The organism is Streptomyces sp. L500 (assembly GCF_054551825.1).
In genome coordinates this window covers 1-47,382 of record NZ_JBTOLC010000044.1, presented here as the reverse complement: position 1 = coordinate 47,382, position 47,382 = coordinate 1, and the positions used below count along the sequence as shown (strand labels likewise).

General features: G+C 73.2%; 39 protein-coding genes. 14 read left to right on the top strand and 25 right to left on the bottom strand.

The window, feature by feature from the left end; translation table 11 throughout:
- Positions 1-17: 17 nt before the first annotated feature.
- The gene (locus ACX9I7_RS27540) at positions 18-839 is read right to left on the bottom strand and encodes a class I SAM-dependent methyltransferase (RefSeq protein WP_459388856.1); all 822 of its coding nucleotides are present in this window, start codon (positions 837-839) and stop codon (positions 18-20) included.
- Positions 840-1,080: 241 nt separating this feature from the next.
- Here ACX9I7_RS27540 and ACX9I7_RS27535 point away from each other — a divergent pair, with 241 nt between their 5' ends.
- Entirely contained in the window at positions 1,081-2,244 is a 1,164-nt protein-coding gene (locus ACX9I7_RS27535; RefSeq protein ID WP_459388855.1) for a PP2C family protein-serine/threonine phosphatase, read from the top strand.
- A 16-nt stretch (positions 2,245-2,260) separates the two neighbouring features.
- On the opposite strand, the gene ACX9I7_RS27530 is transcribed toward ACX9I7_RS27535, so the two are convergent.
- Complete coding sequence (locus ACX9I7_RS27530) at positions 2,261-2,845, bottom strand: dihydrofolate reductase family protein (protein WP_459388854.1); 585 nt, start codon at positions 2,843-2,845, stop codon at positions 2,261-2,263.
- Positions 2,846-2,919: 74 nt separating this feature from the next.
- Positions 2,920-4,149, bottom strand: coding sequence for a cytochrome P450 (locus ACX9I7_RS27525; protein ID WP_387570888.1), 1,230 nt, complete (start codon positions 4,147-4,149; stop codon positions 2,920-2,922).
- A gap of 173 nt (positions 4,150-4,322) precedes the next feature.
- On the opposite strand from ACX9I7_RS27525, the gene ACX9I7_RS27520 reads away from it, so the two are divergent.
- A complete protein-coding gene (locus ACX9I7_RS27520) occupies positions 4,323-5,897 on the top strand; it encodes an APC family permease (protein WP_387571217.1) in 1,575 nt (524 codons plus the stop codon).
- A 25-nt stretch (positions 5,898-5,922) separates the two neighbouring features.
- Here ACX9I7_RS27520 and otr(A) read toward each other — a convergent pair whose 3' ends face one another.
- Both otr(A) and ACX9I7_RS27510 read right to left on the bottom strand, forming a co-directional pair.
- Positions 5,923-7,908, bottom strand: a complete 1,986-nt coding sequence (otr(A), locus tag ACX9I7_RS27515; RefSeq protein ID WP_459388853.1) for a tetracycline resistance ribosomal protection protein Otr(A) — start codon at positions 7,906-7,908, stop codon at positions 5,923-5,925.
- A 198-nt stretch (positions 7,909-8,106) separates the two neighbouring features.
- The gene (locus tag ACX9I7_RS27510) at positions 8,107-9,045 is read right to left on the bottom strand and encodes an SGNH/GDSL hydrolase family protein (protein WP_459388852.1); all 939 of its coding nucleotides are present in this window, start codon (positions 9,043-9,045) and stop codon (positions 8,107-8,109) included.
- Positions 9,046-9,222: 177 nt separating this feature from the next.
- Between ACX9I7_RS27510 and ACX9I7_RS27505 the strand changes: the two genes are divergently transcribed.
- Entirely contained in the window at positions 9,223-10,422 is a 1,200-nt protein-coding gene (locus tag ACX9I7_RS27505) for a PucR family transcriptional regulator (RefSeq protein ID WP_358626756.1), read from the top strand.
- Between the two features lie 88 nt (positions 10,423-10,510).
- Positions 10,511-11,617, top strand: coding sequence for a PP2C family protein-serine/threonine phosphatase (locus ACX9I7_RS27500; protein ID WP_387570876.1), 1,107 nt, complete (start codon positions 10,511-10,513; stop codon positions 11,615-11,617).
- Between the two features lie 16 nt (positions 11,618-11,633).
- On the opposite strand, the gene ACX9I7_RS27495 is transcribed toward ACX9I7_RS27500, so the two are convergent.
- On the bottom strand, positions 11,634-11,864 hold the full coding sequence (locus ACX9I7_RS27495) for a hypothetical protein (protein WP_387570873.1): 231 nt from the start codon (positions 11,862-11,864) through the stop codon (positions 11,634-11,636).
- Between the two features lie 134 nt (positions 11,865-11,998).
- Here ACX9I7_RS27495 and ACX9I7_RS27490 point away from each other — a divergent pair, with 134 nt between their 5' ends.
- A complete protein-coding gene (locus ACX9I7_RS27490; RefSeq protein WP_358626762.1) occupies positions 11,999-12,745 on the top strand; it encodes a TetR/AcrR family transcriptional regulator in 747 nt (248 codons plus the stop codon).
- A 70-nt stretch (positions 12,746-12,815) separates the two neighbouring features.
- Here the strand turns inward: ACX9I7_RS27490 and ACX9I7_RS27485 are convergent, their stop codons facing one another.
- From ACX9I7_RS27485 to ACX9I7_RS27475, 3 genes are all read right to left on the bottom strand, one after another.
- On the bottom strand, positions 12,816-13,943 hold the full coding sequence (locus ACX9I7_RS27485; protein WP_459388851.1) for an amidase domain-containing protein: 1,128 nt from the start codon (positions 13,941-13,943) through the stop codon (positions 12,816-12,818).
- Between the two features lie 191 nt (positions 13,944-14,134).
- A complete protein-coding gene (locus tag ACX9I7_RS27480; RefSeq protein ID WP_459388850.1) occupies positions 14,135-15,346 on the bottom strand; it encodes a cytochrome P450 in 1,212 nt (403 codons plus the stop codon).
- Positions 15,347-15,557: 211 nt separating this feature from the next.
- Positions 15,558-16,484, bottom strand: a complete 927-nt coding sequence (locus tag ACX9I7_RS27475; protein WP_459388849.1) for a DMT family transporter — start codon at positions 16,482-16,484, stop codon at positions 15,558-15,560.
- A 298-nt stretch (positions 16,485-16,782) separates the two neighbouring features.
- On the opposite strand from ACX9I7_RS27475, the gene ACX9I7_RS27470 reads away from it, so the two are divergent.
- Entirely contained in the window at positions 16,783-18,216 is a 1,434-nt protein-coding gene (locus ACX9I7_RS27470) for an alkaline phosphatase family protein (protein WP_459388848.1), read from the top strand.
- A gap of 76 nt (positions 18,217-18,292) precedes the next feature.
- Here ACX9I7_RS27470 and ACX9I7_RS27465 read toward each other — a convergent pair whose 3' ends face one another.
- The 3 genes from ACX9I7_RS27465 to ACX9I7_RS27455 all read right to left on the bottom strand — a co-directional run bounded on the left by ACX9I7_RS27465 (position 18,293) and on the right by ACX9I7_RS27455 (position 21,029).
- On the bottom strand, positions 18,293-19,057 hold the full coding sequence (locus ACX9I7_RS27465) for an IclR family transcriptional regulator (protein WP_387570858.1): 765 nt from the start codon (positions 19,055-19,057) through the stop codon (positions 18,293-18,295).
- A 75-nt stretch (positions 19,058-19,132) separates the two neighbouring features.
- Positions 19,133-19,966: an SDR family NAD(P)-dependent oxidoreductase gene (locus ACX9I7_RS27460; protein ID WP_459388857.1), complete on the bottom strand. Its 834-nt coding sequence runs from the start codon at positions 19,964-19,966 to the stop codon at positions 19,133-19,135.
- Positions 19,967-20,009: 43 nt separating this feature from the next.
- Positions 20,010-21,029 (bottom strand): helix-turn-helix transcriptional regulator, encoded by a 1,020-nt coding sequence (locus ACX9I7_RS27455; protein WP_387570855.1) that lies wholly within the window; start codon positions 21,027-21,029, stop codon positions 20,010-20,012.
- Between the two features lie 225 nt (positions 21,030-21,254).
- Here ACX9I7_RS27455 and ACX9I7_RS27450 point away from each other — a divergent pair, with 225 nt between their 5' ends.
- The 7 genes from ACX9I7_RS27450 (at position 21,255) to ACX9I7_RS27420 (ending at position 29,577) form a co-directional block, all read left to right on the top strand.
- Positions 21,255-22,271, top strand: coding sequence for a 3-oxoacyl-ACP synthase III family protein (locus ACX9I7_RS27450; protein ID WP_387570852.1), 1,017 nt, complete (start codon positions 21,255-21,257; stop codon positions 22,269-22,271).
- Positions 22,272-22,391: 120 nt separating this feature from the next.
- Positions 22,392-23,102: an SRPBCC family protein gene (locus tag ACX9I7_RS27445; protein WP_358626778.1), complete on the top strand. Its 711-nt coding sequence runs from the start codon at positions 22,392-22,394 to the stop codon at positions 23,100-23,102.
- Positions 23,089-24,855: a thiamine pyrophosphate-binding protein gene (locus ACX9I7_RS27440; RefSeq protein WP_387570848.1), complete on the top strand. Its 1,767-nt coding sequence runs from the start codon at positions 23,089-23,091 to the stop codon at positions 24,853-24,855. The genes ACX9I7_RS27445 and ACX9I7_RS27440 overlap by 14 nt, the downstream gene beginning before the upstream one ends.
- A gap of 34 nt (positions 24,856-24,889) precedes the next feature.
- Positions 24,890-26,491, top strand: coding sequence for an FAD-binding oxidoreductase (locus tag ACX9I7_RS27435; protein ID WP_459388847.1), 1,602 nt, complete (start codon positions 24,890-24,892; stop codon positions 26,489-26,491).
- Between the two features lie 12 nt (positions 26,492-26,503).
- Positions 26,504-27,502 carry a histidinol-phosphate transaminase gene (locus tag ACX9I7_RS27430; RefSeq protein ID WP_358626784.1) on the top strand — a complete coding sequence of 333 codons (999 nt, stop codon included), beginning with the start codon at positions 26,504-26,506 and terminating at the stop codon, positions 27,500-27,502.
- 124 nt (positions 27,503-27,626) lie between these two features.
- Positions 27,627-28,466 carry an NAD(P)H-binding protein gene (locus ACX9I7_RS27425; RefSeq protein WP_459388846.1) on the top strand — a complete coding sequence of 280 codons (840 nt, stop codon included), beginning with the start codon at positions 27,627-27,629 and terminating at the stop codon, positions 28,464-28,466.
- Between the two features lie 61 nt (positions 28,467-28,527).
- A complete protein-coding gene (locus tag ACX9I7_RS27420) occupies positions 28,528-29,577 on the top strand; it encodes a methyltransferase (RefSeq protein ID WP_387570836.1) in 1,050 nt (349 codons plus the stop codon).
- Between the two features lie 252 nt (positions 29,578-29,829).
- On the opposite strand, the gene ACX9I7_RS27415 is transcribed toward ACX9I7_RS27420, so the two are convergent.
- The 3 genes from ACX9I7_RS27415 to ACX9I7_RS27405 form a co-directional block, all read right to left on the bottom strand.
- A complete protein-coding gene (locus ACX9I7_RS27415) occupies positions 29,830-30,753 on the bottom strand; it encodes a MurR/RpiR family transcriptional regulator (protein ID WP_386729670.1) in 924 nt (307 codons plus the stop codon).
- Positions 30,754-30,850: 97 nt separating this feature from the next.
- A complete protein-coding gene (locus ACX9I7_RS27410; RefSeq protein ID WP_459388845.1) occupies positions 30,851-32,038 on the bottom strand; it encodes an acyltransferase family protein in 1,188 nt (395 codons plus the stop codon).
- Positions 32,035-32,997: an alpha/beta hydrolase gene (locus ACX9I7_RS27405; protein WP_387570830.1), complete on the bottom strand. Its 963-nt coding sequence runs from the start codon at positions 32,995-32,997 to the stop codon at positions 32,035-32,037. Before ACX9I7_RS27405 ends, ACX9I7_RS27410 begins: the two co-directional genes overlap by 4 nt.
- A 233-nt stretch (positions 32,998-33,230) precedes the next feature.
- Between ACX9I7_RS27405 and ACX9I7_RS27400 the strand changes: the two genes are divergently transcribed.
- On the top strand, positions 33,231-34,295 hold the full coding sequence (locus ACX9I7_RS27400; protein ID WP_387570828.1) for a cobalamin-independent methionine synthase II family protein: 1,065 nt from the start codon (positions 33,231-33,233) through the stop codon (positions 34,293-34,295).
- Positions 34,296-34,357: 62 nt separating this feature from the next.
- Here the strand turns inward: ACX9I7_RS27400 and ACX9I7_RS27395 are convergent, their stop codons facing one another.
- The 10 genes from ACX9I7_RS27395 to ACX9I7_RS27350 form a co-directional block, all read right to left on the bottom strand.
- Positions 34,358-35,008 (bottom strand): DUF4360 domain-containing protein, encoded by a 651-nt coding sequence (locus ACX9I7_RS27395; protein ID WP_392751674.1) that lies wholly within the window; start codon positions 35,006-35,008, stop codon positions 34,358-34,360.
- A 52-nt stretch (positions 35,009-35,060) separates the two neighbouring features.
- The gene (locus ACX9I7_RS27390) at positions 35,061-35,705 is read right to left on the bottom strand and encodes a DUF4360 domain-containing protein (protein WP_459388844.1); all 645 of its coding nucleotides are present in this window, start codon (positions 35,703-35,705) and stop codon (positions 35,061-35,063) included.
- A gap of 173 nt (positions 35,706-35,878) precedes the next feature.
- Positions 35,879-36,772 carry a DODA-type extradiol aromatic ring-opening family dioxygenase gene (locus ACX9I7_RS27385; protein ID WP_387570821.1) on the bottom strand — a complete coding sequence of 298 codons (894 nt, stop codon included), beginning with the start codon at positions 36,770-36,772 and terminating at the stop codon, positions 35,879-35,881.
- A 28-nt stretch (positions 36,773-36,800) separates the two neighbouring features.
- Positions 36,801-37,775 (bottom strand): quinone oxidoreductase family protein, encoded by a 975-nt coding sequence (locus ACX9I7_RS27380; protein WP_459388843.1) that lies wholly within the window; start codon positions 37,773-37,775, stop codon positions 36,801-36,803.
- Positions 37,775-39,673 (bottom strand): asparagine synthase (glutamine-hydrolyzing), encoded by a 1,899-nt coding sequence (gene asnB, locus ACX9I7_RS27375; protein WP_459388842.1) that lies wholly within the window; start codon positions 39,671-39,673, stop codon positions 37,775-37,777. Before asnB ends, ACX9I7_RS27380 begins: the two co-directional genes overlap by 1 nt.
- A gap of 49 nt (positions 39,674-39,722) precedes the next feature.
- Positions 39,723-41,237 (bottom strand): 4-hydroxyphenylacetate 3-hydroxylase family protein, encoded by a 1,515-nt coding sequence (locus ACX9I7_RS27370; RefSeq protein ID WP_459388841.1) that lies wholly within the window; start codon positions 41,235-41,237, stop codon positions 39,723-39,725.
- Complete coding sequence (locus tag ACX9I7_RS27365) at positions 41,234-42,118, bottom strand: TauD/TfdA dioxygenase family protein (protein WP_459388840.1); 885 nt, start codon at positions 42,116-42,118, stop codon at positions 41,234-41,236. The genes ACX9I7_RS27370 and ACX9I7_RS27365 overlap by 4 nt, the downstream gene beginning before the upstream one ends.
- A 32-nt stretch (positions 42,119-42,150) precedes the next feature.
- Positions 42,151-43,158 carry an L-tyrosine/L-tryptophan isonitrile synthase family protein gene (locus ACX9I7_RS27360; RefSeq protein WP_459388839.1) on the bottom strand — a complete coding sequence of 336 codons (1,008 nt, stop codon included), beginning with the start codon at positions 43,156-43,158 and terminating at the stop codon, positions 42,151-42,153.
- Positions 43,159-43,287: 129 nt separating this feature from the next.
- The gene (locus tag ACX9I7_RS27355) at positions 43,288-46,401 is read right to left on the bottom strand and encodes an AfsR/SARP family transcriptional regulator (RefSeq protein WP_459388838.1); all 3,114 of its coding nucleotides are present in this window, start codon (positions 46,399-46,401) and stop codon (positions 43,288-43,290) included.
- Positions 46,402-46,545: 144 nt separating this feature from the next.
- The gene (locus tag ACX9I7_RS27350) at positions 46,546-47,253 is read right to left on the bottom strand and encodes an RraA family protein (RefSeq protein ID WP_459388837.1); all 708 of its coding nucleotides are present in this window, start codon (positions 47,251-47,253) and stop codon (positions 46,546-46,548) included.
- Positions 47,254-47,382: the final 129 nt, after the last annotated feature.

The following is a 47,382-nucleotide window of genomic DNA, read 5'->3' as shown; positions in this document are numbered from 1 at the left end:
CGTCTGAGCACGTCCGTTCAAGCACGTCCGGCGATGCCCGGCTTCCTGCCCTGGACCGAGTACATCAGGCAGGAGGCGGCCAGGAAGTCGGGGTGGCTCATGGCCGCCCGCGCCGCCCGCAGCCCCTCGTCGGTCAGGCCGGCCGCCAGGAAGCGGTCGCGCAGGTGCCGGGTGTTGTGGATCTGGAGGGCCGTGCCCGGGGAGTCCGCTCGCCAGCGCTGGACCTCGGGCTCCGCGTCGACGTCGGTCAGCCCCGCCGCGTGGAGGGCGGTGGCCGCGTCCCGGCCCCAGGTCAGCGCCGCCCCCGCGGACTCCAGCAGGGCGGTCTTCGCGTCGAGGTACGCGCCGTAGGCGGCCCGGGCCGCGTCCCCGGACTTCCCCACCGGGATCAGCGGGCCGTAGGTGGTCTCGTCGAACTCGTCGAGCTGGAGCCATCCCCCGGGCCGCAGCGCCGCCACGAGCCGCCGGAGCACATCGAGGCGCCCGGGCAGGTGGAGCAGGACCAGCCGGGCGTGGACGACGTCGAACGCGTTCTCCGGGAGCGGGTCGGCGGTGATGTCGTGCGTGAGCACCCGCAGGCCCGGCGCGGGCGCCAGGTGCCGCGGGGTGACGTCCGTGGCCAGCACCGATCCCGTGGGCGCCACGCGCCCGGCCAGCCACCGGGCCACGCTGCCGCCCCCGGCCCCCACCTCCAGCACCCGGGCGCCGGGGCCCACGCCGAGCCGGGCCAGCCGGCGGGTGGTGAAGGGGTCGTAGGCGGCGGCCAGACAGCGGTGCTGTTCGGCCGCGTGCTCGTTCTCGTTGTCGAAGACATAGCCGTGCGGCGGTGTCGTCGTCACGGGCCCGAGCGTAGGGCTCCGGCGCCCGCGCGTACAGGCCGCCTCCAGGGGCCTCGGCCGATGGAACGGGCTCGTTCGGCCGGACGGGCGAGTGCCGCTGACGGGATCGTCGTCCGCGCGCGCCGCCGTGGCTCAATGGCGGGACGCGCCGCCGCGCGTCGTGCCCGCGGCGGCGCGGTGACCGTGCCCCGGGCCGCGCGTCGGGAGCCTGGAGAGACGGGGGCCTGGAGAGGAGTGGCGGGTGAGGCAGCGGCAGCGCGACGACGCCTGCGGGGCCGAAGCCGCCCGTCCGGCGCGGCTGAGCGACACCGGCCTGCTGGAGGCGCCCGAGCCGCCGGTCTGGATGCGGTGGCTGCCCGCCGCCTTCGTCGCCACCGTGCTGCTGCTCGAACCGCTCACGCCCGTGAAGTGGCCCGTGAGCTTCCTGCTCATCGCCCTTCCCGTGATCGCCGCCTTCGCGCACGGCCCCGTCGGCGTCGCCGCCGTCACGGTCTTCGCCGTGGCGCTGGAGGGCACCCTGGCCGGCAGCGTGTGCTGCGCGGGGCGCCCGTCGCACGATCTGTGGGAGCGTCATTACGTGGGCGCGTACGTCTCCACCGCCGTCGTCGGCGTCCTGGGCACCGTCCTCGCCGCGCACCGGCGGCGGCAGGCGGCCCGGCTGGTGCGGGTCGGCTCGGTCGCCAGGGCGCTGATGCTCACGCTGTTGCGGCCGGTGCCCCGCGAGGTCGGCGAGGTGCTGGCGGCCGGGGTCTACCGGCCCGCCGAATCCCTGGTCGGCGGCGACCTCTTCGAGATCCGGGCGACGGCCGCGGGCGAGCGCGCCGTCGTCGGCGACGTCCGCGGCAAGGGGCTCGCCGCCGTGCGGACCGTCGCCGATCTGCTGGGCTGCTACCGCCAGGCCGTCCACGACGCGGACGGGCTGGCGCAGATCGCCGTCAGCATGGAGCGCTGCGTGGCGCGCGAGGCGGCGGCGGTGCCGGACGACGAGCTGTTCGTCACCGCGGTCCTCGTCGAGCACGACGCGCTCGCCCGCCGGGTGGAGATCGTCAACTGCGGCCATGTCGAGCCCGTCCTGATCTCCGGCGGCGAGGTCCGCGCCCTCGACGGGCCGCCCGCCCTGCCCCTGGGCCTGGCGGCGCTCGGCGTCGAGGGGCCCGTCGCCTACAGCCATCCCTTCGGGCCCGGCGACGTGCTGCTGCTGTGCACCGACGGGCTGGTGGAGGCACGTGACGCGGCCGGGGACTTCTATCCCCTCCTGGACCGGCTGCGCGACCGCTTCGGCGGCCGCCCGGCCCCGGAGCCGGCGGAGGTCATCGACTTCCTCGACGCCGACCTCCCCCGGCACACCCTGGCGCTCCACGACGACGTGGCCGTCCTCGCCATCGCCCCGCGCGCCCGGCCGTAGCCGCGCGCCCGGCGCGTCAGCGCTTGCGGCTGTACGTCCGCACCAGGGCGCCGTTGTCGAACGTGCGGACCGACTCCAGGGTGAAGTCGGTGACCGCGAAGTCCGAGCCGAACATCGGCATGCCCGAGCCGTAGACCTGCGGATAGGTCTTGATCACCAGCTCGTCGATCTCGTCGAGCAGTTCGCCCGCGAGCTGGGAGCCGCCGCAGAGCCAGATGCCGAGCCCGCCGTCCTCCGCCTTGAGCTTCCGGATCGCGCCGGGCACGTCCTCCGTGATGAGGGTGACGTTCGGGTCGGGCGACTCCCCGAGCGTCCGCGTCGCCACGTACTCGCGCAGGTGCGCGTACGGGCTGGTGATGCCGGCGTCGAGCGCGAGCTGGTAGCTGCCCCGGCCCTGGACCACCGTGTCGAACCGCCGGCTCTCCAGGTCCTGGAAGCCGAGGACCGCGCGGCCCTCGGCGGAGACGGTCTCCGGGTATTCCGTCTTCAGGAAGTCCAGGAACTCCTCGGTGACGAACTGGTACATGGACGACGCGTCACCCTTCGGGTCGCCGATGAAACCGTCGATGGTGCAGGCGACGAAGTAGGTGAGCTTGCGCAAGGTGATCCTCGCATTCGTGGGCGTCGACAGGGACACGCCATTATTGACGATGTCTCACCTGCCGTGAGTGGGAGTTATGCCACAACGTCCCAGGTGACGGGCAGTCGGTGGACTCCGTAGAGGCTCATGGGGCCGCGCGTCGGCACCTCCTCGGGCGGGACGGCCAGGCGCAGCGTCGGGAAGCGGGTGAAGAGCGCGGGCAGGGCGACGCGCAGTTCCACGCGGGCCAGTTGCTGGCCCAGGCACTGGTGGATGCCGTGGCCGAAGGCGACGTGGCCGGTGGCGGTGCGGCGCAGGTCGAGCGCGTCGGGCTCGGGGAACCGGTCGGGGTCGCGGTTGGCGGCCTGGAGGGAGAGGGTGACCGTCTCGCCGGCCTTGATGAGGGTGCCGTCCACCTCGACGTCCTCCAGGGCCGCCCGCATCCCGGTGTGGGCGACGGTCAGGTAGCGCAGCAGTTCCTCGACGGCCTGGTCGGCGAGGCCGGGGTCAGAGCGGAGGGCGGCGGCCTGTACGGGGTGGCTGAGCAGGGCGAAGGCGCCGAGCCCGATCATGTTCGCGGTGGTGTCGAGCCCGGCGGAGAGGAGGAAGCTCCCTATGCCGGCGAGCTCCTCGTCGGTGAGCTCGGTGGTGGTCAGGTCGCTGAGCAGGTCGTCGGTGGGGGCGGCGCGCTTGACGGTCACCAGCTCGCGGACGAATGCGGTCAGGGCGGCCAGGGCCGCGTACTGGTCCTCGACGGACGCGCTCCCGTCGCCGACGGTCGCGGCGCGGCGCCGGAACTCCGCGCGCTCGGCCTCGGGCACGCCCAGCAGTTCGCAGATCATCAGGGCCGGTACGGGGTGGGCGTAGGCCGTGACGAGGTCGAGGCCGGGGCCCTCGCGCTCCATGGCGTCGAGGTGGTCGGCGGTGATCTCCTCCACCCGTGCCGTGAGCGCGCGCATCCGGCGGACGGTGAACTTCCCGGCGAGGAGGCGCCGGTAGCGGGTGTGCTCGGGCGGGTCGATGCCGGTCATGTCCCCGAGGGGGGCCGGGGGGAGAGTGGTGAGGCCGGGGAGGGCGACGGGGAAGTGCATGAGTTCGTAGCGGGCGCTGAAGCGGCGGTCGGCCAGGATCGCGCGGACCGCGGAGTGGCCGGTGGCGAGCCAGCCGAGGTGACCGTCGGGGTAGCGCATCCGGCGCAGCGGCCGGGTGTCGCGCAGCCGGGCCAGCTCGGCGGGCGGGTCGAAGGGGCAGCCCTGGGGCCGGTCCAGCGGCGGTCCGTCGAGCGGCGCGGGCTCGGGCAGGGTGATGGACGGTTCGTTGAGCATGGCATCCTCCGCGGGAGTCGATGGCGCCATACTGGCACATCTTTGGCGCCACCAGAAGGGCCGTCATGCGCCACACTGGCTCGATTCACATCGAGGAGGCTGCGGTATGAAGCGATATGACAGCCACTCACTCGTCCCCGGAGGACTCACACGTGTCGGACCGTTCGCTGCCGGTGGAGCCCGGCACGCCCGAAGTGGCCGTCCAGGAGCGGCGGCTCCGCCGCGACCTGGGGTTCTGGGGACTGACCGGAATCGGCTTCTCCAACATCGTCGGCTCCGGCTGGCTGTTCGCCGCGATGTACGCGGCCCAGACGGCGGGGCCCGCGTCGCTGCTCACCTGGGTCGGCGCGGGCGTGCTGTGCGGGCTCGTCGCCCTCGTCATGATCGAGCTCGGCGCGTCACGCCCCGAGGGCGGCGGAACGGTCCGCTGGCCGCTGTACGCCAGCGGCCGTCTGGTCGGCACGCTCGTCGGCTGGTCCGTCCTGCTGTCGGTGGGCGGCACCGCGGCCGAGATCAGCGCGATCATGCAGTACGCCAACCACTACCTCCCCGGCCTCTACACAGGCCACACCCTCAGCGCCTCGGGCCTGGGCGTCGCCGTGGCGCTGAGCACCCTGCTCACGGCGCTGAACTGGTTCGCGGTACGGACGTTCGCCCGGCTCAACAACCTCGTCTCCGTCTTCAAGGTCGTCATGCCCGTCGTCACCGTGCTGGCGCTGCTCGCCTCCGGCTGGCACTCCGGGCGGCTGACCGACCACGGCGGTTTCGCGCCCTACGGCTACGCCGCCTGTCTGTCCGCGCTCGCCGGGGGCGGCGTGGTGTACTCGGTCAACGGCTTCCAGGCCCCGCTGGACTTCTCCGGCGAGGCCCGCGACCCCCGCCGCACCATCCCCGCCTCGGTGCTCACCGGCATCGGGCTGGCGCTGCTGATGTATCTGGGGCTCCAGCTGGCCTTCCTCTTCGCCGTGCCCGAGGACCTCCTCGGCGGCGGCTGGAAGGGCGTGAACTTCGAATCGCCCTTCGGCCAGCTGGCGCTGATCTTCAACCTCCACTGGCTGTCCACGCTCCTCTACGCGGACGCGGTCGTCTCACCGGGCGGTTCGGCGTACGTGGGCGTCGCGATCGACGCCCGTCACACCTACGCCCTCGCCAAGAACGGCACCCTGCCCCGGGCGCTGATGAAGGTCGACGGCCGCTCCGGGATCCCGCACCGGGCGCTGGCGCTGAACCTCGCCGTCATCGTGGTCTTCCTGCTGCCCTTCGGCGGCTGGCAGCGCATCGTCAGCATCATGGGCGACATGTATCTGCTGATCTACGCCGCGTCGGCCGTCGCCGCCGCGGTCTTCCGGCGGCAGCCGGGTGCGGAGATGGCGGGCTGGGTGCCCGGGCTGCGCTGGATCGCGCCCGTCAGCTTCGTGGTGTCGAGCGAGTTCGTGTACTGGTCGGGGTGGCACGACCTGCGGCTGGCGCTGCCGCTCGTCCTGGCCGGGCTGCTGGTCTTCCTGGTGATGCGGCGCGCGGGCCGGCAGGACGGGCCGCTCCTCGCCGAACTGCGCACCGGCGCCTGGCTGGTCGTCTACTTGGCCGTGCTGACGCTGCTGTCCTGGCTCGGCACGTTCAAGGGCTCGGGCCGGCTGCCCGCGCCGTACGACTCGCTGACCGTCGCCCTCTTCGCGCTGGGCGTCTTCTTCTGGGCGGTCCGCTCGGGCGTCCGGCAGCTGCCGCCCCCGCTGGACGCCCACGCGTGACAGACCGGCGGGCCGCCCCCGTCCGCTACAGGCGCCCCCGTACGTGCAGCAGGTACGCGTCCCGGTTCAGCGGGTCCGGGCCCTGCGGGCGTGGGCGCACCGGGTGGCGTCCCCGGACGGGCCGGTAGCCGTGGAAGGCGGACAGGAAGACGCCCTCCCCTTGCGTGAGCCCGGGGACCCGCTGCTCGAAGCCGTGGGTGCGGCCCGCCGCCAGCAGGCCCTCCAGCCGGTAGACGTCGCCGTCGGCGACGGGCGGGAAGGGCGTCGCGCCCAGTTGGGCCAGTGTGGCGAGGACCGGGCTCAGGGCGCCGGCGGGCAGTTCCAGTTCGAAGGCGTCGACCGGTTCGTGGACCTCCGTCCCGGCCCGGCGCAGCGCGTCCATCAGCACCAGCGGGGTGACCTTGCGGAAGTCGTCCGCGGCGCTGACGGGGCTGGCGTAGCCGGTGTGGGTGAGCGTCACCAGGCAGTCGGTGACCTGCCAGCCGTACAGGCCGTGCCGCAGGGTCGCGTGGACGGTCTCCTCGATGGCCTTGTGGAACGCCCGGGGCAGTGAGCCCAGTTCGACGGCGAGGCGGAACACCACGCCCTCGCCCGGCCCGGCGGGCTCCACGCGGAGCCCCACCGTCGCCCAGAAGTGGTTCTCGTAGGTGTGGGTATCGATCTCCTCCAGTGCCGTGCCGACGCCGGTGGGCTTCTCGATGTGGACCGTGCGGGTCTCCTCGAAGCGGACGGCGACGCCGGACTCCTCCGCGAGCGTGGTGTGGATGATGTCCTTCTGCACCTCCCCGTAGAGGCGCAGGACGGCTCCCCCGGTGTCCGCGTCCTGCCGGAGCTCGATGTGCGGGTCCTGTTCGGCGAGGGCCGCCAGGGCCGTGTGGAGCCGGGGGGCGTCCTCGGGCCGCAGGGGGCGGACGACGGTCTCCAGGCTGGGCGGGGCGAAGACGCCGGTGTGCCCGGGGTCGTCCGCCGCGCCCAGCCGGTCGCCGACGCGGAGGTCCTTGAGGCCCCCCAGCTGTGCGATGTCCCCGGCCTCCGCCCGGGCCTCGACGGTGGTGGCGCCCCGTTCGAAGACGCGCAGCGAGGTGATCCTGCCGGGGTGCCGGGTGAGGTGCCCGGAGTGGTCGGTGCGGTGGAGGACGACCTCGTCGCGGGCGGTGAGGCTGCCCGCGGTCAGGTGGAGGTAGCCGATCCGTTCGCCCCGGGAGCCGCGTTCGATCTTGAACACGGTGCCGGCCGGTTCCCCGCCGGGGCGGGCGCCGTCCGGGGCGGGCAGCAGGTCCCTCACTCCGGAGAGGAGTTCCCCGATGCCCTCGCCGGTGACGGCGGAGCCGAAGTACACGGGATGGGTGAGTCCCTTGGCGGTCTGGAGGGCGAGTTCCGCGGTGTGGTCCTCGGGGGTGAGGGTGCGGGTGTCGTCCAGGTAGGAGCCCAGGAAGGCGTCGCTGTGCCCGGCGAGGACCTCCGCGAGTTCGCCGGTGAACGCCGGGTCGTCGAGGGTGCGCGCGCGGACGCGCGCGGCGGGCGTGCCGAGGCCCGTGACGGTGGTCATGGCGACGGCGGAGCCGGTGAGCCGCCCGCGGATCCCGGCGAGGACGGCGTCGGTGTCCGCCCCGGCGCGGTCGGCCTTGTTGACGAAGATCAGGGTGGGGATCGCGAGCCGGCGCAGGGTGCGCATCAGGACGCGCGTCTGCGGCTGTACGCCTTCGACGGCGGAGACGACCAGGACGGCGCCGTCCAGTACGCGCAGGACGCGTTCGACCTCGGCGATGAAGTCGGAGTGCCCCGGGGTGTCGATCAGGTTGACCTTGAGGTCGTCGAGGACGAAGGCGGCGACGGCCGAGCGGATGGTGATGCCCCGGCGGCGTTCCAGTTCCAGGGAGTCGGTCTGGGTGGTGCCGTCGTCGACGCTCCCCACCGTGTCGATGACTCCGGTGCGGTGGAGGAGGCGCTCGGTGAGGCTGGTCTTACCGGCGTCGACGTGGGCGAGGATCCCCAGGTTCAGCTTGTTCATACGGGCTCTTCACAGTGAGGGGTGCGGGCATGCGGTCCTTGGTCGTCGGAGCTCCGGTCGCCTGCCGCATGATGTCCTTCTCTCCGCGTCCGCTGTGAAGTGGCCCGTGAAATGGCCCCGCACGGTCTCGTGCGGGGCCAATCAATCAGTCGCCGTGGGGGTTGTCCAACGGTTTTCCCCGGGGCTCGGTCCGTGTCGTCAGCGGAGGGCGTTGAGGACCGCGTCGGCCCTGACGCGCTCGCCCGTGGCGTTGGGGTGGAGCGGCAGGGTGGGCTTGCCGGGAATGAGCGGCTCGATCCAGGGGTCCGCCGAGCAGGGGTCGTGCCCCGTGGTGGGGGTGAGCGTGTCGACGAAGGTGGCGTCGTTGGCGGCGGCGGTCCTGGCGGCCATCTTGTTGAGGTCGCCGAGGACGGTGCGCAGATAGGCGATGTCGCCGGTGGTGATGGGCATCTTGCCGAGGCAGGTCCGCGGGTCGTCGGGCACCACCGACGGGTAGCCGACGATCACCACCTTGGCCCCGGGGGCCTTGGCGTGGATCCGCTGGAGGCCGTCGGCGAGCTGGGGGGCGACGGCGTCCAGGCGCTTGCCGAGCGTGTCCTTGTAGAAGTCGCGGCAGGGCGCCCCGAAGGGGTTGGTGAGGGCCAGCCCGGAGCACGCCACGACGACGTCGACGAAACCGAGGTCCGACGTGCCGAGGTTGTTGCCGCCGATGGTGAGGGTGACGAGCTTGGTGTCCGGCTTCACCGAGTCGAGCTGCGGGCCGTTGACACGGATCCCGGCGTCGGTCTGCGCCGTGGTGAGGGCACCCACCTTGGCCGCCGCGCAGGTGGCGTCGGTGTACGAGGCCGGTTTGAGGCTCGCGGCGAGGAGACGGCCGTAACTGCGGTCGGAGCGCAGGCACAGTCCGCCGGAGATGTTGGGGATCCCGGCTCCGGCGGCGTAGGAGTCGCCGAGGGCCACGTAGGACGTACCGGAGCCGGTCGGTGTCGCGGCCTGGGCGGGGGTCGCCACGGTGGTGGCCAGGGGGGTGGCGAGGAGGGCGCAGCCCGCCAGCAGGGCGGGCCATTTCCGGCGGGAGGTGACGCCGTGGGCGGCGTCCGTACCGTTGTCCTTGCTGGTGGTCCCTGCTCTGGGCACGGTGCCTCCTGGGGGTGCGGGGAGTCGGGGGGACGACGAAACCGGCCGGTAACCTTGCCGATATCGTCGTGGGCTCCCGCCTCGTGGACCACGTACCGGTGCACAGTGATGACGTCGGCCCGTTGTCCCCGGGCACAACGTCGCCCCGATCCCGCCTCTGTTTGTAACCTGCGGTACATGAACCGCACTTCGCCGCCACCGCCCGCCGAGGTCGCCCCCGCCGCCGCCGTGCTGCTGGGGCGCGCGCGGGACGTGAGCGAGCGCATGGCCCTGCGCATCCGGGCCGAGGTGGCCTACTACGGCAGCGAGGACCGGGTGCCGTTCGTGGAGCTGGGCGCCTCCTGCCGGGACAACACCGAGCTGGTGCTCGGTCAGCTCGTCGACCGCCGGGGGGCCGATCTGGCCCCGGCGCGCAACACGGGCCGCGAGCACGCGCGGCGGGGAGCGCCGCTGGCGGAGTTGCTGCACGCCTATCGGGTGGGGTCCGAGTTCCTGTGGTCCGAGCTGGCCGCCCTGGTCCGGGCCGCCGAGGGCATCACCGTGGACACCGTCGCCTCGCTCGCCGCCTGGTGGGTGAACGAGGGGCTGGCGGCGGCGGCCGGGGACGCCTACCGGGAGGCGGCCTCGGAGCTGGCGCTCCAACGGGAGCGCGAGCGCTCGGCCCTGGTCGAGGCCCTGTTCACGGGGCTGCTCACCGACCGCACCACCGTCTGGGAGGCGGCCCAGGTGCTGGGGCTGCCGACCGAGGGGCCGTTCGTCGTGGTGGCGGCGGACGTGCCCGCGCCGGGCCGGGAGGCGCTGCCGGGGATCGAGTCCCGGCTGCTCGCCGAGGAGGCGCGCTCGGCGTGGCGGCTGCTGCCCGACCTCCAGGTGGGCGTGGTGGCCGTGCGGGGTGCGGGCGGCGAGGAGGCGGCCCTGCGTGTCCTGGGCCGGGCCGGCGGCTCCCCCGTCGGGGTCAGCCCGCCGTACGCGGCGCTCCAGGACACGCCCCGGGCGCTGCGGCTGGCGCGGCTCGCGCTGTCCGGGGCGCGGGGGCGGGCGGCGGGCGTGGCCCGCTTCGACGACAGTCCCGTCTCCCTGCTGGTGGCGGCGTCCCCGGAGGAGGCCGGGCGGATCGCGCGGACGGTCTTCGCCGGCGTCCTGAAGCTGCCGGCCGCCGAGTGCGCCCGGCTGCTGGAGACGCTGGAGCAGTGGTTCGCCGCGGGCGGTTCGGCGGCGGAGGCGGCGAAGCCGCTGTACTGCCACCGCAACACCGTCCGCTACCGGCTGCGCCGGGTGGAGGAGCTGACGGGCCGTTCCCTGCGCGACCCGCGCGCGGTCGCCGACCTGGCCGTGGCACTCGGCGCCCTGCGGCTGCTGCCCGACGGCCCGGCCTGAACGCGCGGGCGGGCGGGACGGAAAAGGGACGCCGGAAAGACACGTGTCGGAGCCGGGTCCCGGTCGGCGGGAAATGTATGCAGGAGGAATGCACCTCCGGCACCGGTCGTGGAGGGCCGAGGGGCCCTGGCACGGCAGTCCCGCGCTGATCGCGGCGCCGCTCGCGCTCATCGCGCTGATCGTGGTGCTCGACCTGTGGACGGGGAAGTCCATCCAGCTGGGCCCGCTCCTGGTGGTGGCGCCGGCGCTCACGGCGACGTTCGGCAGCCCCCGGCTCGTCGCCCTGGTCGCGGCCCTGGCCGTGGGCGCGCAGCTCGTGCTCAGCGCCGTCCTGGGCGGGGTGAGCACCGCGAACCACGAGGCCCAGATCGGCGCCCTGCTGACCATCTCGCTCTTCGTCGTGGGCTTCCGCTACGCGCACGAACGGCACGAGCGGCAGCTCGGCCGGGCGCGGCTGGTGGCGGACGTCATCCAGCGGTACCTGCTGCGCCCCCTCCCCCAGCGCGTCGGCCCGCTGCGGGTGGCGGCGGTGTACGTCGCGGCGGAGGCCGAGGCGCGGATGGGCGGCGACCTCTACGCGACGGCGCGCACCCCGGACGGCAGCCGGTTCCTGATCGGTGACGTGCGGGGCAAGGGCCTGCCCGCCATCGGGTCCACCACCCTGCTGCTCGGCGCCTTCCACGCGGCCGCGCACCGCAACCCGCCGCTGGCCCGGCTCGTCGCCCATCTGCACAACACCGTGTACTGGGACACCGTGGCGCCCTCGGACGACCCGGACAACATGGAGGGGTTCGTCACCGCCGCGGTGCTGGACGTCCCGGACGAGGAGCCCGTGATCCGGCTCGTCAACTGTGGCCATCCGCCACCGCTGCTGATGCACCGGGGGCGGGTCACCCCGCTGACGGTCCGTGACCCGGCCCTGCCGCTGGGCGTGGGCTCGGCTTTGGAGGCGGACGACTACGAAGTCGAGACCTTTCCTTTCGAAGCCGGGGACCTGCTCCTGCTCTACACGGACGGGGTCACCGAGTCCCGTGACGCGCGGGGCGTCTTCTACCCCCTCGCCGAGCGGGTCACCGCCTGGCGGGAACGCGACCCGCAACGGCTGGTCCAGCGCCTCCACGACGACCTGCTCCGCCACGCGGGCGGCACCCTCACCGACGACGCCGCCGTCGTGGCCATCCTGCGCTGCCGCTGACCGGGGGCCGGGGGCGTCAGCGGACCAGGGCGCCGCACGCGCCCTCGATCACCCCGGAGTACTGGCTCACCACCGGCAGGGACTTCGTCTCCCCGTGGCACAGCGTGGCCTCGGCCGGGGCGGCGAGCCGGGCGACGGGACCGGGGCCGGGGCCGGGCCGGGCACCCGGTGCGGCGGCGTAAACGGGGGACGCGGTGGCGCAGAGCACGGCCGTGCCGAGGGCGCCGAGGGCGACGATCCTTCTCATGCCCGGCCCAACGATCCGTCAGGGCCGGTGGATGCGCCCCGGCCGGGAACCACCGCTGGTTTTCGTGTACGGGGTACGGTAATAGCTCATGACGGTATGACCACGGTGTGACCGGAAGAGGAAGGGAGGTCGCCATGGCCCGTACCGGCTCGTCCGGCTCGTCCGGCCGTCCCGCCGGGGTGGATCCGGAACGGCTCTGGTCGCGCACCGGACGCCCGCGCCGGGGCAGGCCGCCGGCGCACAGCCGCGAGGCGATCACGGCGGAGGCCGTCGCCCTCGCCGACGCCGAGGGGCTCGCCGCGGTCACCATGCGCGCGGTCGCGGCCCGCGTCGGGGCCGGGACGATGTCCCTCTACAGCTACGTCCCCAACAAGGAGACGCTGCTGGAGCTCATGATCGACCATGTCGGCGGCGACCATTCCCTGCCTGCCGAGCCCTCCGGGGACTGGCGCGCGGACCTGCGGCGGATCGGCCGGGAACAACGCGCGATCATGCGGCGGCACCCCTGGCTGCCCGCGGCGCTGTCCGCCCGGCAGACGCTCGGCCCCAACACCCTGCGGGTCCTGGAGTACGTCCTCGCCGTGCTCGAGCCCGCCGGCCTGGACGCCCGGGCCCGGCTGGAGACCTTCAGCCTGCTCACCGGCTTCGTGGCCAGCCATGTCTCGTACGAACTGGCCCAGGAGCGGCTGATCGAGGCGACGGGCGGCGCGCCCGGCGCCCTCTTCGAGGCGCAGGCCCGCTATCTGCGGTCCGTCGCGGAGGGCGGCGACTACCCCCGGCTCGCGGCGGCCCTGGCCGCCCCGGTCGACGACTCCTCGCCGCAGGCGGTCTTCGACCGTCTCCTCGACCGCATGATCGACGGACTGACGGCGACGGCGTGACGAACGCGTCGGCCCGCCGGGGACCGTTGCCCGGTGGGCCCCGCAGGAGCGGGACCCACCGGGCGGACCGTCAGGTGCGGTAGGCGTAGTACACCGCGTCCGGGTAGGACGCGATGATGCTCGCCAGCGACTTCCGGAAGGTGTTGGTGGAGTGGTACGTCATGTACGGGATGCCGAGCCGGCTCTTGTACGTGACGATCATGGAGTGGTCCTTCGAGCCGTCACGGTCGAAGTCCATCTGGAGGATGTCGCCGACGTCCATCTGGTAGACGTTCTTCAGGTTGGTGACCCGCTTCGACGACATGGCGTACCAGGACCACTCGTTGGCGCCCACGAAGGACGTCGACTCGGCCTTGCTGTTGTACCACCACTTCTTGTAGTCCGAGTCCGAGCCGGGCTCGTCCTTCCAGCCGCCGGCCCGCAGGGCCTGGCTGATGAAGTTGGTGCAGTCGCCGCCGGCCTCGTTGTACGAGCGGTACTGGGGGTTGTAGTTCCGCCAGTACTTCTCGGCGTAGGCGGCCATGGCCTTGTAGTCGTAGCCGCCCGGCTTCTGGGACTTGGGCACCGGGCGCGCGCCCCAGGATATGGAGGCCGGGGTGGCCTTGGGGAAGCCCCCGGTGTCCTTGGCGGGAGCGGCCGGAGCGGTCTGCGGCTGGTTGATGGCACCCGGGCCGTCTTCCTGGGCCTTGATGTCCGCCAGCTCCCACTTGCCACCCTTACCACGGGTGAAGGTGAGGGTGTGGTGGGCGGTGAAGCCGGTGGTGCCCGGCTCGTCGCCGTGCACCTTCTTGTACGTCAGGACGGTGGTCTCGGTGACCTCGACCGTGGCGCGGTCGCCCTTGACCGTCGTCTTGTCCGTCGTGACCTTGGTGTCGGCGCCGGAGTACGCCTCACCGAGGGAGGCGAGGCGCTTCTTGCGGGTGTACAGCGAGGACACACCACGGCCCTCGGTCCTCTCCATACTGCTGGAGAGGCGCACCTTCTTCTCCTGCGGGGCGTTGTAGCCCCGCTCCTGCTGTCCGTCGACGAGCGCCGCCGTGCGCTGGGTCAGCACGTCGTCGGCGATGCGGCCGAAGGCCGCCGTGGTGGCACCGTCGACCTTGTGGTCTTCGGACGCGTTCGCGCCGGGCAGCAACAGGGCGGAGGCACCCACTGCCAGCGTCGCACCGATGGCGATGCTCAGTGTTCTCTTCTTCACGAAGTTTCCCCTTGTCACCCGGTCCGTTCGGACCGGACGTCGGAATCTTCGCATGAGTTTTCGTACCGTCGGTCACATGGTCGACTCAAGCACCAAAAATCCTGTTCAACGGGGTGTACGGGAGCCCGGAGATCCCGGGGCATACCGTGGGAACCGGTCAACCGGAACGCGCTCGGCGCCGCTTTTGGGGGTCACCACTCCACGGTGAACCGGGCGGGGGCGATGACGTTGATGCCCTGTTCGTACACAGGCGCCCGCTCCGTGACCCGGCGCATCCCCGGGTGGCGCCGCATGAGCGCGGCGATCCCGGCGCGGGTCACCGTCCGGGCGAGGTTCACACCGAGGCAGTAGTGCAGCCCGTGGGAGAAGTGGAGGCTGGTGCCGAGCTGGGGGCGGTGGGGGTCGAAGGAGTCCGGGGCGGCGAAGTGCCGTTCGTCGCGGTTCGCCGAGGCCGTCAGGGCCCAGACGGCCGAGCCCGCCGGGATGCGGACCCCCTCGATCGCCACGTCGGCGGCGGTGGCGCGGAAGACCCCCGTGGCCAGGCCGGAGCGGCGGAGGGTCTCGTCGAACAGGGCGTCGAAGCGGCCGGGTTCCGCCAGCAACCCCTCCCAGCGGCGCCGGTCGCGGAGCAGCTCGTCGCACATATTGATCAGGGCGAAGCTGCTCGGCCGGATGCCGGCGGTGATGATGTCGAAGCTGAAGAGGCTGATGAGCTCCTCGTCGGTGTAGTCCGCCTCCCCCTGGGACACCTTCCGGGTGAGCAGGCTGATCAGATCGTCCCCGGGGCGGCCGCGGCGCCGCTCGTCGATGACTTCGGCCAGGTACTCCTCCCACGCGCGGACGTCCTTGGCGTAGCCGAGCTGGACGTCCGGGGCGGGCCTTCCGAAGAAGAAGTCGTTCAGGGCCCGGTGGCCGCGCAGGACCCGGTCGCGGTCACCGGCCGGGAAGCCGGCCAGCTCGATGATGACGCTGTTCGCCAGGGGGCGGGCGTACGACTCGATCAGATCGGCCGGGGGCCGGTCGGGCATCCCGTCGAGGTGCCGGTCGGCGATCGCGCGGATGCGCTCCTCCAGGCGCGCCACGCCCCGGAACGAGAAGTACTGGGTGAGCGGCCTGCGCAGCCGGTCGTGCACCGGCTGGTCGTCGAACCCCATGTTGGGGGCCGAGAAGGTGCTGGTGGCGGCGAGGATCTCGCGGACCTCGGGCGGGTAGCTCGCCAGGATGAAGGACCGGGTGGCCGCGGGAAAGCGCCGGGGGTCCTTGAGGATCCTCGCGACGTCGTCGTACCGCGACACGATCCACATGTTCAGTTCTTCGCTGAAGAAGACCGGGGCCTCGTCCCGCAGTCGCTTCATCACCGGGTACAGATCCGGCGAACCGGGCGTGAGGAACACCGCCGACACGGCCGCGGAGGTGAGAGGGGAAGGGAGGGGCGGGCACGGCTGCTCCCCGGCTCCCCGCGCGCCGGGGCTTGTCTCGGTCGACTCCGGCACGTTCCAGCCCGCCCTCGTTGGTGCTCGTCGGTCCGCCCGTGCGGATCCCCGCGCTGCCCTGGATCCCCACAACAGCGCATATCAACATATCAACGCTGAATGCTCCCCAGAAGGACGGGATTTACCGGCCCTGCGGTGCGACCCCCGGTCCGTCGTTCGGCCCATCGCCGGCTACGTCCTCGGCGGCCGGTTCCCTCAGGACCTGCGGCTCCACTCCCGGCAGGGCCAGCACCCCGGCCGTCACCAGCAGGGCGCCGACCGCCGCGGGGAGCAGCCACCACCCGGTCCGGATGTGCTCCCCGTACACCAGGAGCCCCAGCGTCAGGCTGACCGAGGCGTCGCCCAGGGTGAGGGCGGGCTGAGAGGCGATCAGCGGGCCGGACTCGACGGCGTTGGACAGCAGGAACAGCGAGCAGGCACCGGAGGCGGCGAAGGCGTACGTCTGCCACGTGGTGAAGAACGCGACGGCGCCGTGCGCGGCGAAGGCGTGGACGGCGGCCTTCATCAGCGCGGCGGTCAGCGCGTAGCCGATGGCCGCGGCGGTGCCGAAGAGCGCGGCCCGGGCCCGGCCCCGGGGGCGCCGCAGGGCCGCGCCGGCGCACAGCGTCATCGCGCCGGCGGCGACGGCCAGGGTCAGCCCCCAGAGCCCGAGGCCGATGTCGGCGCGCCCGCCGGAGGGCGAGGCCGCCGCCAGCGCCATCCCGATCCCGGCGGTGACGGCGATGACGGCGGCCCAGCCCCGGCCCGGCAGCCGGCGCCGGAAGGCCACGCCGGCGATGAGCAGCGCGAAGGGGAGCTCGGTGACGAAGATGGGCTGGACCAGGGCCAGCGAGCCCATCGTCAGGGCCAGTGCCTGACAGACCGCGGCGCAGAGGATGGCCGCGATGCCGCCGAACCACACGGGCTGGTGCAGCAGATGGCGGACCAGCCGGAGGCTGAAGGCGTCGTCCTCGGGCGCGGTCCGCGCCGCCGCACGCTGGAGCACCATGGCGGTGGCGTTGCTCACGGCCGCCAGCACGGCGAAGAGAGCGGCGAACGGCGCTGACACGGGCAGGCTCCTCCGGCGGGGCGGGGCGGCTGTCGCTGACGACACTGGCAGAGCGGTGGGGCGGGCCGGGCCGGCCACGCGCGGGCCGGCCTCGCGATTCCGTCGTCCGGCGGCTGACGCCACGGGTTCCGGGGCGCCCCCGGAGGCCCCCACACCAGCGGGTATATGCGCCATCTCCCGCCCCTTTACAGCCAATTGACACCTTGTTCACTTCCTTCCCCCTGCCCCTGACGTGGGCACGCCGGGAGAGTCGTAGCGGTCATTCGTGTGGCACCGCGCGACTCCAGGAGGGATTCCCATGCCCGACATCACCCGGCGCAGGCTCCTCGGCACGGCGGCCGGTACGGCCGCGAGCGCGGCGGCGCTGTCACTGCTGCCGCCGAGCGTCCAGCAGGCGGTGGCCGCCGGCCCGGCGCGGCGTGGTTCGCTCGCGGACATCCAGCACGTGGTCCTGCTGATGCAGGAGAACAGATCCTTCGACCACTACTACGGCACGCTCAAGGGCGTCCGCGGCTTCGCCGACCCCGACGCCCTGAAGCTCCCCGGCGGGCGCAGCGTCTTCCACCAGCCCGACGCGGAGAACCCCAAGGGCTATCTGCTGCCCTTCCGCCTCGACACGCGCACGACCCGGGCGCAGGCCATCCCGTCCACCGACCACTCCTGGCGGATCCAGCACGAGTCGTGGAACGGCGGGAAGATGGACCGCTGGATGCCGGCGCACCGCAGAGCCGAGGCCGACGGCAAGAACGCCCCGTACGTGATGGGCTACCACACCCGCGAGGACATCCCGTTCCAGTTCGCCCTCGCCGAGGCCTTCACGATCTGCGACAACTACTTCTGCTCGGTCTTCGGGCCGACCTGGCCCAACCGGCTGTTCTGGATGACCGGCACCAACGACCCGTCGGGCACCCGGGGCGGCCCGGTCATCAGCAACACGGCCCCCACGCCGTACCGCTGGACCACCTACCCCGAGCGGCTGGAGGCGGCGGGGGTCAGCTGGCGCGTCTACCGGCAGGAGGACGACTACGGGACGAACCTGCTGGAGCAGTTCCAGCAGTTCAAGAACGCGAAGCCGGGCAGCCCGCTGTACGAGCGGGGGCTGCGCGCGTCCGCCGAGGGCACGTTCGAGGACGACGCGCGCAACGACCGGCTGCCGGCCGTCTCCTGGCTGCTGCCCACCACCGCCGGCTGTGAGCACCCCGACTCGATGCCCGCCGCGGGCGCGGACTTCGTCGCGAAGAAGCTGGAGGCGATCGCCGACAACCCCGACGTGTGGCGGAAAACCGTCTTCATCCTGAACTTCGACGAGAACGACGGGCTCTTCGACCACGTGCCCCCGCCCGTGCCGCCGAAGGGCACCAAGGACGAGTTCGTGGGCGGGCTGCCGATCGGCGGGGGCTTCCGGGTGCCGTGCCTGGTCGTCTCGCCGTGGACGGTGGGCGGCTGGGCGGCCGGTGAAGCCTTCGACCACACCTCCGTGCTGCGCTTCCTGGAGCGCTGGACGGGGGTGCGGGAGCCCAACATCAGCGCGTGGCGGCGCCGTACCTTCGGCGACCTCACCTCGGCCTTCGGCTTCGGCTCGCCCGCCACGACCCCGCCCGCGCTGCCGGGCGACACCGAGGAGCGGCTGCGCCAGGCCGAGTGGGACGTCGCCCACCTGCCGGCGCCCACGTTCCCGGGGGCCACGCAGCGGCCTCCGGCGCAGGAGCCGGGCACCCGGCCGCGGCGGTAGGGCCGCCAGGGGTGTCGCGCCGGTCCCGCGCCTATGTGCCGGGGCCGGTGCGACGGGATTCTCGCGTGCGGGTCGTTCATGACGCCCGCGCGGGTGCCACGGGAGGCCGCGCGGGCGCGGGATCGCGCAGGCCCGCGCTGACGGCCCGGCCCGTCCGGGCGACGGCGCGGGCGAGCCGTCCCAGGTCGTGGGCCGGGTCGACCATCGCGCACAGTCCGGCGACGGCCTCGCCGCCCGGAGCCGTCAGCGGCACGGCGACACAGCACACGCCGGGCACCAGCTCCTCCCGGTCCAGGGCCACTCCCCCGTCGCGGATGGCCGTGGCCTCCCGTCGCCAGGAGGCCGGCAGCGGGTCCAGCGGCGCCCTCGGCGACGCGGCGGCCACCAGGACCTTCCCGGCCGCGGCGTACCAGGGCCAGGTCGCGCCCGGCTGAAAGGGCGCCAGGTGGTCCACCATGCCGGGCACGCCCTGGACCGCGAGGGTCCGGCCCTCGCGCAGCACGCAGATCCCGACCGAGGCGCCGGTGGCCCGCGCCAGCCGGCGCATCGGGTCGCGCGCCGCCGCGCACAGCCCGGGTGGCGGCTGCCAGCCCAGCCCGAGGCGGAACATCCGTGCCCCCATCCGGTACCGGGTGCCGTGGTGTTCGACGACGCCGAGGTCGACCAGCTGCTCCAGGAGCCGGTGCGCCGTGGTCTTGGGCAGCCCGCTGTCGGCCGACAGCGCGGTCAGCCCGGCCTCCCGCGCCCGCCCCAGAGCTTCCAGCAGGGCGAACGCCCCCTCGAGAACGCCCCGTCCGGGAGCCGGCCGCTCGCCGGTCCCCCCGGCCGCGGATCTGGCCATCGCCGGTCCCCTTCCGAGGTCGTCCTCCGTGTGCCGCCGTCCGGAACGAGTGAACCCCTCGGGGCTAAACGGGCCCTAAATGCGCTGGCCGCGCGCCGCGCCGTCGCGGGGCTCGACGTGGAAGGCGAACGCGGCGGTGCCGGGGTCGACCGCCGTCACGCCGCCGTCGACGGTGAGGGTCGCGCCGTTGACGAAGGAGGCGGCGGGCGACAGCAGCCAGGCGATCGCCTCGGCCACCTCCTCCGGCGCACCGGGGCGCCCCGCCGGAAGGAGCCGGGTCGCCTCCTCGTACGCCGCGTCGGTGCCGCCCTCCCCCAGGCCCGTCTCCTCGGCGAACCGGGCCATGCGGCGGTCGGCCATCTCGGTGCGGATCCAGCTGGGGCAGACGGTGTTGGCGCGCAGCCCCCGGTGGCCGTAGTCGACGGCGAGGGAGGAGCTGAGCTGGCGCAGCGCCGCCTTCGAGGTGGCGTACGCGGCGTTGGCCGTGCCGTTGCGCAGCGCGGAGACCGAGGCGACGGCCACCACGGAGCCCCGGGTCTCCAGCAGGTGCGGCAGGGCGGCGCGCAGGAGCAGGAAGGGGCCGGTGAGGTTGGTGCTGATGACGGTGTCCCAGTCCTCGACCGAGAGGTCGCCGACGGCGCCGGCGCGGCCGACACCGGCGTTGAGCACCACGCCGTCGAGCCGTCCGTAGGCGGTCAGGGCCGTGTCGACGAGGCCCGCCACGGCCTCGGGGTCGGCGGCGTCGGCGGGGTGGGCCAGGGCCCCGGTTTCCTCGGCGACGCGCCGCAGCGGTTCGGGGCGGCGTCCGGAGATCACCACCTGGTGCCCGGCCGCGCGCAGGAGCCGGGCCGTGGCGGCCCCGATGCCCGTCCCGCCGCCGGTCACGAGGACAACGCGCTGTTCGGTCATGGTCGTACCGCCTCCGGAGCTGGTCGCTGACATGCCGTCACGATCATACGGAGGCGGTGCCGGGCCGGCCCTGCCGCTCCGGGGCGCCCAGCAGCCCCACCTGCGCGGCGCGGGCGCCGGCCTGGAAGCGGCTGACGGCGCCGAGCTCCGCCATCGCGGCCTTCATGTAACGGCGGCACGTTCTGGTGGAGATGGCGAGCCGACGGGCGATCACCTCGTCCTTCAGGCCGGCCGCCATCAGCCGCAGCACGGTGCGGTTCAGCTCGTCGACGACCTTCTCGTACTGGGCCTCCTGCGGGTCGAAGGGCTGGGCGAGGACCCAGACGTCCTCGAAGCGGCGGTGCATGAAGTCGGCGACGGTGGCGTTGGTGACCATCGCCGCGCCGCCGTCGGTGCCGTCCTCCGGCGCCTGCGGCACGAAGGCCACGGACCGGTCGAAGACGACGACGTACTCGCAGACCTCGGCGCTGGTGCGCACCTCCGCGCCGGCCTCGGCGGCCTGGCAGACGAAGGCGCGGGTGGCCAGGCTGGCCCGTTCGGCGTGCTGGTGGACGACGCGCATCCGCACGCCCCTGCGCAGCAGGGCGAGGCTCCACTCGCGGGTGTGGCGGACGGCGTCCGTGTCGCGGCCGCCGTTCGGCTGGATCATCACGGCCTCGTGGCGGCAGCGCCGGGCGGCCGCGGCGAGTTGGCGCCGGACCTCCTCGGGGTCGTGGATGGTGCGGGTGCCGTCCGGCGGGTGGGGCGAGGGGGCGCTGTCGAGGTAGACGGGCAGCAGCGCGTGGAGCTGGCCGCGGACGTGGGCGATGCGCCGCTCGTGCTCGTGGATGTCGCGTTCGAGCGGGGCGACCACGACGGCCTCGGCCAGTTCGGGGTGGACGGGGACGAGCGGGCCGCCGGCCCCGGTCGCGGAGAGCAGCCCCATGCTGTGGAGGGTGTCACGGGCCCGGGCCAGTTCGTCCGGCGGGACGCCGAGCCTTTCCATGATCGCGACTTCGTCGAAAGAACCGTGTCGCAGGGCCAGCGTGTAGACGGAAACGCAGGTCGAATCCAGATCGGTCAACTTTGCCCCCCGGCATTCTCAATGTCCTTGTTCGCTCCCACGCTTTCCGCTTGTTGCCAGGTCACTATAGGACACCTCTATCCGGTTGTTGCCAGGTCACTATAGGACAGCGGGACGTCATGGCCCGGAGAGCGTCGACGCCCGCATACTCGACGTGTCGGGGCCGGTGCTGCGGCACTCACCCGTGCCCGCGACGGCTGAGTTGCTACATGGGGGGACTACGGGGTGCGCAACAACCGGGCGAACTTTGCCCAGATCATCGATGTCGTCAACTTCCTCCCCGAGCGAATCGTCACCAATGGGTCGCAGTCGGCCGGTGACGAGCTCGGGGACGATCCGTTTTTTCGGGGGGTGGCGGAGCGCCGCTTCGCCTCCCCGGACCACAGCTCCGCCGAACTCGGCGCGCTCGCCGTGGAGAAGCTGCTGAACCGTACGGGTGTGGCGGCCACGGACGTGGATCTCATCATCTACAACTGCGTCTTCAACGACACCTTCTGGCCGGGCATCGGCCCGGCGGTGCAGAAGGCCGTCGGCGCGGACCGCGCGATGATCCTCCAGGTGGACACGAGCTGCTGCTCCTGGCTGTCCGGGGTGCGGACGGCCGCCGCCTTCATCGAGTCCGGGCAGCACCGCAACGTCGTGGTGCTCACCGTCACCAACTTCGTCTCCCGGCTTCCGGAGTTCCAGAAGTCCTCGCGCTCGCGCGTCCTGGGCGACGGCGCCACCGCGACCTTGCTGACACCCGGCGAGCAAACGATTCTCTCCACGTACGAGCGGTCGCACGGGGAGAACTACGGGCTGCTGCGCTTCGAACCGGATGAGGTCGACGGGCAGTTCCGCCAATTCTGGGAGCGCGGCTGCGGACCCATCACGGTCAACTTCACGCGTGAGCGCATCGACGCGCTGCGTGAGAACGCGATGCGCCTGGTGCCGGAGGCCGTGGGGATCAGCCTCGACCGGGCCGGGCTGGAGAGCCGGGACGTCTCGCTCCTCATCACCCACCAGCCGAACGACGAATACCTCGCCGAGTGGCGCCGCCGCTGTGGCATCGAACCACCGCGCACGCACGACACACTGGCCAAGTACGGGAATCTCTTCGCGGGCTCGATCCCGGTGACCCTGGCCGACGCGCTGGACAACTCCCTGGTCAAGCCGGGTGACATCCTTGCCCTCGGCACCTTCTCCAACGGCGGGGACATGGTCAGCGCCATGACGCTGCGCTGGCCCGCCGCCCGCGCGTGAGCACCACCGGATACGGTGTGCCGCTCCGCGCTGATTCCGGGAATTCACATACGGCTTCTTGACGGCCGTTGAAACACCGCTCCCACAACCTTTCCGGACCACAGTATTCAAGGAGGCGTCATGACGCCTGAACCGAATCCCGCCGCGCCCGCCGACGATTCCGACCTGGCCCGGCTCGATCTCATTCGCTGTGAGAACACCGACGCGGAAGAGATCCACAAACTGATGCTCGGCATGACCAAGGAAACCTATTCGCACGAGGAGATATTCGGCCCCTACTGCACGCTCGGCGAGCACATAGACGTCCCCTTCGACGTCGTCTTCGACTACCTCGCCGACATCCGTTCCCTGGAGGAATGGTCGTACAGCATGCGGGAGCTGCGGCACATCGGCGGCGGGCTCTACCGGGGGCGCGAGGCCATCCAGCCCAACACCGAGATCTTCATCCGGGCGGAGGTCACCAAGGGCCCGCAGCACGGCCAGGTGGTCTGGCCCTGCGCCTGGGACCAGGGGCAGGAGCTCTGGATGCGCTACTACTTCACCGTCATCGACGCCTGGCCGACCCTGCGCCGTCCCGGCACGGTGATCATCTGGACCAACTGCCGCCACCCCTACTACGACCGTGAGGTCACGGACGTGCCGGAGTACATCGCCGCCGGCCGGGCGCGCACCGACCGGTACTGGGTCGGTGACATCTGGCCGCAGTTCGACGCCATCCACAAGGTGGAGATGGCCAACCTCAAGCGCATCCTCGAGCACCGGTTCTCGGTCGGCGCCGTCGGCCCGGCCGGTTCCCCCAGCGTGTCGGGACCGAACGATGCGACTGGATGACGCGCTGGTCAGCACGCTCCGCGACTGGGACGTCCGCTACGTCTTCGGGGTCAGCGGGGCCAACATCGAACACGTCCACGACGCCATCCACCGCCTCGGCGGCGACCGGCTGCGGTCGGTGATGGCCCGGCGCGAGGACGGCGCCGCGTTCATGGCCGACGGCCGGGCGCGGGTCCACCGCACCCTCGGCGTCTGCTGCGCCACCTCCGGTGGCGGCATGGTCAACCTGCTGGCCGGGCTCGCCGAGTCCTACGCGGAGTCGGTCCCGGTGCTCGCCCTCATCGGGCAGCCGCCGCTCCATCTGGAGGGGCGCGGCGCGTTCCAGGACTCCTCCGGGATCGGCCGCACCGTCGACGCGGTCGGGCTGCTGCGGGCCACCACCAAGCGCGTCGCCAAGATCGAGGACCCGGCCGACTTCTGGCCCGAGCTCCACGCCGCCGCGGTCGCGGCGCTCACCGGCCGGCCCGGCCCGGTGGCGCTGCTGCTGCCCCGGGACGTCTTCGAGACGGCCGTCGGGCCGCGCCCCGAGGACTTCCCGGCCGAGCTGTCCGCGCTGCTCGCGCCCGCCGAGGCCGCCCCGCACACCGTCCGCCCGCTGTTCGACGCGCTGCGCTCGGCCGAGCGTCCGGCGCTGCTCATCGGGCACGGGGTACGTCGCGGCGGCGCCTCCGACGTCGTCACCGAGTTCGCGCGCCGCGCGGGCGTCCCGGTGGTCGCCACCATGGCGGCGCGCGGCGAGTTCCCCAATGACGACCCGCTGTTCCTGGGCGTGGCGGGCGTGGTGGGGCACCCTTCCGCGCACCGCTACCTGAAGGAATCGGACCTGGTCGTCGCGGTCGGCACCGGACTCGGTGTGATGACCCGGGGGCCGCTGGGCCCGCTGGACCCGGCGCGCCTGGCCGTGGTCAACATCGACCCCGGGGAGGTGGAGCGGGCCACCGCGCCCGGCCTGGTCGTCGCGCGGGACGCCGGCGCCGTCTTCCGTACGCTGCTGGGGCTGCTCGACGCCGAGCCGTTCACGGCGGCACCGCCCGACGGCTACGAGCTGCTCCGCTACCGTCCGCGCCTGGCGCCCGACGCGGGCGGGGAGCCCACGCCGCGCACCGCCCGCGACACCCTGCGGCAGAGCGAGGCGATCCGTGCCCTTGAGCCCTATCTGCCTCGCGATGGCCACATCGTGCTGGACGCGGGCAACTGCGCCTCGGCCGCGATCCATCTGGCGCACGTGCCGGAGGGCGCCTCGTCGACCATCGCGCTGGGCATGGGCGGCATGGGCTACAGCATCGCCGCGGCCATCGGCGCCCAGCTGGGCTCGGCGCCGGGCACCCGGTCGGTGGTCCTCTGCGGGGACGGGGCGTTCCTGATGAACGGCTTCGAGGTGCACACCGCCGTGGCCGAGCGGTTGCCCGTGCTGTACGTGGTCTTCAACAACAACATGCACGGCATGTGCGTCACCCGTCAGCAGACGTTCTTCGACTCGCGGCTGGAGGCCGTGCGCTACCCGCCGCTGGACGTGGCCACGGTGGCGTACGGGCTGGGCGGGCCGGACCGGCTCTGGGTCGGCACCGCCGGCACGCTCGACGAGCTCCACATCCGGCTCGCCGACTACCACGACGCCCACGCGCATCTGCCGGGCGTCCTCGAACTGCGGCTTCCGGTCGAGGAGGTGCCGCCCTTCGCGGCCTTCCTCCCGGAGGACGAGCCGACGTACGCCGTCGGCCGCCGCACCGACAGCCGGGTACTCACCGGCTGAGCACCGCACCAGGAAAACAATCAGGGGGAGAAAGATGGAGCAGGACACTCGCCGTGCCGTCGACACCGGGGAGGCCGCCGTCGGCGGCGTCGCGCTCGGTACGGCACCGCCCGCCGCGGTCCTGGACGACGCCACTCGGGCCGGGGCGGTCACCGTCGCGCCCGGCGACGCCCGGTACGCGGACCTGCGGCGCGGGTACAACCAGCGCTGGATCTCGAACGCCGAGTCCATTCGGCTGGTCCACACCCGGCGCCAGGTGGAGGACGCGGTCCGCGAGGCGTTCGCGGCCGACAAGAAGATCGCGATTCGTAGCGGGGGGCACTGCTACGAGGGCTTCGGCATCGACGCGAAGCTCCTCCTCGATCTGTCGCACATGAACGCCGTGTACTTCGACGAGCGGCGCGGCGCCTTCGCCATCGAGCCGGGCGCGACGCTCGGCGAGGTGTACCGGGCGCTGTACAAGGCCTTCGGCGTCACCATCCCCGGCGGCGCCTGCCCCTCGGTGGGCATCGGCGGGCACATCGCGGGCGGCGGCCACGGCCCGCTGTCGCGGCTGCACGGCCTGACCGTCGACTACCTCCACGCCGTCGAGGTCGTCACCGTCAACGCCGCGGGCAAGGTCGTCACCCTCGTGGCCACCCGCGAGGACTGGGAGGAGGGCCGGCCCAAGGGCGCGCTGTGGTGGGCCCACACCGGCGGTGGCGGCGGCAACTTCGGCATCGCCACCCGCTACTGGTTCCGCGCCCCGGGCGCGAAGGGGAACGACCCGGCCACGCTGCTGCCCAGGCCGCCCGGGGAGGTCTTCGTCTCCACGGTCACCTGGCAGTGGGCCGAGGTGACGGAGGAGAGCTTCACCCGGCTGGTGCGCAACTACAGCACCTGGTGCGAGAACAACAGCGCCGCGGACTCGCCGTACGCCGCCCTCTACAGCCAGTTCATGCCGACGCCGCGCGCGGCGGGCTCGTTCTCCATGATCGCGCAGTTCGACGCCACGCGGCCGGACTCGGAGCAGTTGCTGAACGACTTCCTCGCGGCGGTGGGCGAAGGCACCGGTCTGACGCCCAAGACGCAGGTCCTGCGCCTGCCGTGGCTCCACGCCACGATGTGGCCGGGCCTGACGGGGCCGAACAGCCCCACGTTCAGTTTCAAGGCCAAGTCGGCCTACCAGCGCGCGTGCCTGCCGGACGAGCAGTTGCGGGCGATGTACCGCCACCTCGGGGGTGAGGTCGCCTACGGCAACCCGGCCGCCCGCCTCCTCATGATCACCTTCGGGGGGAAGATCAACACCCGTCCCCGGGAGGCCACGGCGTATCCGCACCGCGACTCGGTGATGGAGCTCCACTACGTCACCACCTGGGCTCCCGGCACGGACGACGCCGCCCACCTGAAGTGGCTGCGGGACTTCTACGCGGACGTGTACGCGCCGACCGGCGGCGTGCCCGTGCCCAATGACGTCACCAACGGCTGCTACGTCAACTACCCGGACACCGACCTCGACGACCCCGCGTACAACAGCTCGGGCCTCTCGGCCCACCAGCTGTACTACGCAGGCAACCTCGAGGCCCTGGTCGCGGCCAAGCAGGCCTTCGACCCGCACGACGTCTTCCGCCACGCCCAGTCCATACCGGTGAAGTGAGGTCGGAGAAGGATGACGCGATTACACGAGCTCCGGCTGCACCTCAACGAGAACCCCTACCCGCCGCTGCCCGAGGTCCGCGAGGCCCTCGCGGCGCAGCTGGACGCGGTCAACCGCTATCCGGAGTTCACCCCGGTCACGCTCGTCGGGATGGTCGCCGACTGGCTGGGGGTCGCCCACGAGGCGGTGGCGGTCGGCAACGGTTCGGTCGGGATCGCGCTCCAGGTCCTCGACCTGTGCACGGGACCGGGCGACGAGGTGGTGTACGGGTGGCGGTCGTTCGACGCCTACCCCATCATCACGCGGATGGCCGGGGCGAAGGCCGTGCAGGTGCCGCTGACGGCCGCCGGTGAGCAGGACCTCGACGGGATGCTCGCCGCGGTCACGCCCCGGACCAGGGTCGTGGTGCTGTGCAACCCGCACAACCCGACGGGCACGGTCTTCGACCGCACCGCGCTGAAGTCCTTCCTCGCGGCCCTGCCGGAGCGCGTCACGGTCGTCCTGGACGAGGCGTACCACGAGTTCGCCCGCGACCCCGGGATCCCCGACGGGCTGGACCACCTCGCGGACCACCCCAACCTGTTGGTCCTGCGCACCTTCTCCAAGGCCTACGGGCTGGCCGCGCTGCGCGTCGGCTACTGCGTCGCGGCGCCGGAGCTCGCGGGGCGGCTGCGGGAGGCGTCGCTGCCGTACGGCATCAGCCCGCTCGCCCAGGTCGGGGTGGCGGCGTCGCTGGGGGCCCGGGAGCAGCTCACCGCGCGCGTCGACGCGATCGTCGGCGAGCGCGACCGGCTGCGCGAGGGGCTCACCCGGCTGGGCTGGCACAGCTTCCCGAGCCACGGCAACTTCCTGTGGCTCGGAGCCGGGGACGCGAGCGAGCGCCTCGCGGCGGCGCTGGGCGGTGCCGGGGCGCTGGTGCGCTGCTACCCGGGCGAAGGCGTGCGGCTGACCGTGGGCCTGCCGGAGGCCAACGACCTCGTCCTGCGCGCCGCCGGTCCGGCGGCCGCCTGACGAAGGGCCCCTCCCCGCGCGGGGAGGGGCCCCCACCACGTCCGGCCGAACCTCGGGCCGGCTGCACCACCGAAGGAGAAACCCATCGATCGGGCGACCGATCGCGGAGCACGGGAAGGACGAGATGAGCGAGACATTCTTGGTGCTGGGCGCCACCGGCAAGACCGGCCGCCGGGTGGCGGACCGGCTGCGGGAGGCGGGCAAGAACGTACGCGCCGCGAGCCGGAGCGGTGAGACGCGCTTCGACTGGCAGGACGAGTCGACGTGGGCGGCGGCGCTGGACGGCGTCCACGCCGTCTACCTGGTGGCACCGACCGTGCCGAGCCAGGCGTGGGCCGTGGTCCCGCCGTTCGTGCGGCAGGCCGTGGCGGCGGGCGTCCGCCGGCTGGTGCTGCTGTCGGCGCGCGGCATCGACGCGGCGGGCGACGACAAGTTCCTGACCTCCGAGCACGCGGTGCGGGGGTCGGGGGCGGAGTGGACGATCCTGCGCCCGACGTGGTTCGCGCAGAACTTCAGCGAGGCGTTCTTCCTCCCGCAGATCCTGGAGGGCGTCCTCGCGGTGCCCACGGGTGAGGGCAAGGAGCCCTTCATCGACGTCGAGGACATCGCCGACGTGGCCGTGGCCGCGCTCACCGAGGACGACCACGCGGGCAAGGTCTACGAGCTGTCCGGGCCGGAGGCGCTGACCTTCGGCGAGGCCGCCGGGAAGATCGCGGCGGTGCTGGGCCGGGAGATCCGCTTCGTGGACCTCGACGGCGAGGCCTTCCTCAAGGGCTCGGTCGAGGCCGGCGTCCCGGAGGAGCACGCCGGGGTGTTGCTGGGCCTGTTCACGGCCATCCGCAACGGCTTCGACGCGCACCTGAGCACCGGTGTCCGGGACGCGCTGGGCCGTGAGCCGCGGAGCTTCGACGCGTACGCGCGCGCGGCCGCCGCAGCGGGCGCCTGGGCCGGCCAGGCCCGCTGATCACGTCCACACATGCGGTGGCCGGCACCGGCGGGTGCCGGCCACCCGGGGAGGAAGTCGTATGAACACCCACTCGTACACCGGCGTCCAGCCGCTGACCCCGGCGCCCCTGATGGCGATCGCGGACGGCTTCCGCGTCGCCAAGGTGCTCGCGGTCGCGCTCGACTTCGACCTGTTCACCAAGCTCAGCGGCGGCGAGGGCACGACGCCCGAGGAGTTCGGCGCCGCCGAGGGGCTCGCCCCGCGCCCCGCGACGCTGCTGCTGACCGCGTGCGCCTCGCTCGGGCTGCTCGACAAACGGGACGGACGGTACGTCAACTCAGAGCTGTCCGAGGAGTTCCTGGTACGCGGCAAGCGCTACTTCTTCGGCGACCTGGTCACCTTCACCGACCGGCGCGAGTACGACGCGTGGGGCAAGCTCGACGTCGCCCTGCGCACCGACCGGCCCACCACCTGGGACCCGGACACCGAGCAGACCCTGTTCGACCCGCGGGACGAGCACATGGCGGAGCTCTTCCCCAAGGCGGCGCACTCCGGTGCGGTGTTCACCGCCCGGGCGATGGCCCTGTCGCACGACTTCGGCGCCTACCGGAGGCTGCTGGACGTCGGCGGCGGGCTGGGCTCCTTCTGCGGCGAGCTGTGCGCCCACCACCCGCACCTGCGGGCCACCGTCTACGACCTGCCGTTCGTCAGCAGGATGGCCGAGAAGCGGCTGGCGGAGACGGCGGTGGGCGACCGGGTGGACGCGCTGGGCGGGGACTTCTTCGCCGACGACCTGCCCACCGGCTACGACGCCATCCTGCTGACCAACATCCTCCACGACTGGAGCGACGAGGAGAGCGCGCGGATCCTGGCGAAGTGCCACGCCGCGCTCGGCTCCGGCGGCGAGGTCATCATCGGCGAGGCGTTCCTCGACGACGACGGCACCGGTCCGGTCGCGGGTGCCGTGGCGGGCCTGAACATGCTGGTCGAGACGGCCGCCGGCACCAACCGCAGCCGTGCCGCCTACACCGGGATGCTGAACCGGGCGGGTTTCACGGACGTCCGCCGGCTCGGGCTGGTCGTCGACGCGCCGCTGATCAACGGGGCGCTGGTGGCACGCAAGGCCTGAACGTTTCTCTTCCGGCGGCCCGGGCCCAGGGGGAGACCAGGGCCGCCGGAAAGTGGGGGATCCGAGGGAGCGGACCACCCGGACGACATCCGCGGGGCGAAGAGGAGGACTCGTCCCTGGTGGTCGTCACCATGGCGCCGGACCAGGGCGCCAGAGGAAGTAAATATATTTACCGCCGAGTACGCAAGGGCATGAAAAAATTCATGCGTCGCGTGAGCGTGAAAACGCCCCCGGGGTGACATGCCGGGGGCGTCAGTCGTCCAGGAAGAAGGCGTGCTGCTCCGCCGCCTGCTCGTACTTCTCCAGCCGGAGCTGGGTGCGCTCGGGGTCGGCGTCGGCCATGGCCTGGAGGAGGGCCGCGCACAGGACGCCCGGGGCCGCGTACGAGTCGAAGACGAGGCGGGAGCCGGTGGGTGCGGTGAAGGTCACATCCGCCTCGTCCACCAGCGGGCCGAGGGTGAGATCGGTGATCAGCGCGACGCGCAGGCCGGTGCCGCGGGCGGCCCGGACGGCCGCCAGGGTCTCCTTGGCGTGCCGGGGCATGGCGAAGGCGAGCACCCAGGTGCCGCCCGCCTCCCGGGACTGCAGCAGCGCGTCGTAGGCCACGCTGCCGCCCCGCGAGACCAGACGGACGTCCGGGTGGACGCGCCGGGCCGCGTAGGCGAAGTACTCGGCCAGGGAGACGGAGATCCGCAGGCCCAGCACGGTCAGGGGGACCGAGCGGGCCAGTTCGCGGCCGACGTCGAGGATCCGGTCGGTGTCGGCGAAGACGCGGCGCAGGCTCTCCAGGTTGGCGATCTCGGCGTCGACGGCCGCCTGGAGTTCGTTGCGGCGGCTCTCCGCCCGGGCCTCGGGGGCGCCGGCGACCGCGTTCAGGGCGATGGGCTGGAGCGCCTCACGGAGCGCGGGGTAGCCGTTGAAGCCCAGGGAGGTGGCGAAGCGGGTCACGGAGGGCTGGCTCACGCCCACGCGCTCGGCCAGGTCCGTGATCGACAGGAACGCGGCTTCGGTGAGGTGGTCGGTGATGTACTGCGCGATGCGCCGCTGGGCCGGGGACAGCCGGTGGCCGCCGAAGAGGGCGCGCACGGTGTCGGCCGGGGGCGGCTCGGCCCCCGGGGGCCGTCCGCCCGGAGTGATCGCGGACGCCTGCGCGCGTGCCTGCTGCCCTGATCGCACCGGTGTGCCCCCTTCTCGACTCTCCGGCTCAACATAACCCACCCGTCGTGGCCGGTGAGAGGTGATCGTCCACCGATGCGGCGGGCCTGTCGAGGGCTCAGTAACCGGCCGCGCGGACCGTTTCCGGGGCGGTGCGGTGTCCGCCCGCGGTCCGGCGGTCCCGGCGGGGGCGTCCCCGCTCGTAGGAGCGGAACGCGGCCACGCACACCAGGAGGGCGGCCGCGAACACGGGCAGCCAGGCGAGCCGGGCGAGCACCCAGCCGGGGCCGTCGGGCGGGGTGTGGAGGCCGGGCAGCGGGTCGCCGGCGAGCAGGCCGGTCGCGGTGACCGCCATCATCGCGGTCTGGTGCCAGAGGAAGACCGTCATCACGGAGAGGTTGAGCAGGGCCACGGCCGCCCAGAGGGCGGGGCGGCGGGTGAGGAGCCGCCGCAGCGGGCCGAGCAGCAGCAGGGCGGCGCCGCACTGGGCGAGGCCGAAGGTGACGGCGGCGAGGGTGGGCGGGTTGAGGTTGGAGACGGGGGCGCCGGGGACGCCGACCATGGAGGCCGGGTAGCCGGCGTACAGGACGAGTCCGGCGGTGGCGGCGGCGCCGCCGAGCAGCAGGGCCCATCCGGTCGCCCGGCTCCGGGGAAGGCGCCGGGACCAGGCGGCGCCGAGGCAGTACGGGACGAGCCAGCCGGCCGCCACGTCGATCCAGCCGAGCCAGGCGGGCGCGCCGAGGCCGAAGCGCAGGACGTCGACGGTGAGGACGACGGCGAGCGGCCAGGCCGGGTGGAGCCGGGCGACCAGCGGGGTCGCGGCCGTCAGCGCCGTGAAGACCAGCAGGAACCACAGCGGGGAGAGCACCAGATCGCACAGGGTGCGGACGGTGTCCGGGGTGACACCGGCGACGAGCATGGCGGCCGTCGCCACGGCCCAGACCGTCAGGACGGCGAGCACGGGGCCGAAGAGCCTGGTGACACGGGCGCGCAGCCATGCCCCGTAGGTGGTGCCCCGGGCGCGGGCGGCGGCGTGGCCGCGCGCCGCTACCATCCCGCCGACGAGGAAGAAGACGGCCAGGGTCTGGAACACCCAGGACGCGGGGGTGAGTGCGGGCAGGTGTCGCAGGGGGCTCGTGCTGTGGACGGTGCCGCTGTCGGCGACCAGGGCGGTCACCAGCCAGTGGCCGAGGACGACGCCGAGGACGGCCAGGGCGCGCAGCGCGTCGAGGGCGCGGTCCCGGCCGGGCGGGGTGGCGGCCTCGACGCGCCGGACGAGGTCGCGGAGGGCGGTGCGGGAGGTCATCGGGTCACCCCGTCGGGCGTCCGGCCGGAGACGATCCGGGCGATGTTCGTCAGGGACGGTGATCCGGGCTTGAGGTAGTCGCTGTGGCCGCCGTCGCCCGCCGGGAAGACCCGGGCGCCGAAGCCGGGCGAGACCGGGTCGGTGCCGAAGCCGACGCTGGTGAAGTGGAGCGGGATCCGGGCGTGGGGGATGTCGCCGATCCAGTCGCCGGCGCCGCGGCCGGCCCAGACGGTGGCGCGGGTGCGCAGCGCGGCGGCGTTGTCGCGGCCGGTGCCGGGGCTGCCGAAGAGGACGATGTCCGCGACGTCCAGGCCGGGAGCGGCGCTGCCGCAGACCACGGAGCCGTAGGAGTGGCAGAGGAGGGAGAGCCGGGCCGTGGGCGCGGCGGCGCGCAGTTCGCGGACGAAGCCGCGCAGGGCGGGGGCGGCGGCGTCGGCGAGGTCGGGGCTGATGGTGTCGGTGCTGAGGAGGGTGGGCGTCCGGTACCCGAGCCAGGCGACGACGGCGGCGCGGTCGCCCAGCTGTCGCTGGAGGGCCGTGGCTCCGTCGCGCAGTCGCCCGTAGGAGTCCAGGTTGGTGTCGGAGCCGGGTATGAGCACGGCTGTCCGCTCGGCGTGGGAGAGGTCGCCGAAGACCTCGGTGGTGCGGCCGCCGTCGCGGCCGTCGAAGGAGAGGAAGTGCCGGGTGGGGTCGGCCATGGCGCGCAGGTTGGCGGCGCGCCGGTGGTCGCCGTGGGCGGTGGCGGCCCGTTCGGCGGCCAGGATGCCGGCGCGGCCGGTGGTGTAGCGCTCGGCGAGGGTGGCCGGGGCCGTGTCGCGCAGCGGGGCGAGCGGAGCCGGGGCGGGTGCCGGTACGGCCGCGGGCCGGGCGGCGCCCGCCACCGGAACGGCCACCGAGGCGGCGACGAGGGCCGCGAGCAGGGTGCGGCGCAGACGGCGGCTGCGAGGGCGGGGCGCCATGGGTGGGTCCTTCCGTACCGGATCTGTGGGGTGCGGTACGGAAGGTAGGGAGACGGCCGTGCGGTCGGCGTCCCGCCGGGGAGCCACCTTTCGTGTAGCTCCGGGGTATGACGGGTAGGGGGTCGGCCCGGTGTCATCACGGGATGGCCTGAAAGCGACGATTCGTCAATTCCCTTTCCTCAGTGGTCAGTTGTGCGATTGATGAGGTACAGGGTGTTATCTACGCTCGCGGGGTGACTCTTCCCACGGAACCCATCGGCAGTGTTCCCCGTACCCCGGAGCTGCTCGCGGCCATGGCGGCCCACGCGTCGGGCGAGCTCGACGACGCCGGTCTCGCGGCGGCCCAGGACCTCGCGGTCCGTGACACGATCGCCCGCCTGGAGGAGGCCGGCTCGCCGGTCGTCACCGATGGTGAGCAGGCCAAGCCCAGCTTCGCGACCTATCCCGTCGCGGGGCTGGACCGGCTGGCGCCCGACGGCGTGGTGATCCCGTTCGCGGACGGGCACACGCGGCGGCTCCCCAGACTGACGGCCGGACCGCTGCGCTACACCGGCCACGCCGACCGCTATCTGGCGGCCGCCAAGCGGCATGCGAAGGTACCGGTCAAGCAGGCCGTCATCGCGCCCTCGGCGCTGAGCCTGCTCTATCCGCCCGACGGCATCGACGGCTACCCGCGCGAGGCGTTCCTGGACGACCTGACGAACGAGGCGGAGGCGGAGATCCGGCGCTGCCTGGAGGGCGGCGCGCACGTGGTGCAGCTCGACTTCACCGAGGGGCGTCTCTCCCTGAAGCTGGACCCCTCCGGAGGGGTGCTGGAGCAGTTCGTGGCGCTCAACAACCGGGTGCTGGAGCGGTTCACCGAGGCCGAGCGGGCGCGGATCGGGGTGCACACCTGCCCCGGCGGCGACCTGGACTCCACTCACAGCCTCGACGTCGACTACGCCGAGCTGCTGCCGAGGCTGCTGCGGCTGCGGGCCGGGAACTTCTACGTCCAGCTCGCGAGTGAACCCGATCCGGACAAGGTGCTGGCCGTCATCGCCGACCATCTGCCCACCGATGTACGGGTGTTCGTCGGGGTGACCGACCCCATCGACCCGCGCGTCGAGACGCCCGGGGAGGTACGGGACCGGGTGCTGGCCGCCGCCCGGCACCTGCCCGCGGACCGGCTGGGCACGTGCGACGACTGCGGCTTCTCCCCCTTCGCCGACGACACCTCCACCTCCCGCGAGACCGCGTTCGCGAAGGTCCGCGCCCGGGTCGAGGGGACCGCCCTGGCCGCCGCGACGCTGGGGGTGTGAGCGCGTACCCCGAGCGGGTGGCGTGCGCGGTCGCGCACGCCACCCGCACTACAGCCGGGCCCTCACGGCTTGGGGCACTCCTTCCACGCGAAGTGGTAGAGGGTGTTGATGCTGCCGTCGGTCGAGTCCATCGCCATGAGGCTCGTCGTCCTGGTGGGGTCGGAGGTGCCGGCGTCCACCCGCAGCTCGGTGTTGATGTTGAAGTAGCGCATGGCGCCGCACGGGGCGTAGACCAGTTGATCGATGTCCGTGGTGTCGGACGCCTGCCAGTCGTCGTTCTGCGGACCGCTGAAGTGGTGGTTGACGAAGGCGGTCTGGGACTGGCCCTGGAAGTAGTAGCTGGCCCGTTCGAGGCCGGTGGCGCCGCTCTCCAGGTGGGCGAAGCCGCGGTAGTCGGCCTTGGCGATCGCGTAGGTGAAGCCCTGGGGGACGTGGACGTTCAGGCTGAGCTGACAGTTCTTGCGGAAGTCGGTCGGCTTCGCCCCCACGCCCACCTGGGCGACGTAGCCGCTGTACGAGACGGTGAAGGCGGTGTTGTCCGGCGAGACGGCCACGTGTGCCGTCCCGGCCGGGCAGCCCGACCCGTTGACTCCCACCACGTCGATCACGATCCGGTCCGGGGGCGGCGGCACGGTCGTGGCCGCCGCCCCGGGAGCGAAGGTCGCGGCGAGGAGCGCCACGGCCGCGCCACCGGTCGTCACCGGTACGGACATCGGGTTCCCTCCCACTGCCTAGGGGCGCGCGCCGGCACCGGACGGCCCCCGGTCAGGGGCATTCCTTCCAGGCGAAGTGGTAGAGGGTGTTGACGCTGCCGTCGGTCGAGTCCATCGCCAGGAAGCTGTTGGTGCTCGACGGGTCGGAGGAGCCCGCGCTCACCCGCAGTTCGGTGTTGACGTTGAGGATGCGCTGCACGCCGCACGGGGCGTAGACGAGGGAGGCGACGTCGGTGACGTCGGAGGTCTGCCAGTCGTCGCTGACCGGGCCGGCGAAGCGGTGGCTGGCGGAGGAGGTCTGGGACTGGCCCTGGAAGTAGTAGCTGGCCTTCTCCAGGCCCGTCGCGCCGCTCTCCAGGTGGGCGAAGCCGCGGTAGTCCGCCCGGGAGATGGCGTAGGTGAAGCCCTGGGGGACGTGGATGTTCAGGCCGAGCTGGCAGTTCTTGCGGAAGTCGGTGGGCTTGGAACCGACGCCCACCTGGGCGAGGTAGTTGCTGTAGGAGACGGTGAAGGCGGTGTTGTCGGGCGCCACCGCCACGGCCGTCGTCCCCGCGGGGCAGCCCGAGCCGTTGACCGCGACCACGTCGATCACGATCCGGTCGGGCGGGGGAGCCTTGGACGCCGCGGCGGCCTGGGGCGAGAAGGAGGCGCCGAGGAGCGCCACGGCCGCGCCGCCGACGAGGAGAGGTCTGAGCATGGGAACCTCCGTGCTGGTGGGTGGTGTCCGAGAGGACGCCCTTCGCGCGGTCCATGCCAGCACCGGCTATAAGCCATGTACAGCTCAACTCCAGCCACCTCCGCTCCCCCGCCTGGTCCAGCACCGGGGCGGGCCTGCCGCCGAGGTGGCGAGCGGCCCGGCCCCGGCGTGGTTCACCGGCGGACCGTCGCGTGCCGCCGGCCGGCTTCGGGGCGGTCGAACCAGACGTGGACCTGGCCGGTCCCGATACCGCTCTCATAGGCGCTGAAGCGACGGCCCCGGGCCGCGCACTCCGCGCCGCCGAGCGCTCCGGCGAGCGTCAGGTAGTGGCCGAAACGCGCCTCGGGGGCGAAGCGCCGGTACTCCGGCATCGTTGCCAGGACCCGGTCGTGGCGGCCTTCCTCCAGCCACGCGATCCGCTGCTCGTCCGCCGCCCGGGCCTCGGGGGTGACGATGTTGTCCGGGTCCCCGGCCATGCGGTCGCGCAGCTCGGCCAGCGGCCGGAAGCGGTGCGAGAGCCCGCCCGAGGCGAGCAGCAGCACCTTCCGGTCCAGCTGGGCGACCGCCTCGGCGATCACCTCGCCGGCCCGCAGATGGTCCTCGGTGGTCGCGGTCTGGCAGATCGAGACGGACACCCAGGGCGTCCCGGGCCGCCCGAGGTACGTCCAGAGGTTGAGCGTCGCGTAGTGGACCGGCAGATACGGGTCGTCGTTCGCCGCGAGCCACAGCGGGCGCTTCGCCGCGCACTCCGCCACCGCGTCGGCGAGTTCCGGGTCGCCGGGCAGGTCGTAGGGCAGCCGGTTGACGGCCCCGGGCATCTCGTCCGAGGTGAACAGGCCCGCGCGGCGCGGATGGGAGGTGATCACCGTCTCGGTCGTGGTCGCCCAGTGGGAGTCGAGGACGACGACGGTGTCGTGCTCGACGGTGTCGATCACCTCCTCGCGGAGGCGCCGCAGCCCGGTCGCGAGGGTGAAGTCGCGGCCGCCGTTCTCCTTGACGCGTATGTGCTCGGGGAACATGATGACGGGCGCGTGCGAGAGCAGGCCCGCGCCGACGATGTCGCCCATGACGGGTTCTCCTTTGCGGGACGGGACTTCACGGGACGAGGAGGAGCTTTCCGGAGGTCGCGCGGGAGGCCAGGTCGGTGTGCGCCCGGTGGGCCTCGGCGAGGGGGTACGTCCCGGCGACGGTGAACCTGAGCGTGCCGTCGGCGATGCCCCGGAACACGTCGTTCGCCCGTCGTTCGAACTCCTCGACGGTGGCCCGGAAGTGCTCCAGGTAGGGCCGGGTCAGGGTGAGCGAGCCGCCCCACATCAGCCGCATCACGTCGACGGGCGGCACGGCGCCGCTCGCGCCCCCGAAGAGGACCAGCGTGCCGCGCACGCGCAGCGAGGCGAGGCTCGCGTCGAAGGTGGCGGCGCCGACGCCGTCGTAGACCGCGTGGACGCCCTCCCCGCCGGTGAGCGCGCGGACCTCGGCGGCCAGGTCGTCGGTCTCGCTGTAGCGGATGACCTCGTCGCAGCCGTTGGCGCGGGCGATCCGCTCCTTCTCCTCGGTGGAGACCGTGCCGATGACGCGGACGCCCCGGCGCCCCAGCATCTGGGTGAGCAGCATGCCCACTCCCCCGGCGGCGGCGTGGACGAGCACGGTCTCGCCCGCGCGGGCCGGGTAGGAGTCGTGGGCGAGGAAGTGGGCGGTCATGCCGTGGACGAGGACGCCGCCGGCGGTCGGCAGGTCGATGGCGTCGGGCACGACGATGGCCTTGTCCTCGGGCACGAGGACGCGTTCGGCGTAGCTGCCGAGCACGGTCGTCCAGGCGACCCGGTCGCCGGGCGCGAAGCGGGTGACGCCGGGGCCGACGGCCAGGACGACGCCGGAGCCCTCCTCGCCGGGCACGCAGGGCACGGGCAGCGGGTAGCGGCCCTCGCGGCGGTAGAGGTCGATGAAGTTGACCCCGGCGGCGGCGAGTTCGACGAGGATCTGGCCCTCGCCGGGCCGCCCGGGGTCGGGCTTCTCGACGTAGAGCTGGACCTCGGGTCCCCCGGTCTCCCGGATCTCGATGGCGTGCATCAGCGCTGTCCCTTCGGATCGGTGAGTGCCGGAGCGGTGAATGCCGGAGCGGTGAGTGCGACGTCGTAGGCGCGCAGCCAGTCGTCCATCCGGACGGTGGATTCGACGAGGATGCGCTCGAACTCGGAGAGGCTGCCGGTGGCGGTCCTGCCGGTGAGGCGCTCCACCGCGTCGCCGTCGAGGTAGGGGCGCAGCGGTGCTCCGCCGTCGCCCGCCGCCTTGGTGAGGCCGGTGATGAGGGCGCGGTCGTAGGCGGGGTCCTGGATCGAGGGGTAGGCGGCCTTCTTGCGGCGGAGCACCGACTCGGGCAGCAGGTCGGCGGCGGCCGCGCGCAGCAGTGCCTTCTCCTCGCCGCTGAAGGTCTTCATCTCCCAGGGGACGTTGAAGACGTACTCGACCAGGCGGTGGTCGCAGAACGGCACCCGGCCCTCCAGGCCGACGGCCATGCCCATGCGGTCCTTCTTGTCGAGCAGGATGGGCAGCCAGCGGGTGAGGGTGACGTAGCCGAGCTCGCGGGTGCGCCGCTCCTCGGCGCCCTCCCCTTCCAGGCGGGGGACCTCGGCCAGGGCGGTGCGGTAGAGGTCGGCCTCGTACTCGGCGAGGTCGATGCCGTCCACGAACCACGGGTGGAACAGCGACCGGGGGTCGAGGCCGCGGTGGGCGCCCAGCTTGAGCCAGGGGAAGGTGCCGGCCGCCCTCGCCTCCGGGTCGGAGAACCACAGGTAGCCGCCGAAGACCTCGTCGGCGCCCTCCCCCGACAGGGCCACGGTCGCGTGCTCGCGGACGGCGGCGAAGAGCAGGTGGAGGGAGACGTCCAGGTCCGCGAAGTTGAACGGCAGGTCCCAGGCGCCGAGGACGGCCTTGCGGACGGCCGGGTCGAGGAGCCGCGCCCGGTCCAGGGTGATCATGTGGTGGTCGCTGCCGACGTGGCGGGCGACCTCCAGGGCGTAGGGGCCGTCGGGGGTGGGGCGGATGGCGTCGGCCCGGAAGTTCTCGGTGTGGCCGGTGAAGTCCACGGAGAAGGTGGAGAGGCGTTCGCCGTCGGCGGCCCGGGTCCGGGCGGCCAGCGCGGTGACGGTGCTGGAGTCCAGCCCTCCCGACAGCAGCGAGACCAGCGGCACGTCGGCGACCATCTGCCGGGGGACGATGTCGTCGAGCAGCTCGCGGACGGTGGCGACGGTCGTCCTCAGGTCGTCGGTGTGGGGGCGGGCCGTAAGGGCCCAGTAGCGCTCCTCGCCGATCCCGGACCGGCCGACGCGCACCAGGTGGCCCGGCTTGACCTCGCGCATCCCCCGGAAGGGCACCCGGCCGGGGGTGCGCAGGAACAGCAGCGCGTCGCACAGCTCCTCGGGGCCGGCGGCGGCCTCGGCCAGGGGGTTGGCGAGGATCGCCTTGGGCTCGGAGCCGAAGAGGACGCCGCCGTCGGTCGGGTGGTAGAAGAGCGGCTTGACGCCGAGGCGGTCGCGGACGAGCAGCAGTTCCTCGCGGGCGGTGTCCCAGATGGCGATCGCGTACATGCCGTTGAGGCGGTGGACGAAGTCCGCGCCCCACTGGAGGTAGGCGCGCAGCGCCACCTCCGTGTCGCTGCGGGTGGTGAACCGGTGGCCGAGGAGGACGAGTTCCTCGCGCAGCTCCCGGAAGTTGTAGATCTCGCCGGCGTAGGAGACGACGGCGCGGGGCCGGTCGCCGGGGCCGCGCTCGGGGGTGCGCATCGGCTGTGCGCCGTGCTCCAGGTCGATGACGGCCAGTCTGCGGTGGCCCAGGGCGGCGTGGGTGTCCAGCCAGAGGCCCTCGGCGTCGGGTCCCCGGGCGGCCAGGGTGCGGGTCATGGCCGTGACGGTCGTGTGCTCGGAGGTGAGGTCGCGGGTGAAGTCGACCCACCCGGTGATGCCGCACATGTGGTTCTCCGTTCTCCGTTTCTCGGTGGCGGTCGGGGGCGGGGGCCGGTCAGTCGGTGGGGGCCAGGTCCTGCCAGGGCCCCCGGCGCCAGCCGGCGGTGTCGTAGTCGTCCAGGCAGTCCTGGACGAGGGCCTCGTAGCGGGCGAGGCTGCCGCGCTTGCCGGCCCAGCGCAGCGCGTCCAGCCGGACCTGCTCGCCGTTGCCCGAGTAGTTGCGCTCGTAGAGCTCGTGGCGGCCGCCGAACTCGGTGCCGATCGCGTCCCAGACCAGCTTGAGGAGCTTGATGCGGTCTTCGGCGGTGGTGTCCGAGCCCCGGTAGAAGCGGTCGATGAGCGGCCGCAGTTCGGGGTTGGCGAGGTCGCGGGCGCTGGAGGGCACGGCCAGCGGCGCGCCGCCGAGGGTGGTCTCGAAGAGCTCGTGGACCCGGTCCCAGATCTGGGCGTTGTACATCCGCATCGCGGAGGCGTGCTCCAGCCGGGGGACGACCGTGCCGCCGCTGCCGGGCTCGGGGTCGTACGCCATGGCGGAGGTGAGCGCCCACACCATGTCGCGCATGGTGACGATCTCGCCGACGGCGGCCTGTACGCCCCGGAAGGCGTCGGTGCCGTTCGCCCTGGTGCCCCGGGAGAGCAGCCCGGCCATCAGCTCCAGCTTGACGCTCAGCCGGATCCCGGACTGGAAGTTGTAGAGGTTGGGGAAGCCGGAGGTGGCGTAGAAGCCGGTGGCGCGCTCGATGTCGCGGTATACGAGGACGTCCTCCCAGGGGATCAGCGCCTCGTCGAGGAGGAGCACGGCGTCGTTCTCGTCGAAGCGGCTGCTGAGCGGGGCGTCGAACGGGCTCGTCCCGGCCTTGGCGTAGGGGGTGCGGCTGACGAGCCTCACGCCGGGGTTGTCCATCCGGACGAAGAAGACCAGGGCGAACGGCTCCGCCTTGCCGGGGACGAGGGCGGCCGAGCCCACGGGGGCGACGAACCCGGCATTGGTGATCGCCGAGCCCGTGGCCAGCATCTTCGCTCCGCTGACGACCACTCCGGCGTCCGTCTCGCGCACGGCGCGGACGTAGACGTCCTCCATGTCGTGGATGGCGCGCTTGCGGTCGACCGGCGGGTTGATGATGACGTGGTTGAGGTAGAGGGCCTTGCGGGCGAACTCCTCGTACCAGGCGGTGGCGTTGGCCGCGTACGGGCCGTAGAAGTCGGCGTTCACGCCGAGGCCGGCCATGAAGGACGCCTTGTACTCGGGGGTGCGGCCGAGGAAGCCGTAGCTCATCCGCGCCCAGGTGGCGATGGCCTCGCGGGCCTCGACGAGCTCGGCGGCCGAGCGGCTGGGCTTGAAGAACTTGTGGGTGCGGATACCGGTGGCCTCGTCGACGCCGGTGAGGACGTCGGCGGTGGCCGGGTCGTGGAGGGCGTCGTAGAGCCGGGCCACCGACAGGGCGGAGTTGCGGAAGGCCGGGTGGCGGGTGACGTCCTTGACGCGTTCGCCGTCCAGGTAGACCTGGCGGCCGTCGCGGAGGCTCTCCAGGTACTCGTCGCCCGTCATGAGGGTGTCGTGGGTGGTCATCGCACCAGCCCCGGGTTGTCCAGCGGCGGGGTGCCGAGCACCTGGACGCGGCGCAGGTGGCGGGGGGCGCCGCTGGTGAAGGCGTTCCGGCCGTGCAGCAGCGAGTAGTTGTCGGTGACGACCAGGTCGCCGGTGCGCCAGCTGTGGGCGTAGAGGTGCGCGGGGTCGTACAGGGCGGCGCGCAGGGTGCGGTGCGCCTCGGCGAGGTCCTCCTCGGGCAGGCCCGTGAAGCGGAGGTCGGGGTGGTTGACGAAGCCGGCGTCGTCGGTGGCCGTGGGCTCGTTGTAGCGGATGACGGGGGTGCCGCTGTGGGGGTGGGTGGTGACGAGCGGCGAGACGGTGACGCTGTCGTAGAACTCCATCGTGCGCTGGTAGGTGCCGGTGACCCGGGACCACTTCTCGACGGTCGCGGGATCGGTGTTCCGCAGCACGGCGGCGGTGTCGGAGAACGTGGTCTCGCCGCCGTCGCCCGCGCCGGGGGCGTGGACGCACTGGAATATCTGGAACTCGGGTATCTGCTCGCGGTACATGCCGTCCCAGTGCATCGGCATGTAGCTGGAGTCGAAGATGTGGTCCTCGGGCCGTTCCTTCTCGACCAGGTCCAGGACGGTGCCGAAGGGCCAGACGCTCGGCTCGCCCCAGCGCTCGCAGTATGCGGAGAGTTCCTCGGGCGTGCCGAAGGTGTCGAAGCCGCGCAGCAGGAGGACGCCGTGTTCGCGGACCAGCGCGCGCAGGGGGTCGACGGCGAGGTCGCGGACGTGGGCGCCGGGTTCCGGTGCCTGGATCGCCACGCCGAAGGGGGCGATCGCCGTCACGGCGTAGCGGCTGTCGTCGAGCGGGCCTGTGAGCGGGTCGGTGAGTGGTCCGTGCTCATCGGTCATGGTGGTCTCCTCGGGCGGAGTGGGGGTGGTGGTCACGCGCAGGCCCTGTTCCACGGCTCGCGGTGCGCGGGGGCGGGGACCGTTCCGGCGGCCGTCGGCTCCAGGACGTAGTGGCTGGGGCGGCCCGCCCGGTACGCCAGGGCGGCGCCCGCCTCCTCGGCCTCGGCCCGCTTCATGAGCGTGTAGCGGCCGCCGGTCTCGACGGCGACGCTGTGCCAGGGCGTCAGCCAGACGTCGGGGGTGTCGGCGAGCAGGATGCCGATCTTGTCCGTGGCGCAGGGCTGGGGATGGATGGACAGCCGGACGGCGGCGGGGAAGAGCTGCCCCAGCAGGTCGCCCCACGCCTTGCTCCGCTGGATGACGCCGTAGGCGAGCTTGCGGCAGTGCCGCTGGAGGGCGGACCGGGTGCCGGTGTAACCGGGGCCGGAGAGGTCCTCCAGCATGAACCGGGTGATGCCCCGGTACATGGCCAGCGGGGCGCCTCCGGCACGGACCTCCTCGCGCAGCTCCTCGACGGTGGGGGCGTAGCCGGAGGACAGCATGGCGCGCATGTCGACGTGGCCGGCGCCGCTGTAGACGTCGTCGAGGGTGAACTGCTCGAGGTGGGTCGCGCCGATCCTCTTGATCATCCGGTCGATGCTCCGGACGTAGCCGGTGACGTCCTCGTCGCTCACGCCGAGGAGGTCGTTGAAGACCCGGCCGTCGGAGCAGAGCAGAATGGCGGCGCCGGGCGGATAGACGGCGGCGACGCGCTCGCACAGCCCGTCGAGGAAGCGCAGGGCGAGCTCCTCGGCGAGGTCGGGCAGCGGGCCGAGGACCTTGGCGGGGTTGGGGGACTTCGTCGGGAACGCCGGCAGGACGAAGTCGATGCGCCGTCCGCTCTCCATGGCGCTGCGCACCGTGTCCAGGTGCTGCCTGACACACCGGAGGCAGACCCGTCCGGCGCAGCCTCCGTCGCGCAGTCTGCGCTGGTGGGCGAGGACCTCCCGGAGTACTTCTACGGCGGCCAGTTCGATATCGGGTGCGGCTGGATCGGACACCGCGTCTCCCTTCGTGGACGTGGCTCCCACGGTGCCGGGCGGGCGCATGAGAAACGCACAAGGACCACGCGGCGCGGCGCGCGGGCCTGTCGGGCCCGCGCGCCGCGCCGTGGTGAAGGGGGCCGGGCGCTATGCCGAGGGTGTCCCCTGGGCGAGGGGGCGTGCCGGGGTGGCGGTGCGCGCGGCGGCGGCTATCTCCAGCCGGGCGCGCTCGGCCCAGTACGGCATGCGCAGGCCCCGGAACCCGGCCAGGGCCTCGGCGAGGTGGCCCGCGCCCCGGCCCGGGTCCCCGAGGGCGGCGTGGGTGCGGCCCAGCCAGTACGCGGTGAGGGCCGCGCCCCGGCGCTCGCCGAGCTCGGCGAAGATGGACGCCGCCTCGCCGAGCGGGCCGAGCGCGCGGGGCGCCTGGTCGAGGCCGAGGCCGACGTGCATCTGTCCCAGCGTCAGCAGGGCGTACGCCTCTCCCGGGCGGTGCCGCACCATGCGGAACCCGGCCAGGGCGCGGTGGAGATGACGGGCGGCGCGGCCGAACCTGCCGTGCCCGATCTCGGCCCGGGCCAGCATCTGGAGGACGTCGGCGAGCGCGAGCGGGTGGCCCAGCCGCTCCGCGGCCTCCAGGGCCGGCTCCAGGACGTCGATGGCCGCCGCCTCGCGCTGCCGGCACAACAGGGCGGAGCCCAGGCTGCGCAGGGCGACGACCCGGCCGTGCGCGTCGCCGAGGCGCTCCATGACGGCGGCGGCCGTCTCGGCGTCCTCGTGGGCGAGGGCGGCCATGCCCCGGTCGGCGACGGCGAAGCTGCGGTGGGTGCGCAGCCGGGCGGCGTGGTGCTCCTCGCCCAGCTCGTCGAGCCGTTCGATGGCCGGGGCCCAGCGGGTCACGGCCTCGTCCACCTGCCCCCGTACGGCCAGGGCCCTGGCCAGGGAGCCCTGGGCGACGGCGGCGGCGACGGGGTCGTCGTCGGCGGTGGCCCGGTCGAGCGCGGCCTCCGCGACCCGCTCCCACTCGTCCCACCAGTTCCGCAGGTGGCAGATGTCCTCCATGACGGCGGCGAGTTCGGCGGTCTGCGCGCCGAAGCCGGAGGCGGCGGCGAACTCGACGGCCGTGACCAGGCCGGGCCGTTCGCTCTCCAGCCAGCCGAACGGGTCGTCCGTCGCGGCCCCCTGGGCTTCGCCGGCGGCGGGCCAGGGCCCCGGTCCGGCGACGTCGCCGGTGCCCGCCCGGACGAGCCGCTCGGCGGCGGCGCGGACGCGGCAGAGGCAGTCGTCGAGCAGTCGTGCCACGGCCGCCCGCCGCCATTCGTCGCTCTCCTCGGCGAGGGCGCGCTCGGCGGCGTAGGCGTGCAGCAGGTCGTGAGTGCGGTAGCGGGGCCGGCCCTGGCCGTCGACACGGGCGACGCGCACGAGGTTCGCTTCGAGCAGCGCGGCGAGCAGGGCGTCGGTGGTCCGGCCGGTCCCGGCGCCGGGTTCGTGGCGGGGGTGCGGGTCGGGGTCCGCGGGGCGGTCGCCGGGCGGGGCGGTCAGGAGGGCGGTGAGGGCCCAGGCGGGGAACTCGGGCGAGGGGAGCATGCCGATGGCGCGGAAGGCCCGCGCGGCGTCGGGCGACAGGTCGCGGTAGGTGGCGGCGAGCCAGACGTGGGCGGTGAGTTCCCCCGCCGGGTGCCGGTGCTCCTCGGGGCACCCGCGTGCCTCGGCGAGCCGGTCGGCCAGGCAGCTCACCCGCCAGTGGGGGCGGCTCGCGAGGGCCGCGCCCGCGACGCGCAGCGCCAGGGGCAGGCCGGCGCAGCCCGCCAGGACCTGTTCGGTCGCCTCCGGTTCCACGGCGAGGCGCCGGGTGCCGGTGATGCGCCGCAGCAGGGTGGCCGCCTCCTCGTCGTCGAAGGGGGCGATGTCGATGAGGTGCGCGCCGTCGAGGCCGGCGAGCCGGTTCCTGCTGGTGGCCAGGACGGCGCATTCGGGGGCGCCGGTGAGCAGCGGGCGGATCTGGTCCGCGTCCCGTACGTCGTCGAGGACGACCAGGGCCTTCCGGTCGGCCGCGAGGGAGCGGAACATCGCGACGCGGTCCACGGTCGCCCGGGGCACGGACGAGCCGGGGACGCCCGCGCGGCGCAGCAGCTCCGCGAGGAGGGCGGCGGGCGTGCGCCGGGGACCGCGCGCGCCGTCCAGGTGGAGGAACAACTGGCCGTCCGGGAAGGCGTGCCGCAGCAGGTGGGCGAGGCGGGTGGCCAGGGTGGTCTTGCCGACGCCCGGGGGACCGGTGAGGACCACCACGGACGCGGCCGGGGCCGGCCCGGCGGAGGGGACGGCGGCCGGGAGCGCGCCCACGGGACGCGCGGCGGCGAGTTCGAGGAGCGCGGCGGCACGGGACATCACCAGGTCGCGTCCGGTGAAGTCGGCGATGTCGGAGGGGAGCCGGGGGTCCGGCCGCCAGACGGCCACGGGCCGTACCGGCTGGACGGGCCGGCCCGGCGCGTCGCCCAGCGCCGGGTCCCTGGTGAGCACCGCGCGGTGCAGTCCGCGGAGTTCGTCGCCGGGTTCGAGGCCGAGCTCGTCCCGCAGGGCGGCGCGGGCGAGGGCGTACGACTTGAGCGCGTCGCCCGGCCGGTGGCAGCGGTACTGGGCCACCATCAGTTTGGCCCACAACGACTCGCGCAGCGGGTCGCGCTCCACCTGTGCCAGCAACTGGCCGACGAGTTCGCGGTGTTCGCCGAGGGCGAGCCGGGTCTCGGCGTAGTCCTCGAAGGCGGTCAGCCGGGCCTCCTCGACGCGCGCCACCTCGATCTGGAGGGCCTCGTGGTGCGTCACCCGGTCGAACGCGCGGCCGCGCCACAGCGCGAGCGCCTCCCGCAGATTGCAGACCGCTCTTCGCTGGTCGCCCTCCGCCAGCGCGACCCGCCCCCGGGCGACCAGGTCCTCGAACCGGTACAGGTCCAGCTCGTCGGGGTCCACGCGCAGTTGGTAGCCGCGGTGGCCCAGGCTCAGCCGGTCCTCGCCGGAGGCGGGGCCGAGCACCCTGCGCAACGCGGCGACGTAGCTGCGGACGTTGGCGTGGGCGGACGCGGGCGGGCTCTCCCCCCAGATCTCGTCGCACAGGCGGTCCGCGGACACGGCGGTGTTGGCGTTGACCAGCAACGTGGCGAGCAGGGTGCGTTGTTTCGGCCCGCCGAGCGGCAGGGCCCGGCCGTCCGCGACGGCCTCGAGCGGCCCCAGCACCTTGAACTCGACGCGCGGAACATCGACCCGCATGGCCACCCTTCCACCGGCCGCGGGGCACAGCGCGTCACCGCTCCGCCGTACGCGACTCGAACGAATGTAAGTCCTTCAACCTTAGGGTGAATGCGGCGGACGATGTTCCACTTGCCGTGACCTGGGAGGGAACGGTACGGACGGCTACTCCTCGATGGCCCCGCCCACGGCCCGCAGGTGGTCACGGAACGTCAGGGATGGGTCCTCCCGGCGGCGGGCGAGGTAGGCGCCGAAGCGCACCTGGTCGCGCAGGGAGACTCCCGCGCGGATCTGTTCGGCCTGGCGGCGCTCGGTGTCGCGGATGTTCTCCGCGAGCGCGAGGAGCTCTCCGGCGCGGTCGGCCGGAAGGAACAGCACGCCGTCGTCGTCACCGACGACCACGTCCCGGCGGCTCACCGTCCACTCCCCCACCGTGGCGGACTCCAGCGCGTCACCGGGGCGGGCGTCGAGGCGCAGGGGCCCGGCCGGGGTCGCGCCGAGGCTGAAGACGGGCAGCCCGATCGCCCGGATGTCGGCGGTGTCGCGGTGGAGCCCCCAGATCACGACGCCCTCCAGCCCGGCGCCCCGGGCCTCCAGCACCGCGAGGTCGCCGACGCACGCCTCGTCGAGCCGGCCGCCGTTGTCGACCACGAGGACGTCGCCGGGCGCGGCGTCCTCGAACGCCTCCAGGAAGACGTCGACGCTGCCGACGTGCCGGGCGGGCAGCACCCGTCCGGCCAGCCGGCCGCCGGGCTCCACGGCGCTCAGCCCGGCGGGCCCGCAGCGCACCGGGACCCGGGCGCGCACGCACGCGTCGGCCAGGTGGGCCGTGGTCAGGGACGCGCAGCGCTTCCGAAGCTCGTGCCGGTCCATGCGGTCTCCCCCATCGCAATGTCCACACAGGTCACGGTCAGTTTAGGGGCGGGGGCGCATACGGGAAGGGCGGCGGCGCCCCGGGGTGGGGTGCCGCCGCCCTTCGCGACGCGTGGGGGTTCTGTGGCT

Bases quoted from the DNA above. Each gene is read 5' to 3' on its own strand.
- ACX9I7_RS27525 (WP_387570888.1), bottom strand. From the start codon at position 4,149: ATGCTCAACGAACCGTCCATCACCCTGCCCGAGCCCGCGCCGCTCGAC.
- ACX9I7_RS27505 (WP_358626756.1), top strand. From the start codon at position 9,223: ATGAACCGCACTTCGCCGCCACCGCCCGCCGAGGTCGCCCCCGCCGCC.
- ACX9I7_RS27500 (WP_387570876.1), top strand. From the start codon at position 10,511: ATGCACCTCCGGCACCGGTCGTGGAGGGCCGAGGGGCCCTGGCACGGC.
- ACX9I7_RS27495 (WP_387570873.1), bottom strand. From the start codon at position 11,864: ATGAGAAGGATCGTCGCCCTCGGCGCCCTCGGCACGGCCGTGCTCTGC.
- ACX9I7_RS27490 (WP_358626762.1), top strand. From the start codon at position 11,999: ATGGCCCGTACCGGCTCGTCCGGCTCGTCCGGCCGTCCCGCCGGGGTG.
- ACX9I7_RS27470 (WP_459388848.1), top strand. From the start codon at position 16,783: ATGCCCGACATCACCCGGCGCAGGCTCCTCGGCACGGCGGCCGGTACG.
- ACX9I7_RS27465 (WP_387570858.1), bottom strand. From the start codon at position 19,057: ATGGCCAGATCCGCGGCCGGGGGGACCGGCGAGCGGCCGGCTCCCGGA.
- ACX9I7_RS27460 (WP_459388857.1), bottom strand. From the start codon at position 19,966: ATGACCGAACAGCGCGTTGTCCTCGTGACCGGCGGCGGGACGGGCATC.
- ACX9I7_RS27445 (WP_358626778.1), top strand. From the start codon at position 22,392: ATGACGCCTGAACCGAATCCCGCCGCGCCCGCCGACGATTCCGACCTG.
- ACX9I7_RS27440 (WP_387570848.1), top strand. From the start codon at position 23,089: ATGCGACTGGATGACGCGCTGGTCAGCACGCTCCGCGACTGGGACGTC.
- ACX9I7_RS27435 (WP_459388847.1), top strand. From the start codon at position 24,890: ATGGAGCAGGACACTCGCCGTGCCGTCGACACCGGGGAGGCCGCCGTC.
- ACX9I7_RS27430 (WP_358626784.1), top strand. From the start codon at position 26,504: ATGACGCGATTACACGAGCTCCGGCTGCACCTCAACGAGAACCCCTAC.
- ACX9I7_RS27425 (WP_459388846.1), top strand. From the start codon at position 27,627: ATGAGCGAGACATTCTTGGTGCTGGGCGCCACCGGCAAGACCGGCCGC.
- ACX9I7_RS27420 (WP_387570836.1), top strand. From the start codon at position 28,528: ATGAACACCCACTCGTACACCGGCGTCCAGCCGCTGACCCCGGCGCCC.
- ACX9I7_RS27410 (WP_459388845.1), bottom strand. From the start codon at position 32,038: ATGACCTCCCGCACCGCCCTCCGCGACCTCGTCCGGCGCGTCGAGGCC.
- ACX9I7_RS27405 (WP_387570830.1), bottom strand. From the start codon at position 32,997: ATGGCGCCCCGCCCTCGCAGCCGCCGTCTGCGCCGCACCCTGCTCGCG.
- ACX9I7_RS27395 (WP_392751674.1), bottom strand. From the start codon at position 35,008: ATGTCCGTACCGGTGACGACCGGTGGCGCGGCCGTGGCGCTCCTCGCC.
- ACX9I7_RS27390 (WP_459388844.1), bottom strand. From the start codon at position 35,705: ATGCTCAGACCTCTCCTCGTCGGCGGCGCGGCCGTGGCGCTCCTCGGC.
- ACX9I7_RS27385 (WP_387570821.1), bottom strand. From the start codon at position 36,772: ATGGGCGACATCGTCGGCGCGGGCCTGCTCTCGCACGCGCCCGTCATC.
- ACX9I7_RS27380 (WP_459388843.1), bottom strand. From the start codon at position 37,775: ATGCACGCCATCGAGATCCGGGAGACCGGGGGACCCGAGGTCCAGCTC.
- asnB (WP_459388842.1), bottom strand. From the start codon at position 39,673: ATGTGCGGCATCACCGGGTGGGTCGACTTCACCCGCGACCTCACCTCC.
- ACX9I7_RS27370 (WP_459388841.1), bottom strand. From the start codon at position 41,237: ATGACCACCCACGACACCCTCATGACGGGCGACGAGTACCTGGAGAGC.
- ACX9I7_RS27365 (WP_459388840.1), bottom strand. From the start codon at position 42,118: ATGACCGATGAGCACGGACCACTCACCGACCCGCTCACAGGCCCGCTC.
- ACX9I7_RS27355 (WP_459388838.1), bottom strand. From the start codon at position 46,401: ATGCGGGTCGATGTTCCGCGCGTCGAGTTCAAGGTGCTGGGGCCGCTC.
- ACX9I7_RS27350 (WP_459388837.1), bottom strand. From the start codon at position 47,253: ATGGACCGGCACGAGCTTCGGAAGCGCTGCGCGTCCCTGACCACGGCC.